The sequence below is a fragment of the Butyricimonas synergistica DSM 23225 genome, from assembly GCF_000379665.1.
In the GTDB taxonomy this organism is placed as follows: domain Bacteria; phylum Bacteroidota; class Bacteroidia; order Bacteroidales; family Marinifilaceae; genus Butyricimonas; species Butyricimonas synergistica.
The window spans coordinates 807,397-865,067 of sequence record NZ_KB903360.1 but is presented as its reverse complement, the minus strand read 5'-3'; the positions used below and the strand labels follow the sequence as shown (position 1 = coordinate 865,067).

General features: G+C 44.1%; 39 protein-coding genes (2 of these 39 only partly in view). 15 read left to right on the top strand and 24 right to left on the bottom strand.

What is annotated here, in order from left to right; translation table 11 throughout:
* The 4 genes from A3CY_RS0111940 to A3CY_RS0111925 all read right to left on the bottom strand — a co-directional run.
* Nucleotides 1–420 carry the 5' portion of a fasciclin domain-containing protein gene (locus tag A3CY_RS0111940; RefSeq protein WP_026207600.1) on the bottom strand. The gene continues 204 nt to the left of window position 1, outside the view, so only the first 420 of its 624 coding nucleotides appear in the window; the start codon lies at nt 418–420; its stop codon lies off the left edge, out of view.
* A 12-nt stretch (nt 421–432) separates the two neighbouring features.
* On the bottom strand, nt 433–1,950 hold the full coding sequence (locus tag A3CY_RS0111935) for a RagB/SusD family nutrient uptake outer membrane protein (protein ID WP_231932294.1): 1,518 nt from the start codon (nt 1,948–1,950) through the stop codon (nt 433–435).
* 5 nt (nt 1,951–1,955) lie between these two features.
* A complete protein-coding gene (locus tag A3CY_RS0111930) occupies nt 1,956–5,525 on the bottom strand; it encodes a SusC/RagA family TonB-linked outer membrane protein (protein WP_040371573.1) in 3,570 nt (1,189 codons plus the stop codon).
* Nucleotides 5,526–5,612: 87 nt separating this feature from the next.
* Entirely contained in the window at nt 5,613–6,836 is a 1,224-nt protein-coding gene (locus A3CY_RS0111925; protein WP_018338155.1) for a FecR family protein, read from the bottom strand.
* Nucleotides 6,837–7,070: 234 nt separating this feature from the next.
* Here A3CY_RS0111925 and A3CY_RS0111920 point away from each other — a divergent pair, with 234 nt between their 5' ends.
* Complete coding sequence (locus A3CY_RS0111920; protein WP_040371572.1) at nt 7,071–7,580, top strand: sigma-70 family RNA polymerase sigma factor; 510 nt, start codon at nt 7,071–7,073, stop codon at nt 7,578–7,580.
* Nucleotides 7,581–7,652: 72 nt separating this feature from the next.
* Here the strand turns inward: A3CY_RS0111920 and A3CY_RS0111915 are convergent, their stop codons facing one another.
* Nucleotides 7,653–10,403, bottom strand: a complete 2,751-nt coding sequence (locus A3CY_RS0111915) for an AlbA family DNA-binding domain-containing protein (RefSeq protein ID WP_026207599.1) — start codon at nt 10,401–10,403, stop codon at nt 7,653–7,655.
* A 203-nt stretch (nt 10,404–10,606) separates the two neighbouring features.
* On the opposite strand from A3CY_RS0111915, the gene A3CY_RS0111910 reads away from it, so the two are divergent.
* Nucleotides 10,607–11,050, top strand: a complete 444-nt coding sequence (locus A3CY_RS0111910) for an N-acetyltransferase (protein WP_018338152.1) — start codon at nt 10,607–10,609, stop codon at nt 11,048–11,050.
* On the opposite strand, the gene A3CY_RS0111905 is transcribed toward A3CY_RS0111910, so the two are convergent.
* Nucleotides 11,042–12,940 carry a TlpA family protein disulfide reductase gene (locus A3CY_RS0111905; protein ID WP_169503634.1) on the bottom strand — a complete coding sequence of 633 codons (1,899 nt, stop codon included), beginning with the start codon at nt 12,938–12,940 and terminating at the stop codon, nt 11,042–11,044. The two genes, A3CY_RS0111910 and A3CY_RS0111905, sit on opposite strands and share 9 nt — an antisense overlap.
* A gap of 186 nt (nt 12,941–13,126) precedes the next feature.
* Here A3CY_RS0111905 and rnhA point away from each other — a divergent pair, with 186 nt between their 5' ends.
* From rnhA to rnr, 3 genes are all read left to right on the top strand, one after another.
* On the top strand, nt 13,127–13,612 hold the full coding sequence (gene rnhA / locus A3CY_RS0111900; RefSeq protein ID WP_018338150.1) for a ribonuclease HI: 486 nt from the start codon (nt 13,127–13,129) through the stop codon (nt 13,610–13,612).
* A gap of 109 nt (nt 13,613–13,721) precedes the next feature.
* On the top strand, nt 13,722–14,690 hold the full coding sequence (locus tag A3CY_RS0111895) for an NAD-dependent epimerase/dehydratase family protein (RefSeq protein WP_018338149.1): 969 nt from the start codon (nt 13,722–13,724) through the stop codon (nt 14,688–14,690).
* Nucleotides 14,691–14,818: 128 nt separating this feature from the next.
* A complete protein-coding gene (gene rnr / locus A3CY_RS0111890; RefSeq protein ID WP_018338148.1) occupies nt 14,819–17,101 on the top strand; it encodes a ribonuclease R in 2,283 nt (760 codons plus the stop codon).
* A gap of 61 nt (nt 17,102–17,162) precedes the next feature.
* On the opposite strand, the gene A3CY_RS0111885 is transcribed toward rnr, so the two are convergent.
* The 15 genes from A3CY_RS0111885 to A3CY_RS0111815 all read right to left on the bottom strand — a co-directional run bounded on the left by A3CY_RS0111885 (nt 17,163) and on the right by A3CY_RS0111815 (nt 38,280).
* Nucleotides 17,163–19,325: a S46 family peptidase gene (locus A3CY_RS0111885; protein WP_018338147.1), complete on the bottom strand. Its 2,163-nt coding sequence runs from the start codon at nt 19,323–19,325 to the stop codon at nt 17,163–17,165.
* A gap of 6 nt (nt 19,326–19,331) precedes the next feature.
* Nucleotides 19,332–19,886: a hypothetical protein gene (locus A3CY_RS22105; protein WP_018338146.1), complete on the bottom strand. Its 555-nt coding sequence runs from the start codon at nt 19,884–19,886 to the stop codon at nt 19,332–19,334.
* Nucleotides 19,887–19,897: 11 nt separating this feature from the next.
* On the bottom strand, nt 19,898–20,521 hold the full coding sequence (locus A3CY_RS0111875) for a hypothetical protein (RefSeq protein WP_018338145.1): 624 nt from the start codon (nt 20,519–20,521) through the stop codon (nt 19,898–19,900).
* Nucleotides 20,522–20,547: 26 nt separating this feature from the next.
* A complete protein-coding gene (locus A3CY_RS0111870; RefSeq protein WP_018338144.1) occupies nt 20,548–22,101 on the bottom strand; it encodes a RagB/SusD family nutrient uptake outer membrane protein in 1,554 nt (517 codons plus the stop codon).
* A 4-nt stretch (nt 22,102–22,105) separates the two neighbouring features.
* On the bottom strand, nt 22,106–25,558 hold the full coding sequence (locus A3CY_RS0111865) for a TonB-dependent receptor (protein WP_155828289.1): 3,453 nt from the start codon (nt 25,556–25,558) through the stop codon (nt 22,106–22,108).
* Nucleotides 25,559–25,697: 139 nt separating this feature from the next.
* A complete protein-coding gene (locus A3CY_RS0111860) occupies nt 25,698–26,879 on the bottom strand; it encodes a FecR domain-containing protein (protein ID WP_018338142.1) in 1,182 nt (393 codons plus the stop codon).
* A gap of 92 nt (nt 26,880–26,971) precedes the next feature.
* Complete coding sequence (locus A3CY_RS0111855) at nt 26,972–27,526, bottom strand: RNA polymerase sigma factor (protein WP_018338141.1); 555 nt, start codon at nt 27,524–27,526, stop codon at nt 26,972–26,974.
* Nucleotides 27,527–27,683: 157 nt separating this feature from the next.
* Nucleotides 27,684–30,245, bottom strand: a complete 2,562-nt coding sequence (locus A3CY_RS0111850) for an adenosylcobalamin-dependent ribonucleoside-diphosphate reductase (protein WP_018338140.1) — start codon at nt 30,243–30,245, stop codon at nt 27,684–27,686.
* A 334-nt stretch (nt 30,246–30,579) separates the two neighbouring features.
* The gene (rimM, locus tag A3CY_RS0111845; protein WP_018338139.1) at nt 30,580–31,104 is read right to left on the bottom strand and encodes a ribosome maturation factor RimM; all 525 of its coding nucleotides are present in this window, start codon (nt 31,102–31,104) and stop codon (nt 30,580–30,582) included.
* A 3-nt stretch (nt 31,105–31,107) separates the two neighbouring features.
* The gene (locus tag A3CY_RS0111840; protein ID WP_018338138.1) at nt 31,108–31,689 is read right to left on the bottom strand and encodes a 30S ribosomal protein S16; all 582 of its coding nucleotides are present in this window, start codon (nt 31,687–31,689) and stop codon (nt 31,108–31,110) included.
* A gap of 128 nt (nt 31,690–31,817) precedes the next feature.
* A complete protein-coding gene (locus A3CY_RS0111835) occupies nt 31,818–32,453 on the bottom strand; it encodes a flavodoxin (RefSeq protein WP_018338137.1) in 636 nt (211 codons plus the stop codon).
* A gap of 78 nt (nt 32,454–32,531) precedes the next feature.
* The gene (locus A3CY_RS0111830; protein ID WP_018338136.1) at nt 32,532–33,218 is read right to left on the bottom strand and encodes a hypothetical protein; all 687 of its coding nucleotides are present in this window, start codon (nt 33,216–33,218) and stop codon (nt 32,532–32,534) included.
* A gap of 103 nt (nt 33,219–33,321) precedes the next feature.
* Entirely contained in the window at nt 33,322–35,379 is a 2,058-nt protein-coding gene (locus A3CY_RS0111825) for an acetate--CoA ligase family protein (RefSeq protein ID WP_018338135.1), read from the bottom strand.
* Between the two features lie 78 nt (nt 35,380–35,457).
* Nucleotides 35,458–36,477 (bottom strand): class 1 fructose-bisphosphatase, encoded by a 1,020-nt coding sequence (gene fbp / locus A3CY_RS0111820; RefSeq protein WP_018338134.1) that lies wholly within the window; start codon nt 36,475–36,477, stop codon nt 35,458–35,460.
* Nucleotides 36,478–36,561: 84 nt separating this feature from the next.
* A complete protein-coding gene (locus A3CY_RS0111815; RefSeq protein WP_018338133.1) occupies nt 36,562–38,280 on the bottom strand; it encodes a fimbrillin family protein in 1,719 nt (572 codons plus the stop codon).
* Between the two features lie 368 nt (nt 38,281–38,648).
* Here A3CY_RS0111815 and A3CY_RS0111810 point away from each other — a divergent pair, with 368 nt between their 5' ends.
* The 4 genes from A3CY_RS0111810 (at nt 38,649) to A3CY_RS0111795 (ending at nt 43,353) form a co-directional block, all read left to right on the top strand.
* The gene (locus tag A3CY_RS0111810; protein ID WP_026207594.1) at nt 38,649–39,530 is read left to right on the top strand and encodes an Rpn family recombination-promoting nuclease/putative transposase; all 882 of its coding nucleotides are present in this window, start codon (nt 38,649–38,651) and stop codon (nt 39,528–39,530) included.
* An 85-nt stretch (nt 39,531–39,615) separates the two neighbouring features.
* A complete protein-coding gene (locus A3CY_RS0111805) occupies nt 39,616–40,881 on the top strand; it encodes an aspartate kinase (protein ID WP_018338131.1) in 1,266 nt (421 codons plus the stop codon).
* A 13-nt stretch (nt 40,882–40,894) separates the two neighbouring features.
* Nucleotides 40,895–41,623, top strand: coding sequence for a glycosyltransferase family 2 protein (locus A3CY_RS0111800; protein ID WP_018338130.1), 729 nt, complete (start codon nt 40,895–40,897; stop codon nt 41,621–41,623).
* 11 nt (nt 41,624–41,634) lie between these two features.
* Nucleotides 41,635–43,353 (top strand): hypothetical protein, encoded by a 1,719-nt coding sequence (locus A3CY_RS0111795; RefSeq protein WP_018338129.1) that lies wholly within the window; start codon nt 41,635–41,637, stop codon nt 43,351–43,353.
* A gap of 53 nt (nt 43,354–43,406) precedes the next feature.
* Here the strand turns inward: A3CY_RS0111795 and A3CY_RS0111790 are convergent, their stop codons facing one another.
* Complete coding sequence (locus A3CY_RS0111790; RefSeq protein WP_018338128.1) at nt 43,407–43,796, bottom strand: hypothetical protein; 390 nt, start codon at nt 43,794–43,796, stop codon at nt 43,407–43,409.
* A 686-nt stretch (nt 43,797–44,482) separates the two neighbouring features.
* On the opposite strand from A3CY_RS0111790, the gene A3CY_RS0111780 reads away from it, so the two are divergent.
* Nucleotides 44,483–45,865 carry a BACON domain-containing protein gene (locus A3CY_RS0111780; RefSeq protein ID WP_026207593.1) on the top strand — a complete coding sequence of 461 codons (1,383 nt, stop codon included), beginning with the start codon at nt 44,483–44,485 and terminating at the stop codon, nt 45,863–45,865.
* Nucleotides 45,866–45,973: 108 nt separating this feature from the next.
* Here A3CY_RS0111780 and A3CY_RS0111775 read toward each other — a convergent pair whose 3' ends face one another.
* Together A3CY_RS0111775 and A3CY_RS0111770 are read right to left on the bottom strand one after the other, a co-directional pair.
* Nucleotides 45,974–46,450: a hypothetical protein gene (locus A3CY_RS0111775; RefSeq protein WP_018338125.1), complete on the bottom strand. Its 477-nt coding sequence runs from the start codon at nt 46,448–46,450 to the stop codon at nt 45,974–45,976.
* 55 nt (nt 46,451–46,505) lie between these two features.
* The gene (locus A3CY_RS0111770; protein WP_018338124.1) at nt 46,506–49,934 is read right to left on the bottom strand and encodes a golvesin C-terminal-like domain-containing protein; all 3,429 of its coding nucleotides are present in this window, start codon (nt 49,932–49,934) and stop codon (nt 46,506–46,508) included.
* Between the two features lie 570 nt (nt 49,935–50,504).
* Here A3CY_RS0111770 and ileS point away from each other — a divergent pair.
* From ileS to topA, 5 genes are all read left to right on the top strand, one after another.
* On the top strand, nt 50,505–53,933 hold the full coding sequence (gene ileS / locus A3CY_RS0111765; protein WP_018338123.1) for an isoleucine--tRNA ligase: 3,429 nt from the start codon (nt 50,505–50,507) through the stop codon (nt 53,931–53,933).
* Nucleotides 53,934–54,028: 95 nt separating this feature from the next.
* The gene (locus A3CY_RS0111760; protein ID WP_018338122.1) at nt 54,029–54,409 is read left to right on the top strand and encodes a TraR/DksA family transcriptional regulator; all 381 of its coding nucleotides are present in this window, start codon (nt 54,029–54,031) and stop codon (nt 54,407–54,409) included.
* Nucleotides 54,410–54,453: 44 nt separating this feature from the next.
* Complete coding sequence (locus A3CY_RS0111755; RefSeq protein ID WP_018338121.1) at nt 54,454–55,065, top strand: lipoprotein signal peptidase; 612 nt, start codon at nt 54,454–54,456, stop codon at nt 55,063–55,065.
* 158 nt (nt 55,066–55,223) lie between these two features.
* Nucleotides 55,224–57,257, top strand: a complete 2,034-nt coding sequence (locus A3CY_RS22100) for a thioredoxin family protein (protein WP_155828287.1) — start codon at nt 55,224–55,226, stop codon at nt 57,255–57,257.
* 194 nt (nt 57,258–57,451) lie between these two features.
* Nucleotides 57,452–57,671, top strand: partial view of a type I DNA topoisomerase gene (topA, locus tag A3CY_RS0111745; RefSeq protein WP_018338119.1) — the start only. 2,165 nt of this gene lie beyond the right edge of the window; the window shows 220 of its 2,385 coding nt (coding positions 1–220); the start codon lies at nt 57,452–57,454; its stop codon lies off the right edge, out of view.

The following is a 57,671-nucleotide window of genomic DNA, read 5'->3' as shown; positions in this document are numbered from 1 at the left end:
GGTTCCACCCTCGAGGGTTCCCTTCACTTCATAATCGAATTCCTCCTTCATCATTTTCTTGGGAAGGACGTGACACAGAATCATTTTCCGGCACATATCCGCAGGGATGTCCTCTATCCGGTTGTACAGCATCTCGTCATTGCTATCCACAGTTTTATACATAAATTGCATGATAGAGAAGTTCGTCGGACCGAAAAACGTGATCTCCGGATACGCCGGGTCTTTCCCGTCAAACAAATCCACCAGTCCCGCACGCTCGATAACCAAAATGGTCGAATCCCAGTTATAGGAATCTTTATGCAGGTATTCCCACACGGTGCAGTCGTGCCGCCCGTTTGCCAGTCCGGTATCGTGGAAATAATCATTATCACACGCACCAAAGCTGAATATAAATAGAATCATTAAATATCGTAGTTTCATAATCTTGCATTTTTAATAAGCATATCCATTCCGTTTCCAGTATATTGTTTGCCGCATCAGGGTATTGTTCGTGAAGGCACCGTTCCCCACGGGCAGATAGCAAGCACCCTCCGCCACGTCCTGCTCGGTCAGAGTCTTGTATTTACCCCTTAGTTTTTCCCGGAAAGTACCGTTCCGGATGATGTCGTAATAACGAATACCCGTTTCCAGAAATAACTCCTTATCCCGTTCCTTGGCAATTGCCTCCTGCAAATCACCCTCGGCACTGGAATACAAGGGAGCTCCCGCCCGGTCACGAATCGTGTTCAAATCGGCAATAGCCCCAGGAGTATCACCTGTCTTGGCTTTCACCTCGGCACGAAGCAGGATGATATCCGCCAAACGAATTAAAATCTCGTTATCCTCGTACGACTTCAAGGTTCCATCACTAGATCCCCCCACATTAAGCACCACGCCCCGCCACTTGCTGATATAAGCGGCTCCTTGAGTCACCGATGTTGCCACACCTGCCATAGAGTCCAACTTGTAAAAATATTCATCCCGCCGTTCGTCCGACTTGTCCTTGTACATTTCCATAACCGTAGTGTTATTGATACGCATGATTGAACGCCGTGTAGCAGGAGTCGTCAAAGGCTGTATCGGCCATTTCTGACAAGCCCCGGCGATGAAAGATCCCGAAGTTTTCAAATCACCCGGCGTATTTTGATAATCTACCTCGAAAATCCCCTCGTCACTATTTCCCAACATCACCACGTCACAAACCTCCTTCGGGTTCTTTGCCAAAACATAACCACCATGCTTAATCACAGAATCCGCCTCGGCTATACTCAACGTGTTCAATTCCGGCTCGTTATTCAATGCCGCTTTCCACGCGTACAAATGTGCCAATATAGCGTGAGCAGTACCTCTGGATGGCACTTGTTTACTGGTCACTTTCACCTTATTGGCATCATACAAATCCCTAGCCTTCGGTAACATTTCCGCAGCCGATTTCAAATCCTTAATAGCAAAATCAGCCAATTCCTGCCACGAGGTGCGGGCTTTTTCACCCACGTCCACCGATTCTTTCACGAGAGGAGCATCTCCCCACGCTCTCAATATATAGAAATAAGTATAAGCTCGAATACAATAAGCCTGCCCAAGATAATAATTATGTCTCTCTTTCGGTAAATTTGCCCTGTCAATATTATCTATCACCAGATTCGCTTGAGCTATCACTTTGTATTCATTTGCCCATGAAATCGCCGGATTACTGGCGTTCCACATGTAGCTGGGTTGATTTTCGGAAGGATATTTCCATACCGCATTCAAATAATCGCAAGGCAATCCTCTATCCCTGTACAACACAACCACATCACCAAACACCGTGCGAAACACCGAATGCAACCCGTACACGGCACTCTCGACATCCTTCTCGTTTTTCCAAAAATTATTGTTAGTTACCGCAATTTCAGGCTCTTCGGTCAAAAAATCCTCACAGCCAAAAACGATCGCCGCAAGAAGTACAAGCAGTAATATATTCCTTTTCATAAACATCAGAAATTAAGGGTTAAACCTAACGTGACACGCGTACTAAGCGGGTAATTGCCAAAATTATCCACACCGGTAACCACGTCAACAGATTCTGGGTCAGGTCCCGTGTAATTGGTAATCGTAAACAAATTCTCCCCGGAAATAAATACCCGCGCACTTTCCATTCCGGCACACCTTGTCCATTTTTGGGGCAAAGTGTACCCGATTGTCAAAGTTTTCAATTTCAAGTAACTCACATTCTCCACGTTAGAACTGAGTATCGTCGTGAAGTTACCCAACCCGGATTCCAAGCGATTCATGGGGAAATCAGCCTTGTCTCCCGGTTTCTGCCAGAAAGTAACTTTATCCAGATCAGCAAAAACAGGCTTGGTCAAATCATCCAATGTCAATCCCAAACTCGTTCCCACGGAAGCACCTTTCCCGGCATTCAAGATATGACGACCAAGCACGTAAGAAAACAACATATTCACGTCAAAACCCTTCCAGTTTAACGTCGAAATAATACCGCCACTAGCTTTCGGCAGAGGCGAACCCGCGTATACCCTATCTTCCAGCAAAGGCCATGAAGTTGCCACCGAACCATTACCATCCATATCCATCAAAATCCTATCACCCGCGCGATAATATTGACGATAACTATCACCGCGTAAATAAATCTTACGCCCGTCCTCGTAAATATAAGGCACCTCCTCATCGCTATTATAATACCCTTTATCTTTATACACGTAAAGACCATTTAGCGGCTTGCCAATAACACTCACGTTACTGTCAAAATAACCGGCATCCCCGTACGTCTGGAAATCCACCCCGTTAAGACTCTTTTCCAAGCGATTCCAGTTACGAGCTATATTGAAAGTCATGTCCCATTTCAGGTTGTCCCGACGTAAAATATCCCACTTGATTTGCAACTCGATCCCCTCGTTGGAAATCGCATAAGCGTTCTGCCACTGTTTAATATATCCCGAATAGTTCCCCGGCAAAGTCACATTGTACAACAATTTATCGGTATAACGATAGTAATAATCCAGCACCACGTTCAACCTATAATTAAATAAATCGAGATCCAATCCGAAATCATACTGATCTGTTTCCTCCCACGTCAACGTGGGATTGAACAATCCTTCATTCCACTCCGGGTTGACTGTCGGATTACCAAGGAACGACGCCGCAGGTTCCAACAATCCTAAAGCGATATAAGGCTGGGAAAATTGTTTTCCCGATTTCCCGTAACTAAGCCGGATTTTCGCATAATCCAACACATTTTCAGCCCAATCCATAAACGGTTCTTCGGAAAAAGCATAACCGACAGCATAAGCAGGGAAAGTTGCCCAACGCACATCCTCACCAAACTTGGAACTTCCGTCACGCCTCAAACTGAAGGAAAGCAAATATTTCTGCATATAATTATAATTCAAACGACCGAATACACCAATCATCGTGCTTTTTTCCCGTTTTGACAAGAATTCCTTCAACTGACGATCGCTTGTCACATCGTATGCTCCCCCGTACCAAGGCACATAATGAATCAAATCACTGGGAGCCTTGTAACCATACCCCCCGACTTTATTCGTTTCATCCGATTGCAAGGACAATCCCACCAGAAAATCCACGTTATGATTTTCAGCAAAAGAACGCTTGTAAGTGAACATATTTTCATTCAACAGCATCATATAACGTTCAATCTGCCCGCTAGAATACGATTCGTTGTAATCGTTCAAGTTTGAAGGCAAAAAGATATTCACGTTTTGCTGAGAATAATCCAACGCAACAGACGTTTTAAAAGACAAACCTTTGATAAACTCATAACTGGCGTCAAAACTAGCTCTTGCACGATAAGAATCATTTTTCTCCTTGGTGCCCCGGAAACGCTTGGTAGCCTCGTCAAAAGCAGGTGTACCCTCACCCGGATAAAGCGTTGAAGTCACCAATAACTCTTTAGGTATTTGCTCCAAGTCGGTTCCCGTGTTAAACGAATACGTGTTCATCTCCTCGGAAGAACGGCTACGATCCGTATACGCCAAGTAAAAACGCAAATTAGCATCCATCTTATCCATCGGTTTCACGGTGATATTCGAAATCAACTTCATACGATTGAATCCTGTACCTTTCAACACTCCCGTTTCCGAATAGTAGCCCAAACCGAAGTTATAAGTCACACGTTCCGCCCCCCCGGTCAATTGCAGGCTCGCATCCGTCACCCGTGCCGTACGGAAATAATAATCAAAAAGGTTCGTGGAATTGTTGTAAAATTTATTCAAGCTATCTTGATACAGGGGAACTCCCGCACCATTTCCCTTACCCCAAAAATAATCATACATGATGTCCCGCAAATAAGCCTCTTTATATGACCCCACGTACACGTAACGGTTTTGCTCATCACTAAAACCGGCTTCCTGGTAATTTCTCAAGGCTTCCATGCGGTGATAACGCTCCCGGTTTCCTCCCATAAGATCCGGCAAAGAGGGGTTAAATATCCAAGTCTGTGACACATTTACGCTCACCTTCGCCTTTTGATTGAAACGTCCTTTTTTAGTCGTCACCAAAATCACCCCATTTGCCGCACGCGACCCGTAAATTGATGCAGACGCCGCATCTTTCAACACTTGCACGGACTCGATGTCCTTGGGATCAATTTCCGCCAAAGTATTCAAACCGCTGACCGGAGAGGTAAAACTATACATAGGAACCCCGTCAATTACCCACAGCGGGTTGCTGAATCGTTGTGCTGCCTCTACCGACAAACTATTGAACCCACGAATGGAAATGGAAGTACCTCCGCCCCCGGGAGCTCCCGTCATGTTGATAACACTCATCCCGGCAACCCGTCCTTGCAAAAGATTAGCAAGTGACGGAGAGGGAATATCCTTGATGTCATCGGCATTCACCGTGGACATCGCCCCGAGTACGTCCCGCTTATTCTGCGTCCCGTAGGCTACCACCACGACTTCGTCTACGTTCTTCACATCCTCCTCCAGCGTCACGTTGATTTTCGTCTGTTCTTTGATATCGACTTCTTTCGATTTGTAACCAATAAAAGAATAGACTAGGACACTCGTGCCTGCGGGGACCACAATCTGGTACTCCCCGTTCACGTTCGCACTAGTACCGATTCTAGACGCCGTTCCCTTCACGACAACCGTAGCTCCTGGCAAAGGCTGTCCCAAGGCATCGGATATAATTCCCGACACAATCTTCGCTTTCTGCTCCTTTTCCGGGATAACTACCACTTTGCCGTCACTCTCCGTGCATGATAACTTAGTTCCCGCCAGACAAGCCCTGACAGCTTCCAGCGTGATTACGTCTTTCAAATCCACGGTGACTCGTTTGGTCTCCTTTTCGACTTCCTCTTTCTTGAAAATGACCGAGTTGCCACTCAAACGGTTTATTTCCCGAAGTGCATCCAAGACGCTTACGCTTTCGAGTTTCAAAGGAAATCGCTGAACCGCTTTTTGCCCGTAGACTACCGAACCCGTAAATGTAGATGCTATTCCCAGTATCAAAATACTGCATAACAACATACTACATTTGATCGAAAGTCTACAAAACTTTTTTGTCTTGTAGTTTTTTTTCATAGCTTTGTTTTGTTTTTAATTAAACACGTTCCTTGCTATCAACAAGGATGATATCACCGGGAACGCCTGCAATGCGTTCCCGGTTTCTTATTTTCTCTCAATTACATGTACTATATCCCCCTCTCGTTTAAATTCAGGACCTCCCGCCAAGGTCAATATCTTCAAAATGGATTCCAATTTTTCATCCTTACTTATTTTCCCGCTAAAAGTATGACGTCCTATACCACCACCGTCCTCCACGAATCGCACGCCATACCACCGAGACAGAACCCGGGTCACCACGTCAAGACAATCCTCATTAAACACGAAAACGCCATAGCGCCAAGCGATCACGTTATCCAAGTCCACTTCTCTCAACTCAAAATCACTAGCACCTCGCTTCCAGTAAGATTGCATTCCCGGTTCCAATACCACGGGAGCCACGTCCACCATACAATCCGCCAAACTGACCTCAACCTTACCGGACAACAAGGTGGTGTAAATAGCTCCTTCGTTCGTGTAAGCGTTTATATTAAAAGAGGTCCCAAGGACACGAGTCTGCATATTGCCCGTTTCCACAACAAACGGTCTTTCCGCATCGGGCATCACTTCAAAATAAGCCTCTCCTGTCAATTTTACCTTCCTTTCTTTCCCCACGAATTGCGCGGGATATTCCAATTCAGTCTCGGCATTCAACCAAACCCGTGTTCCGTCACTTAATACTAGTAAATAGTCGCCCCCGATTGTCGTGTATATTTTATGAATCACCTCTTGCGAGGGGGAAATGGAATCCACAATCGGCTTGTACTGCAAACTTTTTCCAGTCTCAACAATCGTTATTTGTGCCAATTTTATACTATCGGAAGCATCACGTTCCAAACCGATTTGCCGACCGTCTTCAAGTACCAGCATCACTTTTCCCTGTTTTGGAGATATTTCCGTTTCTCGCACTTTCCGTTGTTCACTTGAGACTAACGGCATATCCGGTTGCCGCATTAAATTCCAAATAAAGAACATCCCATATAGACATACAGCCGCAACGCCGGAAGTCCACGCCACTCGAACCCATCGCTTTTGTCCCGAATTCTTGTACGCCAAACGCCTCGAAACGACTCGGTGTACCCGTTTGAAATCAGTTGTCTGGTTGATTTCATCCTCCAACCTCAAGCGTTCCCCGATACATTTCCAACGAATAATATTTTTATACAACTGGCGATTTTCTTCACACTCGTCCAGCCATGCCCCCAAGACTTCCCTTTCTTCCTCGGAAGCCGCACCCAACTTTACCCGAATGATTATTTGTGCCAGTATCTGTGCTTTATTGTATGTCATTATTTTTCCACTTGTTTCTATATAGACACCACAAAAAGAGAGACGGGATGAATGAAAACAAGAAAAATTCAAAAATTATTTTTAAACTTGCAACATGATATTATTTTACCTTCGTTTAAAACAATTCGAGAATACTAGTATATAGCCGCAATTTGGCTTTTATAATAAATTAATAATGAATATGAAAAAGCAATAAAGCTATTTTTGAATATTAAAAAACGAACGATTATTAAGATGAGGAAAAACGATGAATTAGAAACATTCATAAAAGAACACTATGCTGCTTTGTGTGCCGTTGCCGTTCGTTTTGTCGGTTCCTCGGAAGTTGCTAAAGACATCGCGCAGGAAGTCATTATCAAATTTTGGGAAAATCAGCATAAACAACAAGAAATCAACACTATAAATAACTTTCTTTATACCATGGTAAAAAATGAATCCTTGAATTACTTGAGAGGATTACAACGGGAAAACCAAAGGTATTCCAAACTAGAAATTGAGGAACAAGAAGACCCTCAAGTCCTAAACCTGTTGATAGCGGAAGACACAAACCAAGCTTTAATTAACGCAATCAAGACGTTACCACTCCAAAGCGCTCGTATCATGCGCCTTGTATTGTCCGGTTACGAGAACAAAGAGATCGCACAAACCATGGGTATCTCCGTGAACACGATAAAAACATTAAAATACGCCGCCATCCGTAAACTCCGGGAATATTTCAATTCCGGTAACTACGAGATAGAGTAGTTCAGTCCGACAGCAACAAACAGAAAAGGGCAGCCAAGATTACCCCTTTCATATCCCAATTCTGAAACTTTTTTAATGAAATCCTTCATCCTCTGGGAATAAGGGCTCACGAGCCGACACTCTCGATCCTGCCACTTTCCGCAGTTCTTTCAACGCTTTCACATCTTCCTCCTGCATCTCGACCAACACATCATCCTGTCTTTCCCAAACGATAGAATCGTACTTGACGACCTGGTGATATGGAGGCACTGACACGGCAAAAACCAAATCATTACCTATTTCCTTACTCCGGATCACAATCACACTATCAACATCAGCGCCGAATGCTTCTATAATTCTCTTGTGAAGGAACAATTCATACTTGTCCGGAGTACAATACAAGTAATCCAAATCGTCTTGTACCCCAACAGGTTGCCCGTCATCATCCACCCCGATGTATATTACACCGCCTTGACCGTTCAGAAAACCGCATATCGCACGCATCACTGCGTCGATCTGCCTTTCCACGTCAGCACTCTTGGCACCTGCCGAATAAACGATTGACGGCTCGAACTCTCGATCGACACCCCGATCTCCAAACGTCAGTTCTTCTTCGGGTTCCTGCACATATCCCTTGAAAGACAGTAAAGCCAGAAGCTCGTCATGTATCAGTCGGGAATTTCCAACCATACGTCCGGGCAATTCTTTTTCCAATAGATATCTAGCGACATTCGCAATATCCCCGTCGTCCGAATGGGAATAACGGACCAAATCGTCCTCCCGGGAACGATCTTTGCACGCCGCAAGCATCTTGATCACCGTCCATTGCCGTTGCAAGGCGGGGAAATGATGGAAATCCCGTTCCAGAAGATCACAATCGATATTCACCAAGTTCCCTCCCTCTACAAATTCATATCTTATAATCAAATAATTTATCAAGCAATCGTAATACGTCTTTAAACGATTGTTACTCAATATATGGGCGAGCAAACGGATAAAGTAAAGCAGGTTGAGATTGTCCAGGCTAATGTCACGTGTCACGTAATATTGCAACAGGCGAATCAACTCCTTCACGTATCCTTCCGAAATATCGATAGAGCGTTCTATTTTACCCGTGTTGAAATTAGCCTGTACTTCACCTTCCCTAAAACGTTTGCAATCCTCCAAATACTCGTTCACCAGATTCGCTACCGCATCATGACGGTCAAACGCCTCGGCAGAGGGTTGCACGACCTCTCCTTTTATTCGTCCCCGGGTGGGAACTTCTGTCAGTACCAACGAATAACAATCATTCTCCCGTAAATTCATCTCTCCCGCCCCCCCGGTATAGACCATGTACCCATTCTCGGCAAGCCAAATCCGCATCTCATTCTTCTCGTACAAGAACAATGCGTTACACGGGTCGCCGACTTGCAAACGAGCGACAGCCGAACGATTCAATTCCTCCCAGATCGAGAATTGAAGTTTCTCCTCCGTCGACTCGACCACGCTCGCCATCAACAGATCGCCAGGTTGAAAAATACCCTCGAGGGTATCCAACTTTGCCCGGGTAATATGACTCACGTGGAGCACCCCATCCCCCTCGTACTGGTCGTCCACGATAGAAACGAACATCAATGTCGGGTTCTGGTTATATATTAATTTTATCCTGATATTCACCACCGCACCCTCGGGCGGGCGTTTCCTTTTCAGTATATTCTTCTTCAAGTCATCCGAGAAGTCAGCAAACACGCCTCTCCACGTCTTCGTCACTTCCGCAAATTCTCCCTCGAAATTCAACTTCCTCCGGTTACTCCCGACCTTCAAGGCAAGCCCGTCAATTTCCATCACGGCATCGAATTTCATGGAAGTAGCTGACGATATGGTTATCGCCTTGTTGTCCACCAACAATTGCCCCCTTCCATCAAACATCCGTCCCTGGCAATTCCTCAATGCCTCGACCGATTTCAACTCGATCACTGCAACCAACTCGTCGATTGAAAACTTCAACAAATCTTCCCACGCGAATACCGGGTTCTTCTGGTAGAACAAAAGTGAATTGAAAGCATTCTTGCGGAACAACTCGTCTTTCTTACCCCGCAAAATATACAAATATCTGAAGAACATGGAACGCAGGCTTGCCAATTCTTCCTGCACGGGAACTCCCGACAGAAGCTTTGCGCCCAGAATCCAAAGCGCATCAAGGATCTGATCTTCCGTCCTTCCCTCGAAACTCAAGATATCATCCTGCTCCCGAATTAAAGCCACCCGCTCGTTCAAACTCTCCGTGACTCTCGGGAAGTTCTTATTCAACGTGTGATACACCAAAAGGACAAATCCCTCTGCCGGGAGAAGGTATAACCTGGGACTAAAGCGCACGATAGTCGATAAGGTAATCCATACCAATGACTTCTTGAACAAATAGCCGGACAGCGTCTGTTTCTGCAACTTCTCGGTCACATAATCTCCATCGCCTTCCGTGTCGATCAGGCGAATCGCCTCTCTCGCCGCGATAGCTTCATCCAAATAGCGTTCCACGAGCATCCGGGAATCATTCAACTTGACCCCCTCGTAACATTTCAAGTAAGTGGATCCCTCGATCAGCCATTCCAGAATACGAATAAACACGCCGTTCAAGTGACGATAGTCCTCTATCACGATCTCGTCCCCTGCCAATTCCGCCCTAACAACATTCAACAAAGAAAAAATCCACTCCGGTCCTCGCTTCTCGACAGAAGTAAAGTCATAATCACAAGTGTATTTCTCAAAAACGAACGCTTCATCCTCCGTGAAACGAATTTCCTCGAATAATTGTTCAAAAGACACGAAATCTATTGACTTATCCTTTATGTTACAGTTTACCATTGTAAATACATTTAAACAAGCACATTCCCGGGGAGTAAAGTCCCCATCGTAAAAAAAATCCACATGTAATCTTCCCCCTCTCGAATAATGACTATACAAAGAAAGAACTTTTTTTTGAAAATATATTCTTATCGCTATAAAAACACAAGAAAATGTATTCATATTATTTTTACTACATTTACCCTGTATAAATAAATTGAAACATGATTAGAAAATTTCGTCAAGAAGATGAAGACGCCATCATCCGAGTATGGCTGGAAGCATCGAGCGTCGGTCATCACTTTATCCCACTTGCTTACTGGGAAAACCTCGTTAAAGACGTACGTGATATATACCTACCTCAAAATGAAACATACGTCTACACGGATGACACAACCGGAAATATCGCAGGATTCCTCACCCTCTCGGAAGATTACATCGCCGGTATATTTGTAGCCCCGGATTACCATGGACAAGGCATAGGTCAAGCCCTGATGGCACACGCTAAAAAGCTAAGAACAAAATTGGAATTGAAAGTCTATCTAGAGAACACGCAAGCCTTCTCGTTCTATCTACGTCAAGGTTTCAAAATCTCCCGAGAACAAACAGACGAAGACACCGGACACAAAGAATACGTCATGGTATATCAAGAGGCTCTTTCAGTCTAGCACTTGACGCAATCCCGTTTCGATTCCTATATCCCGGAAATCATTTCTCAATTGAACTTTTCCCTTCTTGTCCACGACCATGTAAGAAGGGATGCCGTCAATCTTGAATTGTCGACAAACATAATTCCATTGTTTCCCGTCCAATCGATAGTGTTCGCCTTGTATATCCCCGATCATCTCCAACCATTTCGTTTTCGGGGCATGCTCCCCGGTAATGTAAACGAAAACCACCCGGTCATTTTCGAATTGTTTCTTCCTTGGCTCGAACCGGGCAATGGACTCCCGACAAGGTGCGCACCACGTGGCCCAAAAATCGATAAGCACGACTTTCCCCTTGTAACGGGCAGCGATAGCGTCAATCAACTTCTCGTCCGCTACCCGAGGAGTTTCCCGGATTCGGTCACCCACTTTGACCATGCTTTCGATCACGTCAGCTTCGATCTTTTTTCTCATTTGCTCGAAAGCCTGGGCATAATAAGGATCAACGGAAGCCAGATTTTCCTGCTGTTCTGCCGTCAAGGAATTCAGGTTTTCCAGCTGGTCATATATCCCTCGCAATTTAAAGTAATCTATCAAAAAACCTTTATCAACTCCCAACAACTGTTCCAACCGCTCGAGCGAAGTCACACGGTAAGCAACGCACTTGAAGCAATAGGGGAAATTCTCGGAATACAGCATATCCGAATGATTCAACTCCAACTCTTCCAATATCGCAAAGTGTTTATCCGTGAATGCCGGAGCCTTAAAATCTATTACCCGTTGGTTCCAATCAATATGGTTCGCACGACGATGCGCCTGCTCTAAATAACCTTCTCCACTACAAATCAGGATTGCCGCCCGACTTCTCAAATTGACTTTCATGTATTGCTTCACCCCCTCCGGTAAAGTCGCATCATTTACCAGACTATCCAAAGCTGCCCGATAATATTTCATCACGTGATTCGTGTACTCGTCAGCATTCATCCCCAGAATTTCCGAGTAAAAAGATTCCGGAAAAAACTCGATAGTCGTATTCTGCCCTTGCAAATCATTATTCAACGAGGTATATTCACTATTCCCGACGATATAAGCCAAAGGATAGGCTTTCATCCGATCTTTCTGGTAACGGGATGCCCGCCGGGTTGCTTCTTGCAAATCCACGTACACCTCCACGTCATCACCGGGAGCGGAAAAAAACATCAAATGAAAAAGGGCATTATCCACGTACACCCCACCCGTGGCATACTGATCAAATTCAAAAGTACAACTATGGTTGCCATCTATGCTTTTGGAAAACTCACCCCTCCCGCCGAATAGGTCGCTAACGCTAAGGCTAACCTCTCGCCCGTCCATCAATTCATGGTAACCACACAAGATCACTTTCACCTTCGTTTTCCCCATTTTCAATTCTGCCGGGGGCAAAACATTCGCTTTTTGCCAGTCCCGTGCAGCCATCTCGCACCGAATTGCCGACGGGGCGATCTCTATCCCGGGATTCAGGCTAAGTCCCCAAATATGCCATCCCCTCACGTTCATCCGGTCCTCAATAATATCTACCATGCTCACCCTTCTTGATAGCGGGGGAAAAAACAATTTAAAAGCATACTTCCCGGAATCGGGCATCCAAAAAACTTCATCCAATTTCAACCCATCCGCCCCTCGAATCAGGTATTTCTGTCCTTCTGCCTGAATATACATACTTGAAGCTACCCGAATCCAACTTCCGGGTTCCTGATAAACCTCGGCATACACGACGGTCACGGTATCGTTCCTCTCCAACCTGGTGATCTCCAGGCTGGAAGTATTCTTTACCTGAAACGCCGGGTAATCTATCACATGCACGCCCGTCCGGCAAGCCATGAACAAACCGACAAACACGCAAACAATCAATACAAGAAATCTTTTTATCATATTCATTGATTTAAAACATGAATCCCACTCAAACACAAAAGCCGTCCTTTTTATCGTGATAAATATAATTATATTATTAACAAATCACAAGAAATATTTGCTATCTGCCGAAATAAATGATCTTACACAACAATAGAGGAAAAATATCAAAGTAAATATTTATTTTTACACCCTCAAATATTTTATATGCCACAAGAAATTACAATATACACGGACGGTGCAGCTAGCGGGAATCCAGGACCCGGGGGATACGGGGTCGTGCTCATGGCGGGACCACACCGGAAAGAATTGTCGGAAGGATTCCGGCTCACGACCAACAACCGTATGGAATTGCTTGCCGTTATCATCGGGCTGAACGCCCTGCGTTTCCCAGGAAGCAACGTCACGGTCTACTCCGACTCGAAATACGTGGTCGATGCCGTCGAGAAAGGATGGGTATTCGGTTGGGAAAAAACAAGGTTCAAAAACAAAAAGAATCCTGACTTGTGGCAAAAATTTCTAGTCGTTTACCGCAAGCATAACGTGAAGTTCGTCTGGATAAAAGGACACGCCAGCATACCCGAGAACGAGCGTTGCGATCAACTCGCCGTAGCCGCCTACAAAGCTTCTAACTTACAGATAGATGAATATTATGAAGCAGAAGGTCGTTCCGACGAACAAATTTTCAGTTAAAAGGCAAAAAAAATTCTCTTTTGTTAGTCGCTAACGTTTTAAAATAACTATTTTCGCGCTACAATCTAATATAGAAAAGTAACATCGTTCGTCATAAAAAACTATCGAGATGAAGAAAATATTAATCGTTGGTGCAGGGGGACAAATCGGTTCCGAACTGGTTCCCTATTTGAGATCTATCTATGGAGATAACAATGTAGTGGCAGCCGATATCAGTGCTGAAAAATGTAAAGCATTGGCAGAAGCAGGTCCTTTCGAGGAGTTGAACGCCCTTGACGGAGAGGGTTTCAGCGCCATCGTGAAAAAATACAATATCGACACCATCTTCAACTTGGTTGCCTTATTGTCCGCCACGGGAGAAAAGAACCCGAAATTGGCATGGGACATCAACATCGGGGCATTAACCAATTCGCTGTACATCGCTAAAGATAACAATTGCGCCGTGTTCACGCCGAGTTCTATCGGAGCCTTCGGTAACGATACCCCGAAAGACAAAACCCCGCAAGACACGCTGCAACGTTCAAATACCACAATCTATGGTGTTTGCAAGGTGACCGGAGAACTTTTGAGTGATTATTATTTCCACCGCTTCGGGGTAGACACGCGGAGTGTACGTTTCCCTGGATTGATCTCATACGTGACTCTCCCCGGAGGAGGTACCACGGATTACGCCGTAGAAATCTACTACGATGCTATCCGCAAAGGTTCATTCACTTGTAACGTGGAAGCAGGTACCTACATGGATATGATGTACATTCCGGATGCCCTGCACGCTGTGGTTCAATTGATGGAAGCTGACCCGAGCAAACTGAAACACCGGAACAGCTTTAACATTGCGTCCATGAGTTTCGAGCCAGAACAAATTGCCGCAGAAATCCGCAAGCATATCCCGGACTTCAAAATGGATTACCAAATCGACCCGGTAAAACAAGCTATCGCCAACAGCTGGCCTAACAGCATGGACGACACTTGCGCACGCGAGGAATGGGGCTGGGCTCCGAAATACGACCTTACCAGCATGACCAATGATATGTTGGTAAAAGTGAAAGAGAAATTCGACAAAGGCTTGGTAAAATAATCAAGTTCTTCTATAATATTTTGAAGCTGCCCGTCACTCGCGGGCAGCTTTTATTTTTAGTTTTTAAAGCCATCTTTACGAAAAACAAAAATTATATACTACATTAGTAGCTTAATTACGAATAGACTATGTCAAAGAAGGAAAAGAAAACAACACGAGATATCGGTAAAAAAGAATTACACCGATTGCTATACGATATATTCTCCATGAACCCAACCCAATGCTTTAATTACAAGCAATTGGCTCAACAACTGAGAATTAAGAACATGAATGCCAAACAGCTGATCATGACCGTTCTCCACGAGATGAAAAACGATAATATGCTCACGGAAGAGTCGACCGGACAATTCAAGCTGAAAATAAGCACCATTTACGTCACAGGCATCATCGACCTCACGGCCAAAGGTACGGCTTACTTGGTTTCTGACGAATGCAAGGAAGACGTGTTTATCCCGCAGGTCGGGTTGAAACACGCTTTAAACGGGGATAAAGTAAAAGTGCTGTTATATGCCCGCAGTTCCAAACGCCGACCGGAAGGAGAAGTTGTCGAGATACTGGAACGCAAAAAAGAAACGTTCGTGGGGATTATCCAATGCTCTAAACAGTACGCCTTTCTCGTTCCGACAGGCAAACAACTACCCTATGATATTTTTATCCCGCTGAACGAGTTGAACGGCGCAAAAGATGGTGAAAAAGCCATTGTCAAGATTACCGAATGGCCTGAAAATCAAAAGAACCCGGTAGGAAAAGTACTGGAAGTACTGGGTACTCCAGGAGATAACGATACCGAGATGAACGCCATCATGGCAGAATTTGAACTTCCGGTGCAATTCCCCGCCAGCGTGGAGAAAGCCGCACAAAAGATAAAAGACACCATCCCTGCCGAAGAAATCAAAAACAGAAGGGATTTCCGGGACATCACGACCTTCACGATTGACCCGAAGGATGCCAAGGACTTCGATGATGCCCTTTCCATCCAAAAACTGAAAAACGGAAATTACGAGGTCGGCGTGCATATTGCGGATGTCAGCTTTTACGTGACTCCCGATTCGACACTGGATAAAGAGGCATACAGTCGGGCAACCTCGGTTTACCTCGTGGATCGCACGATCCCCATGTTGCCGGAACACCTGTCAAACGGGTTATGTTCCCTGCGCCCGAACGAAGAGAAACTCTGTTTCTCGGCAGTCTTCGAGTTGAACGAAAACGCCGAAGTCATGAAACAATGGTTCGGGCGAACGATTATCAAATCGGACAGACGTTTCACCTACGAGGAGGCTCAAGCAATGATAGAGGGCGAAGACGGTGATTTCAAATCCGAAATACTGGTACTGAACAATCTGGCACAGAAATTACGTGATGCCCGTTTCCAAAACGGCGCTATCGCATTCGACCGTATAGAAGTACGTTTCGACATCGACGAGAAGGGAAAAACCACCGGAGTATATTTCAAACGCTCGAAAGAAGCCAACAAGCTTATCGAGGAGTTCATGTTACTTGCTAACAAAAAAGTCGCCGAGAGAATCGGCAAGATCAAAGAAGGACAGAAAGCAAAAACTTTCGTGTACCGTATCCACGATCAACCCAATAGCGAGAAACTAGAGGACTTCAGCCGTTTTATAGCGAAATTCGGATACCGGATTCGGACAACTTCTCCCCGGCAATTGTCCTCTTCCATGAACAAATTGATGGAAGACGTGCAAGACCGTCCGGAACAGAATATGATTGAAACATTAGCCATCCGTACCATGGCAAAAGCCGTCTACTCGACAGTAAACGTGGGACACTACGGTTTGGCTTTCGACTATTATTCCCACTTCACCTCTCCCATCCGGCGATACCCGGATGTGATGACCCACCGATTGTTACAACGTTATCTCGACGGGGGGCGCTCTGCCAATGCAGAAAAATACGAGGAAATGTGTAAACATTGTTCTGACATGGAACAAGTGGCATCCAATGCGGAAAGAGCCTCTATCAAATACAAACAGGTAGAGTTCATGAGCGATAAATTGGGTCAGAATTTCATGGGAACTATTTCCGGTGTCACGCAATGGGGTTTCTATGTGGAACTGAACGACACCAAGTGCGAGGGACTTGTTTCCATCACCGAACTGGAAGGAGATTATTACGAATTTGACGAGGAAAACTACTGCATCGTGGGACGCCATCACCGGAAGATATACCAACTCGGCGATCAAGTCCTCGTGAAAGTAGCCAAGGCAAATCTTGTCGCCCGGCAACTGGACTTTTCACTCGTGGGAAGTGAAAGCAATAACACGGCACCCGCAGCTGCTCCCAAAGCATCTGCCAGCCGCCGAGAGAAACCAGAACGAAAACTCCGCCGGGGTCGCCGGGGTAATGCCGCTTCCAACAGGAAAGAAAGAAAAAACAACCGCAAAAAGAAATAAAGAATGGGATGCTTCCAAAGAGGCATCCCATTTTGTCACTACGATTACTTTGTAACTCACTCTATCTTACAATATTCATCTCTCGAATCAGATTATGAGCCCCCGCGTATTTGTCCACGATAAATAACAAGTAGCGTACATCCAGACAAATACAACGTTGCAAATTTCTTTCGAAATTCAAATCTCCGGACATAGCCTCAGCGTTCCCGTCAAAGGCTATCCCCACAAGCTCGCCGTTTGCGTTGATAACAGGAGAACCGGAGTTTCCGCCCGTGATATCGTTATTCGTGATAAAACAAACCGGAAGCCAATCCTCACCATAAGGCGCAAAATCTTTTGCTCTATATAGCTCTGCCAGTTTCTCCGACACTTCATACTCTCCCGATCTCGTACTTTCTTTTTCAAAAATACCAGCCATTTCGGTTTGGTAATTGTAACGTACACCATCCCGGGGCGTGTAACTACACACCTTGCCATAAGTCATGCGAATCGTGAAATTAGCATCAGGAGCCCAAACCCTATCCGGTTCCCTCTCCAATAACCCTCTCACGAAAAGACGACTTCCGCATGCTATGTCATCATAAAGAACCTGAGGAACTGCACGCTGCATCTGTTCAAACAGCATCCCTATTGACAATCCCGTCCGAAAACAAAGATCGTTTTCCAACTTCATTCTATCAGGATGTTCCACGAAAGCATTAAAGCGCTTTTCATCCATAAAGATCGACGTGTGGTTCATATCCCGGGCAAACCGATCAAAATTTCCTTTATACCTCTGTTTAATCCACTTGATAATATCCGGATAAACCTCCACAGGCATTTCCTCCGCGTACAACTGAAGCATTGCTCCTGTCACCCGGGCATCTATTTCTCCATTGAAATCCTTGAAAAAATCACTCGCCACTCTCTTCAATGTTGTCACAATCAGCCCCCGACTCTCCCGACTCATCGTCCGGTTGCATAACGAATCTAATAAATCACTCGTTTGAAAAGCAAAAGCATATGCCTCTCCTCCTTGATAAAGGGCATTGATCACGTAATCTTGCACGAGAGAAAACTCTTTCGTGCCCTCAAACCCTTTTCGCATAGAGGGTAATACCTTCCCGTAACGAGCCTGACGAGCCGGATCGTTATTTACCCACGCCGTGAAATCTTGCTCCAAGCGTTCCTTACCACCCATCAAATTTAACTTCCTCACCGCCGCATTCTGCGCACAAGCATATTTCCAAGTATTAGCGCATTGGGCATACTTCACAGCATATTGAATCTTCGTCTTCGGGTCTTTCTCCATTCCCTCCCGCATCACTCGCAACTTTTCGCCATTCACCTTATAAAGCACATCATTCGTCGCTACCACAGACTGTAAACCAGCCGCCGAGAGGTAACGATTTGTCATCCCCGGGAAGCCCATAACCATCGTGAAATCATTTTCCTCCACGCCTTTCAGGGAGATTGGCAATACGTGCTTCGGCTTCAACGGAATATTGTTCGGAGAATAATCTGCCGGTTCTCCATTGGCATCCGTGTAAATACGAAACAAAGAAAAATCCCCCGTGTGACGAGGCCACACCCAGTTATCGGTATCTCCCCCAAAATTTCCGATATTCCGGGGAGGAGCACCTACTAGACGCACATCCCGGTAAACTTTATAAACAAACAAAAAATATTGGTTCCCGTTGAACATACTCACCACCTGGGCTGAAAGAGTCGTTCCCCGAGTCACCTGTTCCACGATCTGTTGTTGCAGCGACTCGAAAACTTTATCCCGTTCATTCTCTCTCATCTCATCTTTCAAATAACGGTTTACAACTTCGGTCACATCCTCGATCCCCTCCAAAATAGAAGCCGTCAACCCCGGGTTAGACAACTCTTGACTACGGTCATAAGCCCAAAAACCATCTCCCAAGTAATCATGCTCCACGGTGGAATGCTGTTGAATATAGGGTAAACCACAATGATGATTCGTAACCATCAACCCCTCGCCGGAAACAATTTCCCCCGTGCAAAATCCCATGAAAGGTTGCTCCACGGTACCCAATCCCACGATTGCATCTTTCAGGCTAGAGTGATTCATGGAAAAAATTTTCTCAGCCGACAACTTGCACCCCATCTCTTGCATGGTTACTATTTTCTGATTCAACTGAGTCAGCAGCCACATGCCTCCATCTGCACGAGCTACTGTTGCAATAAATAACGCAAATAAAATAATAAAACCTTTCTTCATCTGCAACTATTGTATGATAATCGTAAAAATATTCTCAAAATCTGCCGAGTGTCCTGGTCCCTCGAAATGCAAAGACACCTTGTAACGTCCAGAAGGAATCTCATGCTTAAAGGGTACGGTAAAAGTCCCATCCCCCCGAACCGTCACGTATTCCATGAATTTGTCCACGTCACCCTTATCGGTCGTCACTTTCGCAATAGAGACATAAATCGGATTCGTCCCTTGCACGCCCTGAATAGCCGTACTTACCCACGGTATATCGAAATGCGCACGATCGTAATCTTTACCGGGCACATCTATCTCCTCGTACTCGCCCATTTCATGTAACATTTCCACCCACTGCTCCCATGTCATCGATTTATGTCCCCAATCATAAAATTCCGATACAAAATATTCCCAACTCGGGTTCGGTCCTTTCACCATGCCCGAATCCAAATCCGTTCTCACCAACAAAGAATCAGGATCATATCCGGCATCATTCACGAACAAATACCCTTCCGCAATATCGTGACACGATAAGGTCACGCATACCATAATCAAACTGTATAATAAATTTCTCATTATTCCCCATTTTAAAGTATAAAACTCAATACATAGTTATAGTTTAAAGCATGTACCACTCCATTCTCGGGTTGAATGTCCGGAGAGGACATCGGAATTTGCAAATTGGTTTGCAATGACCATAAACTCATCGTCTCGGCTCCGGCATCTGGCACTCCGGCATAATCTGATTTATCCCGCCAAAAACGCACCTTATTCCCCTGCAACATGGTAATATCCGTGCAACCATCCTGCAAAGGGTCATTTGCTTTATATTCCCGATTGCGGTAAGCAACATCTTTTTTCAGTATTTTTCCTTTGGTCACGTGTTGAAGCACCATAAATTTAGCAATATCAGGATCGATTTGTTGAATACTATCATACCTTTTTTCATACATATACCGTTCCACGGTCATGCTTGGTATACCCAAAAACGTGATTTCAGGCAAGGAGTCCACTCGCCCCTCGAACAAATCACTTAAACCTGCTTGTTCTATCAATTGTACAGTATATCCCCACTCGTAATCATTGCTTCTTAAATAGTCCATAATCGACCCTTCGTAATAAGGGCTACTTATTCCAGTATCATACACCGTCTGTTTCGTGCACGCCACAAATATCAACAATACCATGCATCCCAATAATATTTTTTTCATGATCTTTCGTTTTAAATTCAACCGTTTTATTCGAATCTCTTCCAATAGGTATTCTGACGCATTTTGGGATTATTATAAAATGCAAATGTTCCTAACGCCCAAAATAAAGCCCCATCAATATAATCTTGTTCAGAAAGAGTGCGATACCCACTCCCTAACATACTCCGCACGTAATTATTACGCACGATATCCAAATAACGATACCCTTCGAAAATCAGCTCTTTCTCTCGCTCTTTGAAAACAGCCATTTGCAAATTTCCCGCATACTCTGAAGCATTATAACGTTTCGCCTGGGCTCGATCCCGAACCACATTAATATCGGCAATCGCTAACTCTTTCTTGTTCAAACGAGCTCGACACTCCGCACGCAATAAATAAATATCAGCCAATCGCCACCAAATATAATTTTGATTAATATGAAGATATTCCCCGATTTTCGGTCCACTTGTTTCCACCGCAACCTCTCTCCACTTGTATGGGTAAGCAAATCCACCCGTGATTTCCACGGAATCGGGAGAAGCCATCTCTTCAAAAGCATAAAAATAAGCATCCCGTCGCAAATCACCCTCTTCATACATTTTTCGAACAGTCTCCGTCTTCACGCGAATTACCGCCTCTTTTACTTCTCGTTTTCCATAATTCAACATAGGCCACGTCTGGAAAAGAGGAGCTTGGTCCACCAAATTTTTCCAAGATGGCCCAAAATCATCCCAGAAACCAACATACACACTTTCATATATACTTTCAGCACTTCCACCCACCAACACTTGCGTACACACCTTTTCCGGATTTGCCGCCAAACGATAGCAGCCCGTTGCTTCTCCTTGCTCGGAGCCAATGATATCCGTGCAAGCCTGTTCCGCCTTTTCCCACAATTTAGCCTCATCATAATTCCGCTCGGAAGGTTGTGCCATCCATTTACATCCGGCTTTCCATGCAGCAAGATAAGCTAAAACTGCATTAGCCGCTCCTTTACAAGGAACCGATTTATATGTGGTCGCATTTCCTTGCGAATCCGTCACCTTGTCAAAATCCGGTAACAAACGAACAGCCTCCTCTGCCAATTCAATAGCGTGATCCGCCACTGTCGTCCAGTAAGATTTCTCTCTCGATTCCAAAGGAATCTCCTCTTCCACCAACACACAATCTCCCCAGAAATAAATCAAATCCAAATAAGCCACCGCTTTATAGAAAAGAGCCGACCCTCGGTAATAATCCTTGCGTTCTTGTTTCATTTCAATGCCATCTAAAAAATAGAGCACCACATTCGCCCCGGCAATTACTTCATAACGATCGCCCCAAGGATTTCTGACTACATCACTATATTCAAAATTACGAGCGGCATTAGCGACATCGGTTGTATCACACACCATTCCTCGCACGATCATTCCCCATGCACTATTGTCATAAAACTCTTTTCTTATAACACTCTGCACCCCATTTAACGAACTTTCTATATCCAATTCCGTTTCCAAACCATTTTCAAAAGTCACAGAATTTTCCGGCACCATGTCCAACAAATCGCTACAAGCAAAAGAAACAAGGGAACACCACAAGATAATAGCAATTCTTTGTATCATTTTATTAGAATTTTACTGTTAAACCTAATGTAAACTTACGAGCTAACGGGTAGTTTCTTCCTCCATCATTTCCAGTACGAATATCTACCGTTTCTGGATCCATTCCCGAATAATTCGTGAACGTCAACAAATTCTCCCCACTAGCAAAGAAACGAACCTGTTTCAATCCGATCTTCTTCATCCATACCTGCGGTAGGTTGTAGCCAACCGTCACTGTTTTCAACTTCAACCAATTCACCTTTTCCACGTCTTTAGCCACATCCGTCACACCATTTCCTCCATACGGGTAATCGGCTCGATCGCCCGGTTTCGACCAGAATGTAACTTTCCTTGCATCATATAACAGAGGACCTTGATTTTTCGTCAACGCATTGATCGGCATCAAATTAATTATACAACGTCCCAATTGATAAGCCATAGAAAGATTCAAATCAAAATTCTTCCACTTGAACTCACTGACCAATCCTCCATAAAATTCAGGAAGAGCACTCCCAACGCACACTACATCATCACTACTAATTTGCCCATCACCATTTATATCCACGAATTTGTAATCTCCCGGTTTATAATAAATCGAAGCATACCCGCTATCGCTGATATAAGCCTTGTAACCATCAGCCCGCCAGTAAGCAGGAATATCATCCTGATAATCCACAAAGCCATCCGTTTTCAACACTTTAACCTCATTAATACTCCGTCCAATCACTTTCGTTCCCAAGTCCTGACCGGATGTCGTGGAACGAAGACGGTTCCAATTACGAGCCCCATTGACCGTCACCTTCCAATACAAATCAGAACGGCGGAATATCTCGTATTTCACCAAAAGTTCCAACCCCTCGTTAGATAACGATGCCGCATTTCTCCACTGCGACGCAAACCCTGAAATGTGTCCAAGACCAGGAAGATTATACTTGGACAACATTTTATTCGTGTAGCGATAATAATAATCTACCACAACGCCTAAACGATAATTGAAAAAATCTAGATCCAACCCGAAATCATATTGATCCGTTTGCTCCCACGACAAATTATCATTATACAATCCCTCCTTCCACTCCGGATTCAAAGTCGAATTTCCCATGGAAGGTGCCCCTACTTCCATGATTCCTTGTGCTAAGTAACAATAATCGAAATCCATTCCCGAACGCCCCCAGCTAGCTCGGAATTTACCGAACGACAACCAATTTGACAAAGAAGTCAAGAAAGGTTCCTCTGAAAATGTCCAAGCACCCGCCACGGAAGGAAAGAATCCCCACTTGTTGTTTTTTCCAAAAGTGGAACTTCCATCCGTCCGAAAACTCACGGATAATAAATACTTCCGCAAATAATTATATTCCCCGCGAAAGAAATAAGAAAGCAAAACCTTCTCCTGCATATCGGAATAATAATTTTTTAGGGCGATTGTTTTAGCATAACTACCGTATCCCTCTACCGTTAAAGAAGGAAGCGTAGAGGGAGCATAGTAGATCTTGTCACTCGGGGATTTCTGAGCGTATCCCGTGTTATTTTCCAATTGGTCGTATTGATAGGATAATCCCGCCAATAATGACATACTATGTTGTTCCTCATTGAAACTACACTTATACGTAAGTAAGTTTTCGTTCAACACCATTAAATTGGTACCCTGATCACCAGTACTCTTCGAATAACCACTGTAACTCAACGAGGAGGGTTCAAACAAATTTCTCCGGCTAATAGCATAATCTGCCGCCCCGGAAGTAGAGAAATCTAACCCCTTCAAAATATTATAGGTCAACCGGAAATTAGCCCGTAAACGAATGTTCCGATTTTTATCCACCGTACCTTGCAATTTATCCAACACATTCTCCCATACTGCAGTCCCCTCACCCGGATATAACGAACTCAATTCATAAGGATCTCCAGGAACTACCTCTATGGAATTAGCCATAGAACCGCTTCTCTTCCGGTTTGCCAAAGATGCGCTAAACTGCATATCGACAGATAACTTCTCTACGGGACGAACCGTCATTTGAGATTGCAAATCAATACGATTATACCCCGTGCCCCGCAAAATACCGGTTTCATCATAATATCCCGCACCTATACTATAATTCATGCGCTCGGAACCAGCATAAGTCTGGATATTAGCATTCGTAACCTTTCCCGTGTGAAAATACATTGGAAAAAAATTCGTGGAATTATTGTAAAAAGAATTCAAACTATCTTGCAAAGGACCGCCCCCGTCCATCCGGTTATCCGGTTTCGGTACCCAATAAGCATCCAAGCGAGCACCATCATTCCGATGATCCCAAACCTCTTTGTGTGAAGTCGGGTATTTCCACATTTTCGTGGTCTCATCGCGATAAGCTCTCATATTACGATATTTCTGAGCATACCTACGAAAATCCCGTTCTCCTTTACCGATCGTCACGGGAGGTAATTCGGGAAGTATTGACCAAGACTGTGAAAAATTCACAGAAAACGTCGCATCCTGCCCTTTTTTCCCCTTCTTAGTTGTCACGATAATCACGCCGTTTGCTGCCCGTGAACCATAAATAGAAGCAGCAGAAGCATCTTTCAACACCTGAACCGACTCTATCATATCCGGATTTAAATCAGCCAACATATTCGTACCTGTCACCGGAGAAGAAAAAGAATTCATCGGTACCCCATCAACGACCCACAACGGGTTAGAAAAACGACGATACAAATCCTGATCCAACGAATTGTACCCCCGAATCACGACAGAAGTATTTCCCGCACCCGGAGCTCCAGACATATTCGTTATATCCAACCCTGCAACCCGCCCCTGCAACAAATTCGCAATACTTGGGGAAGGAATACCTTGCAACTCTTCAGCCTTCACCACAGAAATCGAACCTGTGGCTTCCCGTTTCGTGGTCGTACCATAAGCAACAACAACAGTTTCATCCAAAGCCATCACTTCCTCTTCCAGTACAATACGCAACGTGTCATTAGCCATCTTCTCGGAAAATTCCACGCTTCGTTTTTTATAACCCACGAAAGAAAATTCTAGTTTCCCATTCAACAAGGGTAACTTCACGGAAAACCAACCGTTAACATCGGTAGCTGTTCCCACAGAAGTCCCGACCAATTGAATCGTAACACCAGGAAGCGGAGCCTTTTTACTATCATACACCCACCCTTTAAGGGTCAAAGATTTAACATCGTCTGGAGTTCTTTTTTTAATGATAAACGTACGATTCAAGAACTCATAATCCAAACCGGTTCCCTGCAAACAGTATTGCAAAATAGACGTAACCGGTTCGTTTTTAAATTCAGCCGTAACACTTTTAGTTGATGGTAGTTGCTCATGATTGTAAATAAACGAGTAGCCCGTTTGCTGTTCAAGCAAATCAAAAATTTTTTCTAATTTACACTCCTTCACAGAGAAGGTTACTCGGGTTTCCTGAGAATAGGCTGATGCAGTTACTTGCATAAAATTAACAAGCAACAATAAAGTTGTTAATTTCATAATGTTAATTACTTTTTGTAAAATACGATTCCTCAAAAATCGTAAATGTCGATTTTTTGTCATACATTTGTTTTGATTAAATGGTTAAACCTCTGGTTTATTATTGCTAATGCCGGGAAGTGCAAATTCTCGGCATTTGTTATTCCGATACGATCAAAGTTTGTCCATCAAGAGAAAAACGTACCGACCCCGTTTTCTGCAAAAATTGCAAAAGTTCTTCAACATCACTATGACGCTGTATACTTCCCGTGAAATGCAAATTTTTCAATTCTTCTTTTTGATAAAATATTTCAATATTGTACCAGCGAGAAAGAATTATAAGCACCTCTTCCAAACGTCGATTCTTGAACACGAACCAGCCGTCTTTCCAAGCTATAAATTCCCTCACGTTCACTTTAGCTAAAGAAACACTATCATCTGTTATACTGATTTGCATAGAAGGGGTCAGCAAATAGGTCTTGTTTTCCAAGGCAACTTCTACTTTTCCGGTGACTAACGTGGTTGCAAATTTTTCCTCGTAACAATTTATATTGAAACTTGTTCCCAATACCCGTACTTCTTTATTTTGAACCTCGACGATGAAAGGATGCCCCGGATCTTTTTCCACTTCGAAATAGGCTTCTCCCGAAAGAATTTTCACCCGACGTTCTTTGTTCGTGAAACGAGTAGGGAACTCAATGACAGAATGTGAATTAACCCATACTTGACTTCCGTCAGCCAATACTAAATGATATTCTCCGGTTTTAGGCACCACAATACGATTATATTCTACCTCGTTTCCCGTACTACCCTTTTCTTGTACATCCACGACCAAAGAACCGACTTTATCTGTTTTAATAACGACGCCGTCTATCTGGGTCTGAATACACTTTGTACTATCTAGCACAAAGTGTTCACCGGAAGCTAGTTCCAGATAAACCTTAGCCCCACCTTGCAAAGAAGGCGATTCTTGTTGCACAACGCAAGATTCCTGCTTCGTGTCAGGACGTGTATTATTCCAAAAAACAATTGCTGCGCCTACTGATATCGAGACAACAGCAACTGCCGCGTAACGAATAATCCTGCGAAACAAAAAAGAATGATGTATCCGTTTCTGTATGTATTTCCAGCCCTCCTCTCGATTATTGCGTTCGCAGAAACGAATTTTCCCAGCCAAAACCCGTTCATTCTTGATTCTCTCCATCAATCTTTGATGGGTTAGATCCCGCTCTATCCACCTTTCAAACTCCACCTTCTCTTCCTGGCTTAACTTCCCATCTAAATAAGCTTTTATCTGAAAGATTTGCTTTTCGATATTTTCGTGTATTGTTCCTTCCTTCATATTACGCAACAAATAATTTTCCTGTTGTTTATTATAAATACAAAGAAGTTCCCAGGAAGGATGACAAGAAATACTATTTTTTTCAAAAAAAATTATACCCCAATGGCTAAAGCCACAAAAAACAGATCTTTTAACTTCACTTTTAATTGCTGTCGAGCCCGAGCTTTGTGAGTTTTAACCGTATTCACGGAAATTTCCATCGCCTCGGCAATTTCTATATTACTTTTACCTTCTAGATGCAAAAGAATTACTCTTCGCTGCTCTTCCGGCAACAAATTAATTTCCTCCATAACAAGACGATGAACCTCTTCCTCTACAACCATATTACGGTAATCTTCCTCGGATTCCAACAAACGATACTCATAACGATATTTTTCTTCTAATTGAAGAGATTTAAGGTAGTTCATACAACGATGACGCATGGATTGATAAAGATACATCTTTAAGTGCAGCTCGGATTCAATCGTACCACGGGCCTTCCACAAATTGATAAATACATTTTGCGCTATATCCCGACAAATTTCCTCGTCCTTGATGATACGGGTAGCAAACAAGCACAAAGCATCATAATATGTGACATAATAATGATGAAATGCACGTTCATCTCCTTGGATAAAAGCAATTAATGTACTGTCCAATCCACTCATGCCTGGCATATTATGAGAGAAAAACTATAAATTTCATTTCCAAAAATAATTACTATTTACACAAAATCAAAATCATAATACCCTCGAAAATCCGGCTATGACTTTCAAGGGCATTATGTATTGGGATGTTCTTCATTTATTTCCTGCAATGCTAGCATCAACCGCACTTGGATGACCCGCAAACTTTACAGATCAAACAACCTTCTTGGTAAATAACAGATTTAGAGCCACAATTCTCGCACACGGAACCCGTAGCCTCGGTTCCATCGGGGATGAATTTTCTCAAAGCTCTCTCCACACCATTCTTCCACGTATTGATGTTCTCGTTGTCAAATTCCATGGCTGCTACTAAATCCACGATCTGGTTGATCGGCATTCCGTAACGCAAGACACCGGAAATCAACTTAGCATAATTCCAATACTCTTTGTTGAACTTGTAAGACAAACCTTCCACTGTCGTTTTGAAACCTCTCTTGTTGGAGAACTGGAAGTCATAACGGCTATTACCTTCCTCATCGATGTTCTTCACGATCTTACCGTCTGTCACGGCTTTCGGCAACATGATACCTTCCTCGTCATCCGCAATACCAGTAAAGATCTCGTAAGGTCTGCCATCATAAAGACCGATGAAAGCAATCCATTTCTCCTTGTTATTCTGGAAGCGTACAATCTCGGCATCCAATTCTCTCGGACGTTTAGCCGGCATTGCCCCATCATTCTTTTTATCTTTATTGGAAACGAGCACTCCGGCACGCGACCCGTCACGATAAACGGTACACCCTTTACAACCGCTCTTCCAAGCCTCAATATAGAGCTGACCGACCAATTCCTCGCTCACGTCTGCCGGAAGATTCACGGTAACACTGATAGAATGGTCTACCCATTTCTGCACACGCCCCTGCATACGTACTTTGGCAATCCAATCGATATCATTTGACGTAGCCTTGTAGTAAGGAGATTTAGCCACCATCGCATCGATTTCCTCGTTCGTGTAGCGCTCGTGTACGGCATAACCGTTTTTCTCCATCCAAATAGCAAACTTGTGATGGAACACCACAAATTCCTCGTAAGCATCACCCGTTTCATCGACAAAATCAACATGCACGTTCTTATCATTCGGGTTTACCTTTCTTCTTCTCTTGTAAACCGGCAAGAAAACAGGCTCGATACCGGAAGTTGTCTGCGTCATCAAACTGGTAGTTCCCGTGGGAGCTATCGTCAGACAAGCGATATTACGGCGCCCGTATTTTACCATATCCTTATACATTTCCGGATCAGCCTCTCTCAAACGAGCGATAAACGGATTGTTTTCCTCTCTCTTGGCATCAAAAATCTTGAATGCCCCGCGTTCCTTAGCCATCTTGACAGAAGAACCGTAAGCGGCAAGAGCCAATTGTTTGTGAATATCCACGGAGAAATCAACCGCTTCGTCACTACCGTAACGCAATCCCAAAGCTGCCAACATATCACCTTCTGCCGTGATACCAACCCCAGTACGGCGTCCTTCTCTTGCTTTTGTCTTGATCTTCTCCCACAAACGAATTTCAACACCTTTCACTTCGTTGTCCTCTGGGTCCGAACCAATTTTTTCCAAAATAGCGTCAATCTTCTCAAGCTCCAGATCAATGATATCATCCATCAACCGTTGAGCGATACCCACGTGCTTTTTGAACAAATCGTAATCAAAATAAGCCTCTTTCGTGAAAGGATTCACCACGTATGAATACAAATTCACAGCCAATAAACGACAAGAATCATAAGGACACAAGGGGATCTCTCCACAAGGATTGGTTGACACCGTTCTGTATCCCAAATCAGCATAACAATCCGGAATACTTTCCCGGATAATCGTGTCCCAGAACAAGATTCCCGGTTCAGCGGATTTCCAAGCGTTATACACAATCTTGTTCCACAACTTCACGGCACTGATCTGTTTCACGTTCTTCGGCTCATCGGAATAAACCGGGTATTTCTGAATATAATCACGTTCATCGATAACGGCTTTCATGAATTCGTCATCAATCTTCACCGAAATATTTGCCCCGGTTACTTTACCTTCTGTCATCTTGGCATCGATAAAGCTCTCGGAATCCGGATGATTGATAGACACGCTCAACATCAAGGCTCCCCGACGCCCATCCTGGGCTACTTCCCGCGTGGAATTGGAATAACGCTCCATGAAAGGAACGATACCCGTTGACGTCAAAGCGGAATTCTTTACCGGCGATCCTTTCGGGCGAATGTGTGACAGGTCATGTCCCACCCCGCCTCTTCGCTTCATTAATTGCACTTGCTCCTGATCAATCTTCATCACTCCCCCGTAAGAATCAGAAGGACCGTCATGACCGATCACGAAACAGTTGGACAACGAAGCAATTTGATAATCGTTACCGATTCCAGTCATCGGACCTCCCTGCGGCACGATATATTTAAAGTCACGTAGAACTTCAAAGATTTCCTCCTCACTCATCGGGTTGGTGTAAGTTTTCTCGATGCGTGCAATCTCTGAAGCTAAACGACGGTGCATATCATTCGGGTTCAACTCGAAAATATTCCCGTAAGAGTCTTTTAAAGCATACTTGCTCACCCAAACACGTGCAGCCAGTTCGTCACCCTTGAAATAATCAAGAGAACTGCTATAAGCCTCTTCTTGCGTGTACACTTTCTTTTGGTTCACAGCTTGTTTCTGTTTTTCCACTTTTTTTGTAGTTTGTTCCATTTAGCGTATATAATAAATTTATTCCTTAGTCCCTTTTCCAACAGAACAAAACTATGGAAAAAAAACTTCTTAGAAAAATATTTTTACTAACAATCTATGATAGTTTTCCAAAACAAACAGTTATTATGCTGATTACAATACAATTACCAATTTCATTTTTCTTAGAAAATTTCCCAAATATAAAATTAGTCTAAAATACAAATTAATTTCGATGAAAATTTTGCTTTAATAAAAATTGAAGTTTTAGTACAATCCGAACGATCTGGAAAGTAGCACGAATACACGAAGATGATAAAAAAATCACCAATTTTTACGCTTGTATTCCTAAAAAAGTTTAATAAAGTTCCTTGATTTCTTCGGGAATATTTACATGCATCAATTTCTCGTCATGAAGTATGTCCATCACGTATTCATCGGATACCGGAAGAAGAATTTCCTTCGAGAAGATACGGATAGAAAGAACAACATTTCCTGAATAGTTATTTACCTGCACGATCTCCCCTTGTTCACCTGTCGGTTCGTCTATCACAGAATACCCGATCAAGTCGGAGAGTTCCAAAGGCATCTCGTCCTCTTCAAGCAGATATTTATCCATCAACAAATCGCATCCCACCAGACGATCCGCTTGTTCTTTCGTGTCAACAAAATCGAATTTGACAATATAAGAAGAATGGTTTCTATCCGTTACACCATCCTCTGCGATATAAAAGGGAACCGGTGCTCCTTCCAAAAGAATGAACACCGGTTCGTCCATGTATTGTTCAAGAAGATCATTATCCGTATAAACGATTAACGCACCCTGTAAATTATGAGTCTTACCGATCTCGCCGATCTTTATACAATCTTCTCTCTTGACCATAAATTATTCTGCTGCTAGAGTTTCTGCCGGAGCTTCCGGAGCCTCTTCTGCTGCAACTGCCTCCGTAGCGGCAGCTTCTACTTCTGCTCTTGCAGCTGCTTCTGCCTCAGCTTTTGCTGCTGCAATTTCAGCTTGCTTCTTGGCTACAACTTCAGCTTTAGCCTCTTTTACTTTAGCTTCTGCCTCAAGACGTGCCTTATACTCACTTTCTGACTCATTAGCCAAACGAGCGATCTTAGCTTGAATCTTAGCGATCTTTTCTTTCTTCCAAGCCTCGAATTTCGTATCGGCAGCAGCCATATCAAATGCGCCTTTCTTTACTCCTTCCAACAAGTGCTTCTTCAAAAGTACACCCTCGTAAGAAAGAATTCTCTTCGTGGTATCGGTAGGTTGTGCACCCGTCATTAACCAATGCAACGCTCTCTCGAAATTCAAATCAATTGTAGCCGGGTTAGTCATCGGGTTGTAAGAACCGATTCTCTCGATGTACTTTCCGTCACGCGGAGCTCTACTATCTGCTACCACTACATGGTAGAACGGACTTCCTTTACGTCCGTGTCTTGCTAATCTAATTTTAGTTGCCATTCTTTAACTTTTAACTTATTAATTACTACCTATTCTCGATAGGCGTCGCAAAGATAGTTATTTAATTGAAAACTGAAAATTGAAAATTGAAAATTCTTCACGTTTAAGCTAAAAGCCATGTCTTTTCCCTACACTTTTTCAAATTCCGGCAACACCATATCCAGCCATTTGTCGATACGGGCATCCGTTTTTTCCGACTCGAAATCCTCGTCCAAAGGCAGACCGACAAACAAATCATCCACCACGGCTGTCGAATCCTCGTACTCGTAGCCGTCTGTCGGAGTTTTACCCACGAGAGTCGCCCCAAGCCCACTCACGAGTTCTGCCATGTATCCCATGCCATCCACGAAATTCTTGGGATACGTGATATGATCTCCCAGCCCGACAAGTGCCACGAAGCGATCCTTCAAAGAAATTTTACGCATTTGCGGGAAAAACTTTGCCCATTTGTCACGCTGTTCCCGTTCCCAAGTACTTCGTCCCAAAGAAGAACAAACTAGAATTAGATTCTTATAATCCAACAATTTTCCCGCGGGAACATCATTCACGCAAAACATATCGACTTTATTGGCACCAAGCTTTTTCTTCAACAACTTAGCCACCCGATGGACATTGCCTCCCGCCGGAGAATAAAAAATCCCCAACCATTTCATCTCGCTCGTTCGTTCATCTAAAAGATAATTCCCTTCGAGGTCAGCAGTCAAACGCAACGGTTCTTCTTGCTCCTTGACGTTCTTTTTGCCTTTTCCTGTAACTTTATCCATAAAATATAGTTTATAGTGATTATACATTTATCAACTATAAACTATACGACGGAAACACTCACAAAGTTATACCCTGCTCTATTTCTTATGCGTGGCAATAGCCAACAATATCCCTAGGGCAACCCCCAGTAAGGCAGCGAACAACACGCGCATATCTCCCGGTAACAGGAAAGTGATCGTGTGCGCCGGATACCAGAAGAAAGGTATCGTCTTCTTGAACACGAAATTCCATTGCACCCGCCAATTCAGGTTTGCCATGATCTCGCCCATCTGTATCGGCGTGAAGAAACCGGCTAACGTTCCCCCGTGGCTCAATATATGGGTATCCGTGATCTTATGTAAGGTCATAAACACGGGAGCAAAAATTGTATTCATACCCACCGAGATACAGAACGCCACGAAAACCTTTTGCCAGGATAATGCTTCTCCCATCACGGTCATCGCATTTTCCATTCCCATCGTTTTCAGGAAAGCCGGAACCCCGTTAGCGAATATCGTCATCGCCATGCTGATTCCCATACCAAGGATTCCCCACACGATAGCCCTTGGTATCATCCCGAAGCCCTTGCGGTTATACACGCCTGCACTAATCCGCAACCCGATACATTCCCCGAAAGTCGATAAAATACCGAACTTCAGGAAACTCATAATCATACCATGCTCAGCATTAAACGTCTTGTAAAAAGAATAAACGCTTTCAGACACGAAAAAAGGGAGCAGAATCAAAATCACACACCCCAGAACAATAAAATCATTCTTTTTCATTATACATTATTTTCCACTCCACCGGATGCACACGCTCTCTCCCGGGAAGCAATCCATATTATTTTTTTGAGGCTGTGTTTTCGACACAGCCTCAAAAAAAATTCTATTTTTCAATGCGGATACGTGCATCCACGGCAACCACGTTGTCTTTATTACCTAACAGCGGGTTCAAGTCCATCTCGAAAATTTCCGGCGCTACTTTCACCAGTGCAGAAATCCGCATCACAGCCTCGGCGAACTTATCCTCGTTCACGGGCTCCTGTCCGCGTACACCTTGAATAATCTTGTAAGATTTCAATTCCTTGATCAAACTATGAGCCTCGTTCTTAGACATCGGGGCTAAACCGGCTTTCACGTCCTTCAACACCTCGATGAAGATACCGCCAAGCCCGCAAAGTACCATATGCCCGAACTTATCATCACGTTTCGCACCGATAAACACTTGCGTACCACTCAATTGTTGAGCCAACATGATAGCGTAGGTATCTTTGATCTGCATCATCCGTTTAAACTCGCGACGCACGGTTTCCTCGTCATTCACGTTCATCACAACACCACCGACATCCGACTTGTGAATCGGCCCTACCACTTTCATTACCAGCGGGAACCCGATCTCTTTTGCCATCTTCACGATTTCCTCCTCGTTGTCGGAAACACCTTCTTTCGCTCTGGCAACTCCAGCCGCATCCAACAAAGCATGAATCTCTTCCGGCGACAAATAACCGTTTTGAGCGTTATCCACCACCTCACGGATCTTCTTCACGTCCATATCCGGCATATCGAAATGTTCCGGTTGAGGAGCGGGAGTCTTATATATCTTGCAAAGGGCATTTCCGAACAACACCTCATCCGGGAAATAAACCCGTCCCTTGGATACGAAATCGGCAATCTCGTCCTTCACGATCTTGGACGAAGGGAATATCGGGAATATCGGTTTCTTGCTCGTCTTCATCTTCTCGTCAAGCACGTTGTACACGTCAAATACAGGGAACAAACCCGGGCTCCCGAAGATTACCGCCATCCCGTCAATATTATCGAAATCACGGTCACAAGCATCCAAGATTAAACCTAATTGTTCCGCGGTACCCGTGGCAAGGAAATCAATCGGATTACCGACAGACGATCCCCCGAACAATTTAGACAACAACTCTTTTGCCTTCTCTCCCTCGATATGCGGCACATCCATCCCACCATTAGAAAGCGCATCGGTCAACATCACGGCAGGACCGCCCGCATGAGTCACGACTGCCATATTCTTGCCCTTCATCTCGGGATGCATAAAGATTCCGGCAACCGTCATCAACTCGTCGCGTCCGTTACAACGCACGATTCCGGCTTTACGGAACAATGCCTCCACGGCAACATCCGAGCTAGCCAAAGCCCCCGTGTGCGAAGAAGCGGCACGGCTTCCGGCAGCGGAACCTCCCGACTTAACTGCCGCGATGCGGCAACCTTTACGAATCAACGACGACGCATGCTTCAACAACTTCTCCGGTTTATCGATGCTCTCCACGTACAACAATTTCACGCGGGAACTGGTCTTCGGGTCAAACGATTCGTCCATGTATTCCAACACTTCCTCGACACCCAACTGGGCTGAGTTACCTACGGAATACATACTATTAAACTTGATACCTTTCTGCATTCCGGAGTCCATGATAAACAAGGCTGTTGCCCCGGAACCGGAAATCAAATCTACCCCTTGAGGGTTCAATTCCGGAATCGGACTGGTAAATACCCCACTATAATGGTTTGTCAACACCCCGATACAGTTCGGTCCGATCAATGCGCCACCCACGGAATTAATCGTATCTACAATCTGGCGTTCCAACTTGGCTCCCTCTTCATTCTCCTCGTGGAAACCGGCAGACAAAATAATAAACGCTCTAGTGTTTTTTTGTTTAGCAAGAACCTCCACGGCTGCAGGGCAAAATTTAGCGGCAATTGCCAAGATAGCGCAATCCACTTCAGGAAGGTCTTTCACGTCACGATAAGACTTGATACCTTGCACCACATCCATCTTAGGGTTCACCACGTAAAGCTCTCCCTTGAAATTACCATCTTGCAAATTTCTTAACACGGTTCCGCCCGGCTTGTGGATATCATCCGAGCCACCTACAACCACGATACTTTTAGGTTCAATTAACTGTTTCGTTATCATTATAGTATAAATTTTATTTCTCTTTTAATTTCAAATGGATGATCGCTGCTGCCATCATCCATTTGAATTTTCTATTTCTTAGATATTATTGAAGAAAGCCAGAAATTCTTGCACCTTCTGCACCATCTTCTTCGAGCCTGTATAGAGTGGCACTCGCTGATGCAACGCCTCCGGCACAATCTCCAAGATTCGTTTCTCCCCGTCCGTAGCCAAACCTCCTGACTGCTCGGCAATAAACGCCATCGGGTTACACTCGTACAACAATCTCAACTTCCCGGTCGGGTGCGAACTGGTCTGCGGGTACAAGAACACGCCGCCCTTCAACATATTCCGGTGGAAATCGGCTACCAGCGAACCGATATAACGGGAAGTAAACGGACGCTTGGTTGCCTCATCCTTTTCCTGGCAATATTTAATAAATTTCTTCACGCCAACAGGGAAATTCACGTAGTTTCCCTCGTTGATTGAATATATCTTTCCTGACTCCGGAGTCTGCATATTCGGATGCGACAAACAGAACTCACCGATAGACGTGTCCAACGTGAAACCATTCACCCCGTTACCGGAAGTGTACACCAACATGGTCGACGAACCGTAAATCACGTATCCAGCAGCCACTTGTTGTGTCCCCGGTTGGAAAAAATCCTCCATGGACAACGGTTCCCCTACCGGTGAAACTCGTTTATAAATAGAGAAAATAGTCCCCACGGACACATTCACGTCGATATTCGACGAACCGTCTAACGGGTCCATGCATATAACATATTTGGCATCACGGCACAACCCCTCCTCGAAAACCACAATATCTTGATTTTCCTCAGTAGCCACCCCGCAACATTCTCCACTCGCCCTCAACTCATCCATGAATGTATTATCCGCGTAAACATCCAATTTTTGCTGGTCTTCCCCTTGCACATTAATCGTCCCCACCTTTCCAAGAATATCTACCAAACCGGCTTTATTCACCTCTCTATGAACTTTCTTCGCAGCAATACCTATATGATGTAAAAGCCTCGAGAACTCTCCCGTGGCACCGGGAATCTCGGCCTGCCGTTCAATAATAAATTGATTTAGAGTTGTAACTTTATGCGTAGTCATGATTCTGTGTTTTAATTTTTTGCAAATATAGACTTATAATCTGTAATTTAAAAGGTTTGCGTGTCGAAATTCCGAAAAGCTTTATCAATAAGCTCGAACGGCACGGACTTCAACTTTCAATTCTTTCAGTTTATTATTACCTGTACAATAATGTTCTGTTCCTCTATTATCTTTTACTTCTGTTGAACTTCCATACATGATATTCTCTATCAAATTCCCTTTCTCTTTTTCAATATTCACATTCAATCTTTCTCTATGCTCCACTATGTATTTTATTTCATTTATAGCTGGATAATACCATCCTTCACCCAAACCTGCACATTCGTTAAAAGCAGGATAAAGGTCAATTACTTCGTCCTTAGTTGCAATATAATCTTTTAATGCAACCATATTCAACATTCCATCATCTGTATTTATAGCACCAATAACAGTACTTATCCCCGTAGCATTATAAGCTGCACACCATGCTATTTCTCCCATCGACTTATTCGCTACGATTCTTCCTCGATAAGCATTAATTCCGACTATATTTGTTTCAAATTCATTACTTGTTTCATCATATCCCGTCACTTTCCCCACCAAAAATACCGTTCCCCCTGCCCAAGCATCCCCCACCTTCGGTGCGGGTAAAGCAATTTGATCATAATTATTCCCCAGCAACACCTTATCCTCGAAATAATATTCAAAAGACTCTTCGTTATCCGTGTAAAAAATCGCTTTTTCCAACTGCAAACTTCCACCTTCTACTAAACGAGGGAAAACAAACTTCATCTTATTATCAACCACCACAATGTTTTTCAATTCCCGCTTCACGTCTCCCACGAACAGATAAAGATCCGCTTTACTAATACTTACCCCCTCGGCAACCTCTCTCAACATAACTTCCACCACCTCACCTTTTTCAATCACCACATCATTAACATTCCCCGTCTCCCATTCTTTCACTGACAACGAAAATTGCATATCAACAGGTCCCATACCCGGGTATTTATTCACTTTCACATCATACGTGTATTCTTTCCCATTCTCGAAACTATTGGGAGAAACGTTCACCTCAAACGGCTCCTCTATATCCCCGACCTGAAATGAAAACAATTTCTTACCAGCCTCGATTTCTTGCGGCAAAACAATCGCAACCGAATTTGCAGCATTTGGCATCACGACCTCGTCTTTCACATCACCACTAACCAACTCGCCCGTTCCCAGGTCAAGCGTCCCGGCAGTAACAACATTATGCAATTTCACGTTTCCCAACCGTTCCAAATCAATCGTACTAGGTGTTTCAGTCGTGATATTCAACACGATCTTGGAAAACAAATGCTCGAACTCCAAAGTTATAGGTCCTATACTTTTCACAAATCCCTTCACCGCCCGAACATACAAAAAATCAGAACCATCCATCCCGCCACTTTGATCCATTTCCACGTGAACAGCCATTTGGGACAAAATGGTCGGTTCCGCATGCTGTCCAGCCCAATAATACCCGTACACGTCTATCGGCATATCAGGGTAATTATGTTCCCCTCCTTCCTTAAAGACCAAAGAACCATCATTTGTATACGTCATTTCGCAATAATCCCCCGGTGCCGGTGCCTCCACTTCTTCTGCATTTTCCCGTTCGGCAATATAAAGGATCACCTTATCCCCCTCGTTAAATCCATCCACCCTGGATAAATTGCCGGACTTCAACTTTTGAATATTAGAACGAAAACGAATTTTTTGCTCATCAACATTTTCTTCCGAAACATTTCGAGTGCAACTCAACAAAACAGTTGCCAACAAAATAAAAACAAGTGTCCTCATAAGCGATCATTTTAAATATCAGTTAGTAATTCTTCTAGCTCAAGTATCATTAAACCAACGTTTTTTGATAGCTCTAAACATGAAGAAAATGAGTTCACATTGAATATCTTTACTTTCACCTTATCTTCTGAAAACAAACACTCTACACAAACGCCATTCTTAAAACTTCACACCTTACTTCATGCCAAATCAAACGCCGAAAAAACGTTCATTTATTGCCATCTAAATTTATAAAATAAAATCCAAATTACCAAAAATTTAAAGCTTTCTCCACAAAAAATCATACCTACACTTTTTTCTAAAAACATCCACAGACACATCTATCACTTTTTTTCGTACATTTGCATTTACAATCAACATTATAAGCCATGGCACTACATAATATTATCCGATTCGACTGGGCAATGAAACGCTTATTGAGAGATAAAGCAAATTTCGTGGTTTTGGAAGGATTCCTCAGCGAACTCTTGCAAGACGACATTAAAATTCATCGTATCTTGGAAAGCGAAGGCAATAAAGAAGACGAATCAGATAAATTCAACCGGGTTGATGTTTTAGCGGAAAATAACAAAAAAGAATTGATCATTATCGAAGTACAAAACACCCGTGAACTATATTATTTCCAACGTATGCTATATGGCGTATCAAAAGCCATTACCGAATATATTCACGAGGGGAATCTTTACTCGGAAGTACGAAAAGTATATTCTGTCAACATCGTCTATTTCGACTTGGGACAAGGTAACGACTATATATACAGGGGCATTACCAACTTTAAAGGCTTGCACACGGGAGACACACTACGCCTGTCCACTAAACAGCGCAACACCTTTGTCCGGGAGAATGCCGGAGACATTTTCCCTGAATACTATGTTCTTCGGGTTAACGAGTTCAACGATAAAGCCAAAACTCCACTTGACGAATGGATGCGTTTTCTAAAATCCGGGATCATTGACGAAAAAACAACCGCAAAAGGATTACAAGCAGCCAGGCAACGATTGAACGTGGCAAACATGAGTGAACAAGAACGCCGGGCTTACGAACGCCACATGGACAACATCCGTATCCAATGGGATGTTCTCACGACAGCCCACGAAGAGGGCAGAGACGAAGGCATCAAGGAAGGCATCAAGGAAGGCATACAGCAAGAGAAAAAAGAAACAGCCAGAAAATTACTGGAAAAAGGGCTCTCCCTTGAACTTATTGCAGAATGTACCGGCCTACCTATCGACGAAATAAAGAAAATATAAAGGAATAAACCGATCAACTGCATCCCGTATTAATTTGAATTTAATTTTCTATCTTTGTTTCGTAATCTTAAAAACACGAAATTACATGAAGGTATTCAAGTTCGGGGGAGCATCCGTGAAAGACGCAACCGGGGTAAAAAATCTTTCCTCAATTGTTCATAGCCAACGAGAACGACTTATCGTGGTCGTCTCTGCCATGGGCAAAACCACCAATCTGCTGGAAACATTATGCAACGCCTATTTCCATCGGGACAGCAAAGCAAAGACTATCCTGGAAGAATTAAAAACTTTCCACCTGGACATTGTCAACTCGCTTTTCCCTTTAAATGATCCGGTTTACAAAGACTTGGACGAATTATTCACTTCTCTGGAAAATATCCTGAACAGCGAATCCTCCCTCTGCTATGATTACGAGTACGACCGCATCATCTGTTTCGGGGAATTACTCTCGACCACAATCATTTCCGATTACCTGCAAATGGAAGGGATCAGAAATCAATTCATCGACATACGTAAATACCTGAAAACCGACCAAAATTACCGGAATGCCAACATAGACCTTGAACTTTCCGGGCTATTGTGCGAAGAGGTTTTCAATTTTAAAAATACAGCCACCTACGTCACGCAAGGATTCATCGCCGGAACCCGTACTAATCAAACCACCACGCTCGGGCGCGAGGGTTCCGATTACACGGCGGCATTGCTAGCCAACCTCTTGAACGCGAAAAACGTCACTATTTGGAAAGACGTGCCGGGTGTGATGAACGCCGACCCGAAAGAATACGATAAAGCGCAGGTGATTCGTAAAATGTCATACAAAGAAGCCATCGAGTTATCGCACTTCGGGGCAAAAGTCATTCACCCCAAAACCATAAAGCCCATACAAAACAAACAAATTCCCCTGTACGTGAAATCCTTCCTGCACCCGGAATCCGAGGGAACAATCATCGAGGAGATTGACGAGCAACTAAAATTACCTCCCATCTATATCAACAAAGAAAATCAATGCTTGCTAACACTCACGCCTAGGGATTTCTCTTTCATCGCGGAAGAAAAATTAAGCCACATCTTCGCCGTTCTGGCACAATACAAATTGAAACTGAACTTGATGCAGAACTCGGCTATCAGCTTCTCGTTTTGCATCGACTGCAACCAAGCCGTCTTCAACGATTTTTTACAACAACTGCAAGAAGAATTTGAAGTTCGTTATAATCAAGATGTGAAATTAATAACCATACGCCATTACACGGAAGACGCCATTCAAGAAATAATAGGCAACCGCCCGTCCCTCGTTGAACAACGTAGCCGGACAACCGCCCAATTCGTGTTGAGGAATCACGCTAAAAACTAAATCATCCTTGAACATGAGACAACAAACCCTTTCGATCATCATACCCGCATACAACGAGGCAAATACCATATTCACCTTACTCGAAAAAGTATACTATACCCGCCTCGTCCACGGTATCCGCAAAGAACTCGTTATCGTCAACGACTGTTCAAAAGACAACACGGAAGAAGAAATACAACGTTTCACTCGCACCTACCCGGATTGCAACGCCATCTATCACAAACAACCCCACAACCAGGGAAAAGGTGCGGCAATACGTGCTGGCATCCAAATGATCACAGGCGACTGGACAATCATTCAAGATGCGGACCTCGAGTATGACCCGGAAGATTATAACCCGTTGCTGGAATGGATGATAAAGCATGACGGGAAAGTCATCTACGGCTCCCGCTTCCTGAACAAGGCAAACAAACACTCTTACCAAAGTTTCTACTTCGGGGGCAGATTGCTCTCGTTTGTCACTAATATACTCTACCGACAACACTTGACAGATGAGCCAACTTGTTACAAGATGTTCGACACCAAACTGCTCCGGTCAATCCCGTTACAATCCACCGGGTTTGAATTTTGTCCCGAGATCACGGCAAAAGTCTGTCGCCGGGGTTACAAGATCACGGAACTACCCATCCGCTACTATCCCCGCAGCATCGAGGAAGGCAAGAAAATCAACTGGAAAGACGGGCTTATCGCCATTTGGGTACTGGTCAGAATACGATTTGCAAATAAACGTTCACTTGAATAAATATTTTCATCATGAGCATATTTAAAAATATACAACCTAAAACTTTAATATATTTCTGTCTGGCAATTATCATTTGCACGTTCGTGGTCAACTACATAAGCATTTTTGATTTCAAACCGGACCTCAACGGCGACAACGTGCACTACTACGCCTTGGGCAAAGCCATTGCATCGGGGAAAGGCTACACGAATATCATGTTCCTCGAGGAAAGCCCCCATTCCCATTTTCCCCCGGGCTATCCGTTATTCACGGCTTTCATCCTCTTCCTTTTCAAATCCTACACGGCATTGAAAATAGCCAATGGGGTACTTTTCGGGCTATCCATCCTGCTTCTTTTTTTCCTGGCCAAAAGAATCTCGGGCAACCTCCTGTTAGCCTTGTTGACCTGCCTCCTGTGCTGTATGCAGCAAGCCCTTTTACGCTACTCGACCATCGTGATGAGCGAAATGTTGTTCACGTTCCTCTCGCTGGGAGTGCTTTACTTGATCAGCCTGCTCAACACGAATCGCCTCTTCGGCAAAGACCGTTCCCGCCGCCAGATACTCTATTTTACAGGCATCGTTATCGGGCTCAATTACATCTACTTTGTACGTACTATGGGGACCTCCATCATTCTAGCGGTCATACTCTATATGCTGATTACCTGCGGACAGAAGGCTCTCGCGTGGCTCAAAAGCAAGCGGGCAAACCTCGACCTTCAAACCATTCACGCCAACAAACGAACCTTCATCACCAACTTGATCACCTTATGTATCATCGTTGCCTCTTTTGCCGGGGCAAAAACCGCCTGGGATCTGCGCAATAAAAGTATCGGGGTTACCCAAAGCGATTACCTCAAAGACTTCAAAAAGAAACCCAAAGGACAAACCATGGAAACCTTCTCCGACTGGACGGAACGTATCCAGCATAACCTAACCGGTTACGTCGGGAAATGGATTCCCACGGCTGTCATTTCCGATGAACCCGCATTCGACCAAAAAGTTACAACTAAAGACCTTGTCAAAGGAACGTGTATCGTCATCCTCATACTCTTGGGCTTAATCGCATTGCCTCAGTTGAAACTTCTTCTTTTCCTGTATATCGGCATCACGATGGCAGTATTGATGGTCTGGCCGGAACAATACGCCGGGCATCGTTACTTCATAGGCATCATCCCCTTGCTCATCTTCCTGTGCCTGAACGGATGCCAGGAAGCATTACGCCTGCTCACGAGAAAACTACCCCAATCGAAAACGGTACAATGGCTTCCCGCCGGGGGAACCCTCCTCATCGTGCTCTTTTTCCTATTCCCGCAGTACGCCAAAGCTTTAAAACCGCAACAAAATTTTGCCACGTACAAAGTGTGGAATGAAAAAATTGCAGACGCCGCTTTCGTGGAATACATATACGCTATCAATTGGTGTAAGAAAAATTTACCGGACACCGCCCGCATTGCCTGCCGGAAACCGGATTTATTCTACCTGTTCTCGGGAGGAAGGAAGTCAACAAGCTTCCCACAATACGCCACTCCCGAAGACCTTTTAAAGAATTTCGAGGACAAGAACGTTTCACACGTCATCATCGACCGATGGTTCCGGCACGGGTACGTCACCGTCTATCCCATGGTGCAAAAATATCCCAACCGTTTCAAACCGCTCATCCAAATCGGGCAAAACACGCAAAAACAACTCCCGACACTCATTTTCCAATTCTTCCCGGAAACAATAAATTCCCCGGGGAGAGAGGAATAAAATTTTTACTTTTGGCAAAATGGGTGTTGCAAAACTACCCTCAAAAAAAGTATTTAATCATTGATGCCATACATCTTTTTTAAGTGAATTAGCGTTTCATGAAATAAAAATTCCACATTTTCCATATTCTCATTTTGAATAAAGTCATTATTTTCTTTAATATTTCTTTTCAAAAGCCTATAATATTCTAATGGAATCCCTCTTTTTACAAATTCCTTCTTATTCAGGGTTAATACAAATTTATTGTTTTTCACAACAACAAAATCGACTATAACCTCACCTATCTTTCGTTTTAATGCAACTTGTTCCGTAGTAAGTACACTATCTGGCATTAAATGAACTAATTGTTCATTTAATGGACTTTTATATACTACTTTTTGCGCACATGACAACAACAATAACACTGAAAACAGTAACAAATAATAATTTGATTTCTTTTCCATAATTTCATATTTTCCATTCAATTCTTTTTTCAAAATAATTACAATCTCAACTTAACCAATGACACCCCGGTATTATTAGCTACCCCATACAACGCCCCTTCATCACAATCATACGAGAAATCAAAACCGCGACATTTTTCATCTTTAAGATTCCCTATTCACTTTTTGATAAACACTCCGAGTTAAATCGACAATGATTTCAGTCATCAACAAAAACACGGCATTCTTCAAATCTTTATCCTACATAACACATTTTTTCTCATTTTGACGAAGATAAAAAATTCATTCAAAAAAAACAAACAAAAAGGTTACTTGAAAATAACTTGAAAACAACATGATCACGGATACTGTACTGTCCATGAATTTTGGACACAAATAAACAACAAAAGAAGCAAGTAACGCATCTTTTTTGTATTTTTGCATTTGGATGGAGGCAACTCTTTCCAAAAATATTAGAAAAAAAGAAGCGTTATGCTTATCCCTTGCGAATGAGAACGTAGGAAATTTTCAGCCGTGTACGAGGATAGCATAGTGGTTTCACGCTATAGCGTGGGCTGCTATTATTACATCTGTACACAACGGTTTCCTACGACCTTCATTCAAAGATGTGGCATTGCAGTTCCACGCTTCTACGTGTAATGAAATTTAAGGCCTTCGTGGGACTGGGAAGCCCAAATAGTGGAAAAATGAAACTAAAATTCTTCACGATTTGCTTGACGGCCATAGCATTTGCCGCCTGTGAAAAAGAGAATGACACCCAGGACGACTCCATTATCCTGGCGGATGGAACCTCTACAGAACAAACGATCTACGCTGACGAAACCAACAACGAAGACATCAAATTCACGGCAACCACCTCGTGGACCGCAACCGTGGAAGATGCCACCACCTCACGTGCCGGGAGCAGCAACGTCGATTGGCTCACCCTTAGCCAATACAGCGGCGAAGCCGGGGAGTACACCTTGACCCTAACGCTGCAAGAAAACCTGACGGGCAGCAGTCGAACAGCAAAAATCATCATCCGGAGCGGCGAAACCGTCATCACGATTATCGTGGAGCAAAAGGGCACCAAAGAAGACGGCACAGTAGTAAAGAAAATCAAGCAAATCACCTACGAAGAGAAATGCAACGCCAGACTTTACTGCGACGCTTCAGAGAGCATAGACTACGAAAATTGCACGAGAACATTCAGCTATGACGAACAAGGACGGGTGGCTCGCATCGAAACAAAATACCCCAAGCACAGCCAAAACTGGGAAAAAACTTCAGAAATATTAACCGCGGACTACCATATTGTTGGAGAGATCACCATAAAAGAACTCACGTATTACCCCGATGGCTCGGGTGATGACGAGTACGTGGTCCGGCTCAACGAACAAGGCTACGCGAAAAGCGTAGAATACTATGACGATTATTACAAAAAATACGTGGAATGCACACGCTACAAATACACTCCGGAAAACTACTTGGCTCAAGAAGACAGACTTGAAGAAGATTGCAAAAATGATTTCTATTACGAGGATGGCTACTGGACAAAACTCGAATACACGGACGAGTACGATCACCAAGATTCCCAAACTTTCGTTTTAGACCCGGCAAAATGCTACCCCAACCGCTACCCCAACAACGGGCAAATTGACATCATGGGCTATATTGGCTGGGACGATAGCGACGAAACAAGCACACTCTTTCATTTAGGCCGATTAGGCCACATGGGAAAATACCTGCCGGAAATCATTCCTTACGAAGCGGGATACGACATTTCCGCCAGCCCGATTTACCCATATACCACTCCGAGTGAAATTATTCACAAGACGTACAAATACGTGGTATACCCGGAGGACCCGGAATGCCCGCTAAGTTACAAATTCGACAAAGATAATTACCTGACTGAAATCACATTAACAGAAGCATTCACGGCCATGCAAGTAGATTACGATATCGTGGTTGGCAACAAATTGATGGATCCCGAACGCCCTGAAATGGGTTACAAGTACGAAATTCAGAACCGCTCCGAGAAAAAAATTAAAGATGACCAAAACACGATGACCTGGGAAATCACGTATTAAACGACTTTTTGCTGTTAACAAGCAACACAAAGATGCTTGTTAACAGCAAACTTCAATTCATGAATACCTGTTAGTTATCTTTTTAAAATCATTCCTTGTCAAAGAAACTCACGACAACTTGTAAATTTTGCTTGGGATTGCTTCTTTACAAGGCAAGGTAGCGAGTTGAACGGGAGTTTCAAAAGGATGTATCGGGATGGGTAAAGGAGCGAAAGCAAAATCGTCGTATGCTTGCTTTAACGGAATAAATTCACTATCTACTTTACCAAACATGTACGGCTCAACAAACCAAAGGACAACATGGGGAAGGTAACCTATAGGCGGAGAGTCAACCTTAATTTGAAATGATCCTGTAATATAAAATAGTAGAGTGAATTTTGTTCGCTCCGATGTAGATTCGTTATAAATACAAGAGGCATCGTTCGCATCAGCAATGGTTATGGAAACAGGTACCTCAAACTGAAGAGTTAAAGTATACGGGACCTTTGAGGTTACGGGTTTTCCAATAATGAGATCCCCTCCTGTCTGGCTTCGCCCCACGATTCCCGTGAAGCAGACAAGCACTAGTAATAATAATTTTTTCATAGATTTTGTTTTTTTGTAGTTAAGTAATCAAGATATTCATGAATTGTTGTTATCTCTATTCCAGGTCATTCTCGACACGTACCCACTTGATCGCATCCGCAAAAATCACCTGCGCGTGCTCGCTTCCTCTATCATCAAGGGTAACCTTAAACTTTCCCCCTCTCGTGAAAGGGTAAGTACCGATAGAAACCCAGTCCCAACCTTTTTTTAGTGGAAATGCTACTTTCTTTTTTCCACCTTGATAGTAAACCGTGAAATATTGATACGGTATAGGTTGTCCTCTATGTGCGGCTTGTGTACTAGCATTGTACACGAACACTTCATAGTTTCCTGACTTGGGTATAGTTACCGTCCACTCCGCCCCGAATCGCCCGTTTCCCCTTTCTTTATAATAGGCTCCCCGGATGTAATCCCCATGCATCCTCGGGTTATGCCTTAGTGTCCAATAGTAGGGAGAGAGGAAGAACGACATATCATCACCGTACTTGTCTTTGTTCCTGTTTTTCTGGGCATGGTACGCGGCTAACTTGTCCTTTTCAGGTTGAATCAGCCTGAAATTCTTGTCTTCATTGTCAACAATAATTTCATCAGGCGCGGGACGGAACTCACCCGGGGACAGCTTGAATAAGCCAGAGGTGGAATCATTCACGGTGGTTTCAATATCGGATGGCAAGTCGCTTTGCGTGATCATCTTTTCAATCTCCGGTTCGTATAGTTGCTCGAGGCTATACATCGGTCTATTTCTCGAGACGTGGAAATACACGTATATGCACCTGGGCTTTCCGGGTTGAAGTTTCCTGATTTCTATCGCTTCCCCGGGAGGGATGACAAACGTGTGACTGTAACGCCCACCGCCTCTAGTGCTAAAAGTCACCAGCGCCTCCGTGTCGCTCGGGTTATAAAACTTTCCTCGGGCCCTGTACCCGGAATAATCCCCGGTTTCAACCTTGTCGGCACCCAGGTCCTGCGCGATAACGTGACCAATCGCCCTGCCGGAATACCAGGACGCGAGGTATGGCGCGCAATCAACGCCAAGGGAATCTTTTAACTCTCCCGTGAATCTCTCGAGCGACACCGGCGCATACTCGTGCCGCCCAGAGAAGCCTCGCGTGAAATGGCGGAATTTATCGAACGACGTTCGTGCCAAGATCCAGTCTCTCAAGTGCAAAAATTTAACTTTAAGGATATTATCCATCAACACGGCCGAGAGCGTGTCATTCTCGATCGCGTCTTGAAGGCTGTGCCCGTCAAGGTAATCGAGCGCATGCAATTCTCCCGTGTATAGAGATTCTCGTCCTCTTGCATATCTGTAATAATAGTTCATGTCTGTTACAGGCAAATCATTAAGGGCGTTGAATAACGATGACGCCACGGGGTACTCGCCGGAGAACACGTTCGTCTTGCTCGTGGAAAAAAGGGAGTGCAACTTGTACTTGTTAGGAATAACAGATTTTGACTCCTCCTCAAGAACATCATCGCCCATGTTTATTTTACTTCTTCCACCGGAGACTTTCTTCCCCCTCGTGGCAACTTTCCAGGGAGAGAGTTCCCGGGGCTCGAAAATCTCCCTCATGAACAACCGGCGAATAAAATCTTCCAGCTGCCAGGTTTCTAGCTTTAAAGGCGAAGTGAGAACTTTTCCACGTTTTTGATACCACTTCCTTCCTTGGACAGCATTTCTTTCAAAAAATGACGTGAATTCCGGCATGGTAGTCCCCCTTTCCGGGAGGAACACCATTTCCGGCTGCACGTGGTCACTTCTCCCTTGCCACTGCCTGTAATAAGAGGTGAATGACACGGGCACCTCCACGAGCGCGAGTTTCTTGCCGGGATACGGGATGCCGGTAAGTTCCTCGATCTCCCCTTTCATCCCTTTCACGATTCGTGAAAGATCGTCGCGGGTGAGGTGAGAGAACACGCCGGTAAAAATATCTCTTCCCTTGTAAAAGTAAACTTCCAGGAGAAGCGAGTCTAGCGCGAGCGTGTCTCTCGTGTACTTCCCGCTACAAAGGCTAATCCCGGCCAGGTACTCTTTATTCTCGAAGCGAGTCGTGTCGCCTTTCCTGGAAACCTTCCCTTGCGAGATCACCTGTCGGTCCCCGGAACCGATCACGTTCAAGCTAAAACGGGTAAAATTCTGGCGGGTGAAGGTAGGCCGCGACGGCACCACGGGTGGTTCCGTGACGGGATACCACAGGCACTCGGGGAGCAGCAAGGTAATCTCTTCCCCCACGAAAGCGTGCCTTTTCCCGAAACAGAACATGCCGGCTTCCCAGGTGTTATCGTTATACGTTTGCCCCGGGATGTCCAGGTAACACGCGCGTTCGTCTATCTTTCCCCTGTACGCCATGTCAAGGGTCAGCGAATCCCCCGGGAGCAAGGAACGAGTTAACGTGATGACTTGTTCCTCTCTCGTGTAAGGCAACGTGCCGGCGTGATCTCGAATATAGCCCACTTCCAGACCGGGGTTCAAGTACAGGATAACGGAGTCCAACGTTGTCTCGTGGTAATTTTTAACGGTGAACCTCGCGTGCGCTTCCAGCTTGTTCCCGGTTTGTTTTAACGTGATATCTTGGGTGGTTAACCAGGTTTTCGGGGTTCTTTGAAAGCATCGAGTGATGTTGACCAGTTTTCTCCGGAATTGATCATCTCGCTGCTGGTAGAGATAATACCCGGTAGCCAGGATTATCCCGGCGAGAACCATGTAACCCCCAGTTCGTAACGGGCGGTACTTGTATACCGTGTTGGGTATCCTGGGATATAGTGATATCGACGCGACAAGTAGCCCCATCCCGGACAAGAGGTAGATAACACGGTGCGCCAGATAAGGAAGGAGGTAAACATGCCCGGTGAATTCTGAGAACATGTTGGGAATATCCCTTGCCAGGTAATCCAATAAATATGGTGGTTTAAAAAACACGATAAAACCCGTGCCAATTAATAACAAGAGAAGGGAGAATATTTGATTTTTGAGCCATCGCGCCATGAAAACCGATAAACCTAACATGAAAACCAGAGATGGAAAAGTTAACGTGAGCCAGTAAAAGATGTAAGCCGCCACGTCCACGGGAGACGACGACGCGAACAGGTTGATATAAAGTCCCGCCAGGACGGACAGGAGATTCGCTATCGTGAGTGCGCCCCATATCCCCAGGCTTTTCCCCAGGATGTACGCGGTGTTCCCGAATGGCCGCACACGCGTGGATTCTCGCGTGTTCAAGGTCTTTTCCTGCCGGAACCACTCTGTCACGATGAATATCACCATGAACGATTGAGTGATATTGAACAAGTAGGCGTTCAAGAAGGGTAACGAGGAGGGCAGGGCCACCGCGTACCATTCCGGGATGACGATATCGGCTTGAAGTAACAGTTGTATCAAAATATTCCATGATAAGGAAAGAAATAGTAGAATATAAAACAACCAGCTTCGCCATAAAAGCTTAAGCTCGTAACGAGCGATCATGAAAAAGGTAAAGTAGTCCATAATGCATATATTTTTGTGCTAAATTTACAAAAAATATCAATTACAAGATACAAAAAACAAAATAATATTATTTATTACAAATTATTTGTGCCATGTAATCCCTATTTATACTGGCAATACTTTCGTTGCACCCCCTGGAACATAGGGGCTGTCTAATAAGCATTATTGGCGAATAAATCTATAAACTAGCATAAACAACCCGACTAAGAGGGAAGACTAACCCCATACACGTACAAATTCGTTATCAATTCCGTAGTACTTCCGGTTTAATAGAGAATAAAAAATTATAATAATCCTTTTAATACCCTATACGAACGCTATTTATAATAGCGTTCGTATAGGATTCATATAGCGTTCCTATAGCGTTTATGACGGAAGTCATCCGGAATTAATACCTAAGTAATACCGGATTTATTATTGTATTCCAGGCCATTACAACAAAACATCATGTGAACCATAAAAAAAGCCCCCCTATTCCCATCACTATTTCTACTTTCTAAATAAAATGGTATATTTGCAACTTGATTTTTTAAACGTGCAATAATAATATCTTAAAAGTTAGGAGTCACGATGGACAAAAAATTCCAAGAGTACAAAGGTTTGGATCTCTCTCAGGTAAACAAAGACGTCCTGAAAGAGTGGAAAGCTCAACACACATTCGAGGAGAGCTTGAAAATTAGAGAGGGGCATCCCTCGTTTGTCTTTTTCGAAGGTCCCCCTTCGGCAAACGGTATGCCGGGTATTCACCACGTAATGGCACGGACGATTAAAGATATTATTTGCAGATACAAAACTTTACAAGGATTTCTCGTTGAACGGAAAGCCGGATGGGATACTCACGGGCTTCCGGTTGAATTGGGAGTGGAAAAGAAACTCGGCATCACGAAAGAAAATATCGGGAAAACCATATCGGTAGCCGACTATAACAAAGAATGCCGTGCGGACGTGATGAAGTTCACCCGCGAATGGGAGGACTTGACCGACAAGATGGGCTATTGGGTGAACATGGAAGACCCATATATCACCTATGACAACCGGTATATAGAAACCCTGTGGTACTTGTTGAAACAATTATACGAGAAAGGATTCCTTTACAAGGGATACACGATACAACCCTATTCCCCGGCGGCGGGAACTGGTTTGAGTACACACGAGTTGAATCAACCGGGATGTTACCGGGACGTGAAAGACACGACGTGCGTGGCTCAATTTAAAGTAATCCGGGACGAGAAGTCGGAAAAACTGTTCGCCCACGGCAACGAGGTATATTTCACGGCTTGGACGACGACCCCGTGGACATTGCCGTCCAACACGGCGTTGGCTGTGGGACCAACCATCACGTATTTAGAAGTTAAAACTTACAATCCTTATACTTTCCGCCCGGTAACCGTTATCATGGCGAAAGACCGTTTCAGTGCTTACTTTAACAAGAAAGCCGAAGACATCGCGCTGGGCGATTACAAAGAAGGCGATAAATTGATCCCTTACGAAGTGGTTGCCGAATACAAGGGAACAGACTTGGAAGGTATGCGCTACGAGCAATTACTGCCGTGGATGAAACCGATGGGTGACGCTTTCCGCGTGATCTTGGGTGACTACGTGAGCACGGAAGACGGAACCGGGATCGTGCATATCGCCCCGACATTCGGTGCGGACGACGACCGGGTGGCTAAAGTGGCGGGTATCGCCCCCCTGATGTTGATCGACAAGGAAGGCAACAAACAACCGATGGTTGACAAACAGGGACGTTTGTTCCTGCCGAGCGAGATCGACGCCGATTTCTTGAAAAACAACGTGGACATCGAACTGTACGCGGAATTCGCCGGACGTTTCGTGAAGAATGCATACGACCCGGAGTTATCGGATGATGACCCGACTCTGGATATCGATTTAAGTATCCTGTTGAAACGGGAAAATAAAGCGTTCAAAGTTGAGAAACACGAGCACAACTACCCGCATTGCTGGCGTACCGACAAACCGGTATTGTATTACCCGCTGGATTCTTGGTTTATCAAGACCACGGCTGTACGCGACCGGATGATAGAGTTGAACAAAACGATTAATTGGAAACCCGCGAGCACGGGTGAAGGACGCTTCGGCAAATGGCTTGAAAACCTCGTGGACTGGAATCTTTCCCGTTCCCGTTACTGGGGAACCCCGCTCCCGATATGGGTCAGCGAGGACGGAACCGAGAAAAAATGTATCGGTTCGGTAAAGGAACTAGCGGAAGAAATCGAGAAAGCAATCCAAGCGGGAGTCATGAAAGAAAGCCCGTTCAAGGACTTCAAGATAGGTGATTACTCGAAAGAGAATTACGACAAGATCGATTTGCACCGTCCTTACGTGGATGATATCATACTGGTATCCGCCACGGGACAGCCGATGTACCGCGAGAAAGACCTGATTGACGTTTGGTTCGACTCGGGAGCCATGCCTTACGCGCAAGTGCACTACCCGTTCGAGAACAAAGAATTGATTGACAATCATATAAAATTCCCTGCTGACTTTATTGCCGAGGGCGTTGACCAGACCCGCGGATGGTTCTTCACGCTTCACGCTATCGCCACTATGGTGTTCGATTCCGTGGCGTTCAAAAACATCATCTCCAACGGGTTGGTACTGGATGCCAAAGGCAACAAGATGTCGAAACGCTTGGGCAACGCGGTCGATCCTTTCGACACGATCGAGAAACAAGGTTCCGATCCCTTGCGCTGGTACATGATTACCAACTCACAACCGTGGGATAACCTGAAATTCGACATCGCCGGGGTGGAAGAAGTGAAACGCAAATTCTTCGGGACTTTATACAACACGTACAGCTTCTTTGCCTTGTACGCCAACATCGATAACTTCACCTACGCCGAAGCGGAAGTTCCGTTCAACGAAAGACCGGAAATCGACCGCTGGATACTTTCTTTGCTCAACAGCTTGATCAAGGAAGTGACCGAGGCTTACGAAAGTTACGAACCGACCAGAGCCGGACGGGCTATACAGAATTTCGTGATCGAGAACCTGTCGAACTGGTACGTGCGCCTTTCCCGGAAACGTTACTGGGGTGGAGAGCAGACCGCTGATAAATTATCGGCATACCAGACTCTATATACCTGCCTGGAAACCGTGTCTATCTTGTCGTCACCGATCGCCCCGTTCTACATGGACCGCCTGTTCCGGGATTTGAACAACGTCACCGGACGCTACACGACAAGCGTTCACCTCGTGGACTTCCCCGTGGCTAACGACACCATGATCGACAAGCAACTGGAAGAACGGATGGATATGGCTCAACAAATATCCTCCATGGTTCTCGGGTTAAGGCGGAAAGTACAAATCCGAGTACGCCAACCGCTATGCAAACTGTTGATCCCGATTCTGAACGAGGAGATGACCGCCCAGCTGGATGCAGTGAAGAGCATCATTCTCTCGGAGGTAAACGTGAAAGAGATCGAATACATTACCGATACCGCCGGAATATTAATCAAGAAGATCAAACCGAACTTCAAGACCTTAGGTCCGAAATACGGTAAGTACATGAAACAAATATCCGCTCTCGTGGCAGAAATGGACCAGAGCGACATCTATAATTTTGAAAAACAAGGAACTTATTCCTTGCAGGTAGGTACGGAAAATCTGGAATTGACATTAAACGACGTGGAAATCCTTTCTGAGGATATCCCGGGATGGCTAGTGGCAAACGAGGGTCGCCTCACCGTGGCTCTGGATATCAACATCACGAAAGAATTGCGCGAGGAAGGTATCGCCAGAGAACTGATCAACCGGATTCAAAATTTAAGAAAAGAGAGTAATTTTAACGTGACGGACAAAATTGACCTTCAAATCGGCAAACACAAAGACATCAACGATGCCGTGGAGAACTTCAAGGAATACATTGCCAGCCAGGTTCTGGCAGAGAACGTTACGTTGGTAGATAAAGCCGACGAAGATGTACAGCTCATCGAAATCGACGATATTCACACTTTCATAAAAATCCAAAGAATGTAACTTCCTAGGGCTTTAACAAGTAAAAGTGGATATTTTAGCGACAAGGATGTTGCAATACGGATTTTTTTATTAACTTAGACAAAAACTTTACAACTATGTCAGAGAAGACAAGATATTCGGATGAAGAGTTGCAGGAGTTCAAAGAATTGATTCTTGAAAAACTCGAAAAGGCGAAAAGGGACTATGAAGTATTGAAAGCTTCAATCTCTGGAAGTGACGGAAATGACATTGCCGATACATCCCCAACCTTCAAAGTTTTGGAAGAGGGTGCATCCGTTCTCTCGAAAGAGGAAGCTGGACGTTTAGCCCAAAGGCAAGCAAAATTCATCGCCCACTTGGAAGCCGCATTAGTTAGAATCGAAAATAAAACATACGGGATTTGCCGGGTAACCGGGAAATTGATTTCAAAAGAAAGATTACGCGCCGTGCCCCACGCCACGTTGAGCATGGACGCGAAAATGGGACAAGACTCTTAATCGCCACAAGCGATTAAGAGCCGCTATTTTAATATATTACAAGAATGAGCACGGGGAAAAAGCTAATTATTTTTATCATCGCCCTTCTAGTTATCGACCAGGTAGTGAAGATCTGGATCAAGACGCACATGATGATCGGGGATGAATTCAGTGTCTTCGGGGATTGGTTCAAAATCCACTTTATCGAGAATAACGGAATGGCTTTCGGGATGGAACTCGGGGGCGGCAAATGGGGTAAAACCGTTTTGAGCGTATTCCGGCTGGTTGCCGTTGTCGGCATTGCCTGGTACCTAAGACACTTGATCAAGCAGAAAGCCCCGACCGGAGTGATTCTCTCTTTCGGGCTCATCTTCTGCGGTGCCGTCGGGAACATCATCGACAGTATGTTCTACGGGATGATATTCAATGACAGCTATTCCCAAGTCGCAACACTATTCCCCCAAGGAGGAGGCTACTCGTCATTCCTGCACGGGAAAGTGGTCGATATGCTTTATTTCCCGCTTTACGAGGGATTCCTGCCGGATTGGATTCCCTTCTGGGGAAACAAATTTTTCGTATTCTTCCGCCCAGTATTTAATCTGGCTGACTCTTATATCACGGTAGGCGTACTTATGTTATTGCTTTTCCACCGCAAGTTTTTCGCAACTAAAAAATAGGCGTTTCAAGTCTTAAAGAAATGTTATAACGAAACAAACAAGAGGGGCTAAAAGCCCCTCTTGTTTTAAAAATAAGTTAATGTAATTCTCAACGATACTTGCATTCCACATTCTTTCCTAACTTGCGTTACAAATTACCAATAATTTAATTTGCATTTATGAAAAGCCTTATCTCAGTTATTACTTTATTAATACTTAACTTGACGATTTTCGGACAGGGAGTAAATTTCGAACATCTCACGTTTGACGAAGCCTTGGTAAAAGCCAAAGCAGAAAACAAACTTATATTCATGGATGGTTACACCAGCTGGTGCGGACCTTGTAAATACATGAGTGAAAAAGTTTTCACGCAAGAAAAAGCCGGCGAATATTTTAACCCGAAATTTATATGCGTGAAATTTGACATGGAAAAAGGCGAAGGACCGGCATTGGCAAAAAGATTCGAGGTTAAAGCCTACCCGACTTTCCTTATTATTCGCCCGGACGGAAGCGTACAGCACAAGATTGTCGGCGGCGGAGAAGTGGAAGATTTCATTTCCCGTGTCGAGAAAGGATTGAATGAAAAAACTTCTTTGGGTTACTTGGACAAACTACACGAGAAAGGGAAAATGAGTAAGAAACAATTGATAGCTTACCAGATTGCCTTACTTGATGCTTACGAGAAGGAGAAAAGTGCAAAAGTAACCGAAGAACTGGATGCAGTTTTAAAAGACAAGGACAAATTGCAGAAAGAATACTGGTCGATCATCGAGAATGACGGCTACGGTTCCGCTAACTTCAAATTTGTCGTGGATAACGTTGTCCGTTTCAGAAAAAATGTCGGTAAAGAAAAAGTGGACGCATACCTATATAATAATTATAACAGAACCATCGATAATTGTATGCGCCGGGGAGCAAAAGAACCTCTTGCCCAATTGACCCAAATCCGCCAAGAACTACCCAACCTCGGATTGGAAAAACAAGATCGGCTAACCAACAAAGTAGAACTGATCGAAGCAACTTTGAACGGGAATGCGGAGAAAGTCATGTCCTTAGTTTCTCAAGAAAATACAAACGACGACATTTTATCAATAACTTCTGCTCTTCACGCAGTCAAATCCAAAGCGACAAAAGAACAATTGGGACGTATGGCTGCTTTAGGAGATAAATTCATCGCAAACGCCACTTCCGAAAGAGAAAAAGAATACCTAGAACGTACTTTTGAAGAATTGAAGATTGCCGCACACACGGGCGTGTATTTCCAAGACTTGACTTTTGAACAAGCCTTAGCGAAAGCGAAACAGCAAAGAAAAAATATCTTCATAGACTGTTACACCAGCTGGTGTGGTCCCTGCCAGTACATGGCAAAGAAAGTATTCGTGAAAGAAAAAATCGGCGATTTCTTGAACAAGAACTTCATTTGCGTGAAATATGACATGGAAAAAGGGGAAGGTCCGGAATTAGGAAAGAGGTTCGGAGTCCGGGCATACCCGACATTCGTTATCATGACACCTGACGGCAATATCCGCCATAAAATCGTGGGTGGCGGTGAAGAAGAACAATTTATCAAGCGAGTAGAAGAATCATTCGACAACACGAAAGCCCTCGGCGTATCGATCGCCAAATACAAAGAAGGTAACCGGGACAAAGCGTTCCTAGCTTCATACGCCCAAACGTTACTGGTCCTTTATGATCCTTCCGCAAAAGAGATCGCGAATGAATTGTTCAACACGCTAAGTGACGAAGAAAAAATATCTCCCGACTACTGGTTTCTCTTTGAAAAAAAAGAATTTAGCCCCAAAGGTTCGGAAACTGAAAAATACTTGTTAACCAACCGGGACAAATTCAATAAAGCACAAGGGCAAGAGACCGTTGACCAGCGGCTAAGCCAAGACTTACAAAAACAACTCATGGAAATCCTCGCCACCAAAGGGCAGACTATCAATGCCTCCCGATTTGACGAGATCACCAAAGAAGTGAAAAGCTTGAAACTAAGCAACGAGAAATCATTACTCGGGCTTGTTGCCATCGGCAGAGCGGTAAAGGAGGGCAATGTAGACCGTTTTCTGGCAACCTGCGAGAGAGAGATGCCAAAAGTAAAAGCTGACAAACGTTTGTTAAACTATTACTTGGTGCAATTAACCGACCGGGGTGGCACCGATGCTCAAAAGGCCCGCTGGAAAAAAATCGCGGACAAATATCTTCAAGAATAATCCAAAAACAATTTATATCAATATATCACCATGAAAAAGAGGGCGTTTTCACGCCTTCTTTTTCATTTATAATTGTCAACCGTTTTTCATTTTCAATTGTTTTACGTAAGTTTGCACCCTAATTTTAGGACGAACTGCTTGAAAAAGCGATAACTCTGCTTCAGGATGAAGCGAAAAGTAAAAGAGAATCGTGTATGATTGAAAATTTAGTAATTGTCGAGTCACCGGCTAAAGCCAAGACTATTGAACGTTTTTTAGGAAAAGATTATGTTGTTAAGTCCAGTTTCGGGCATATCCGGGATCTTGAAAAAAAAGACTTAGGGATAGATATAGAGCATAATTTCCAACCCAAATACGAAATATCTCCTGACAAAAAAGCGGTTGTAAAAGAGTTGAAACAACTTGCCAAGGAAG

Bases quoted from the DNA above. Each gene is read 5' to 3' on its own strand.
- A3CY_RS0111935 (WP_231932294.1), bottom strand. From the start codon at position 1,950: ATGAAAAGGAATATATTACTGCTTGTACTTCTTGCGGCGATCGTTTTT.
- A3CY_RS0111930 (WP_040371573.1), bottom strand. From the start codon at position 5,525: ATGAAAAAAAACTACAAGACAAAAAAGTTTTGTAGACTTTCGATCAAA.
- A3CY_RS0111925 (WP_018338155.1), bottom strand. From the start codon at position 6,836: ATGACATACAATAAAGCACAGATACTGGCACAAATAATCATTCGGGTA.
- A3CY_RS0111920 (WP_040371572.1), top strand. From the start codon at position 7,071: ATGAGGAAAAACGATGAATTAGAAACATTCATAAAAGAACACTATGCT.
- A3CY_RS0111915 (WP_026207599.1), bottom strand. From the start codon at position 10,403: ATGGTAAACTGTAACATAAAGGATAAGTCAATAGATTTCGTGTCTTTT.
- A3CY_RS0111910 (WP_018338152.1), top strand. From the start codon at position 10,607: ATGATTAGAAAATTTCGTCAAGAAGATGAAGACGCCATCATCCGAGTA.
- A3CY_RS0111905 (WP_169503634.1), bottom strand. From the start codon at position 12,940: ATGATAAAAAGATTTCTTGTATTGATTGTTTGCGTGTTTGTCGGTTTG.
- rnhA (WP_018338150.1), top strand. From the start codon at position 13,127: ATGCCACAAGAAATTACAATATACACGGACGGTGCAGCTAGCGGGAAT.
- A3CY_RS0111895 (WP_018338149.1), top strand. From the start codon at position 13,722: ATGAAGAAAATATTAATCGTTGGTGCAGGGGGACAAATCGGTTCCGAA.
- rnr (WP_018338148.1), top strand. From the start codon at position 14,819: ATGTCAAAGAAGGAAAAGAAAACAACACGAGATATCGGTAAAAAAGAA.
- A3CY_RS0111885 (WP_018338147.1), bottom strand. From the start codon at position 19,325: ATGAAGAAAGGTTTTATTATTTTATTTGCGTTATTTATTGCAACAGTA.
- A3CY_RS22105 (WP_018338146.1), bottom strand. From the start codon at position 19,886: ATGAGAAATTTATTATACAGTTTGATTATGGTATGCGTGACCTTATCG.
- A3CY_RS0111875 (WP_018338145.1), bottom strand. From the start codon at position 20,521: ATGAAAAAAATATTATTGGGATGCATGGTATTGTTGATATTTGTGGCG.
- A3CY_RS0111870 (WP_018338144.1), bottom strand. From the start codon at position 22,101: ATGATACAAAGAATTGCTATTATCTTGTGGTGTTCCCTTGTTTCTTTT.
- A3CY_RS0111865 (WP_155828289.1), bottom strand. From the start codon at position 25,558: ATGAAATTAACAACTTTATTGTTGCTTGTTAATTTTATGCAAGTAACT.
- A3CY_RS0111860 (WP_018338142.1), bottom strand. From the start codon at position 26,879: ATGAAGGAAGGAACAATACACGAAAATATCGAAAAGCAAATCTTTCAG.
- A3CY_RS0111855 (WP_018338141.1), bottom strand. From the start codon at position 27,526: ATGAGTGGATTGGACAGTACATTAATTGCTTTTATCCAAGGAGATGAA.
- A3CY_RS0111850 (WP_018338140.1), bottom strand. From the start codon at position 30,245: ATGGAACAAACTACAAAAAAAGTGGAAAAACAGAAACAAGCTGTGAAC.
- rimM (WP_018338139.1), bottom strand. From the start codon at position 31,104: ATGGTCAAGAGAGAAGATTGTATAAAGATCGGCGAGATCGGTAAGACT.
- A3CY_RS0111840 (WP_018338138.1), bottom strand. From the start codon at position 31,689: ATGGCAACTAAAATTAGATTAGCAAGACACGGACGTAAAGGAAGTCCG.
- A3CY_RS0111835 (WP_018338137.1), bottom strand. From the start codon at position 32,453: ATGGATAAAGTTACAGGAAAAGGCAAAAAGAACGTCAAGGAGCAAGAA.
- A3CY_RS0111830 (WP_018338136.1), bottom strand. From the start codon at position 33,218: ATGAAAAAGAATGATTTTATTGTTCTGGGGTGTGTGATTTTGATTCTG.
- A3CY_RS0111825 (WP_018338135.1), bottom strand. From the start codon at position 35,379: ATGATAACGAAACAGTTAATTGAACCTAAAAGTATCGTGGTTGTAGGT.
- fbp (WP_018338134.1), bottom strand. From the start codon at position 36,477: ATGACTACGCATAAAGTTACAACTCTAAATCAATTTATTATTGAACGG.
- A3CY_RS0111815 (WP_018338133.1), bottom strand. From the start codon at position 38,280: ATGAGGACACTTGTTTTTATTTTGTTGGCAACTGTTTTGTTGAGTTGC.
- A3CY_RS0111810 (WP_026207594.1), top strand. From the start codon at position 38,649: ATGGCACTACATAATATTATCCGATTCGACTGGGCAATGAAACGCTTA.
- A3CY_RS0111805 (WP_018338131.1), top strand. From the start codon at position 39,616: ATGAAGGTATTCAAGTTCGGGGGAGCATCCGTGAAAGACGCAACCGGG.
- A3CY_RS0111800 (WP_018338130.1), top strand. From the start codon at position 40,895: ATGAGACAACAAACCCTTTCGATCATCATACCCGCATACAACGAGGCA.
- A3CY_RS0111795 (WP_018338129.1), top strand. From the start codon at position 41,635: ATGAGCATATTTAAAAATATACAACCTAAAACTTTAATATATTTCTGT.
- A3CY_RS0111790 (WP_018338128.1), bottom strand. From the start codon at position 43,796: ATGGAAAAGAAATCAAATTATTATTTGTTACTGTTTTCAGTGTTATTG.
- A3CY_RS0111780 (WP_026207593.1), top strand. From the start codon at position 44,483: ATGAAACTAAAATTCTTCACGATTTGCTTGACGGCCATAGCATTTGCC.
- A3CY_RS0111775 (WP_018338125.1), bottom strand. From the start codon at position 46,450: ATGAAAAAATTATTATTACTAGTGCTTGTCTGCTTCACGGGAATCGTG.
- A3CY_RS0111770 (WP_018338124.1), bottom strand. From the start codon at position 49,934: ATGGACTACTTTACCTTTTTCATGATCGCTCGTTACGAGCTTAAGCTT.
- ileS (WP_018338123.1), top strand. From the start codon at position 50,505: ATGGACAAAAAATTCCAAGAGTACAAAGGTTTGGATCTCTCTCAGGTA.
- A3CY_RS0111760 (WP_018338122.1), top strand. From the start codon at position 54,029: ATGTCAGAGAAGACAAGATATTCGGATGAAGAGTTGCAGGAGTTCAAA.
- A3CY_RS0111755 (WP_018338121.1), top strand. From the start codon at position 54,454: ATGAGCACGGGGAAAAAGCTAATTATTTTTATCATCGCCCTTCTAGTT.
- A3CY_RS22100 (WP_155828287.1), top strand. From the start codon at position 55,224: ATGAAAAGCCTTATCTCAGTTATTACTTTATTAATACTTAACTTGACG.